Here is a 57,671-nt window from a genome sequence, read left to right as displayed (position 1 = left end):
CCTCTACCTCGCTGCGGCTGGCGTGGGACATATCGGTATCGTGGACGCCGATGTGGTTGACCTCAGTAACCTGCAACGCCAGGTCATCCACCAGACCAAGGACTTGAACACTCCTAAGGTGGAAAGTGCCAAGGAGAAGATGATTGCCATCAATCCTGATGTGGAGGTGACAACATATCATACTTTCCTCGCCTCAGACAATGCCGAGGAAATCATCAAGCCATGGGATTTCATCATCGATGCCACAGACAACTTCCCTGCGAAGTTCCTCATCAATGATGCCTGTGTGCGCTTGGGCAAGGCATTCTCGCATGGCGGCATCCTGAGATTCCAGGGCCAGACCTTTACCCACCTGCCAGGCACGGCATGTTACCGTTGCTTCTTCAAGGAACCACCTCCAGCAGGCACTGTTCCTACCAGTAGCCAGGCAGGCGTTCTGGGAGCCATCGCCGGTATGCTCGGAACCATCCAGGCAGCCGAGGCATTGAAGTACTTCCTCGGTGTAGGCGAACTGCTCACCGACCGACTGCTCACCTTCGATGCCAAGACGATGAACTTCCGCACCATCAAGGTGAAGAAGCGTGCATCCTGCGAAATCTGCGGCGACTAAAACATAAAAAATCTGCGTGACATAAAAGAAGGTGTGCCAGAAGCGAGATATTCACTTCTGCCACACCTTCTATCATTTTCCATTGAATAGAATCCTATACCTTGTTTCCCTCTTTAGGGAAAACCACGGTAGGCTTGAAGGTCTTTGCCTCCTCAAAGTCCATCAGGGCATAGGCGATGATAATCACCGTGTCACCCACCTGAACCTTGCGTGCCGCAGCACCGTTCAGACAGATGCAGCCGCTGCCACGCTCACCCTTGATGATATAGGTCTCCAGGCGCTCACCATTGTTGTTATCCACAATCTGCACCTTCTCGCCTGCTATCAGATTAGCTGCGTCCATCAAGTCCTCATCTATCGTGATGCTGCCCATGTAGTTCAGATTCGCCTCAGTCACAGTCACACAATGGAGCTTACTCTTCAATACTTCAATCTGCATAATACTATATAATACTATTTTATAATACTATTTTTTATCCCTTATACTTGATATGGTCAATCAGGCGGATAGGAGTCTTGCCGCAGTAAACGGTGATGCAACCTACCACATAATCACTCTCATCCCATGAAGCCACATCCTGCAGGCTGTCGCCATCCACAATCTGGAAATACTCCACCTCCAGTCCGTCCACGGCGTTGATTTCGTTCACCACCTTGTCGTGAGTCTCCTTCACACTGTGATCCTTGGCATACTCCACGCTCGCCTTCAAAGCCTTGAAGATAGCAGGAGCGATGGCACGCTCGTCGGCAGCCAGCAGGGTGTTGCGGCTACTCTTTGCCAAGCCGTCCTCATCACGGATGATAGGACACTCCACAATCTTCACGCTGCTGCCCATGAACTTCACCAGCTGCTTGATCACGGCAATCTGCTGCCAGTCCTTCTCGCCGAAATAGGCACGGGTTGGGTTCACGATGTCAAACAGGCGGCTCACCACCTGGCACACACCGTTGAAGTGACCCGGGCGCTTGGCACCCTCCATCACCGTGCTCACCGGTGGAAACTCAAAATGACGGGTGTCAGGAGTAGGATACACCTCCTCCACCGAAGGCGCAAACACATAGTCGGCACCACACGCCTCCACCAGCTTGCAGTCGGCATCCAGGGTACGAGGATAGCGGTCCAGGTCACCCTTGTCGTTAAACTGTGTAGGATTCAGGAACACCGAAACCACCGTAGCACCATTTTCTTTCACACTTCGCTTTACCAACGAGGCGTGACCCTCGTGAAGCGCACCCATTGTAGGCACAAGGCCAATCTCCTTTCCCTCCTTGCGACACTGGTCAAGTTCGCTCTGGAGGTCAACAATCTTATTGAATACTTTCATCTTCTTAATCTGTTACGGGGTGCAAAATAACAACTTTTTTCTCAAATAAGAAAGAAAAAACCTAAAAATATGCGAATTATTGCCGAAATTATTGAATTTCAGAGCAAAAATGCCACTTTTCGGATATTTTTTTGTACCTTTGCACCTAATTCGTAAGAATAAAATTTAAATTTTATGGCAAAGAAAGTATTATTTATCAATCAGGAGATCGACCCATACGTAGCCGAGACCCACATGTCCATCATGGGACGCGAATTACCTCAGAAGATGCAGGAAGCAGGTTTTGAGATTCGCACCTTTATGCCTAAATGGGGCACCATCAACGAGCGTCGCGGCCAGCTGCACGAGGTTATTCGCCTGTCTGGTATGAACCTTATCATCGATGATACAGACCACCCGCTGATCATCAAGGTTGCATCTATACCAACAACACGACAGCAGATTTATTTCATCGACAACGAAGATTACTTCAACCGCCGACAGATGGCAGCCGATGAACAGGGAGTGGAATATGCAGACAACGGCGAGAGAGCTATCTTCTTCGCACGTGGCGTTTTGGAAACAGTGAAGAAGCTTCGCTGGCAGCCAGACGTCATCGTATGCCAGGGATGGGTGAGCGCCGTGGTGCCTTTCTATATCAAGACCGCATACGCTGAAGAGCCTTCATTCGCAAACTCGAAGGTAATCCTCTCGCTCTATACCAACGAGCTGAAGGCCGAACTGGGAACCAACTTCAAGCAGTGCGTGGACTATCGCGATGCCAAGGCAGAACTGCTCGCCGACTACAAGGAGAATTTCGACTTCACGGAGCTGGGCAAAATGGCCATCGACTATAGCGACGGTGTCATCCAGGGTGAAGACGGTGCAGGCGTCAAACTCCTCGAATATGCCGGGGAAAAGAACAAGCCTGTACTCAACTATCCAGGTGATGACTTTGCTGATGCCTACAAGACATTCATCAACGAGGTGTTCCCGGATGAGGAATAATACCTCGAAACTATAGATTCACATTTCAAGGATAATGAAGATTTTAAGACTATTTACAGCGTTATTCATCGCAGCCATGGCTATCACCGCCTGCGATGACACGACTGACAACATCGGTTCGTCCGTCACCAACGAGGTGGACAACCTCTCTATCCAGCAGAAGGTGTTCAACGTAACATCCCGCTCGGTAGTCTCAGGACCGGTTTTGAGCCGAAACAATACGGGTATGATAGGTAAGGTGAAAGACCCAGAGACGGGTACCTACGTCACCGGCGACTATATGACCCAGCTGGGCGTGTTGTCATCGTTCTCTCTCGACACACTGGAGTATATCCGCAATGCACACGATGGAAAAATCGAGGCAGACTCCTGCTTCCTGCTGGTTTCCTACAAAACCATCTACGGCGACTCGCTGGCACCCATGAAGGTGACGGCATACGAGATGAGCAAGCCGATGACGGAAGACGAGGAATATTACTCCGACTATGATGCCTTCAAGGGCGGATGGGTTAGCGAGGACAACAAACTTGCCAGCGCCACCTACAACCTGAGCGAGGGCTCTACCAAGGCGTTCAGAATCTATCTCAACAAGCCTTACAAGGCAAGAGACGGAAAGACCTACAAGAACTACGGTACCTACATCATGAACACCTACGTGGAGCATCCGGAGTACTTCAAGTCTAACTACCGCTTCCTCAACAACGTATGCCCTGGATTCTACATCAAGAACACCGGCGGTATCGGAAACGTGGCCAACATCTGGAACACCGAGCTGCAGCTCTACTGGAAGATTCAGAAGACCGTGAAGGATTCTCATGGCAACGACAGCACTGTTACGGGCTACACCTACAACCGCTTCGACGGAACCGAGGAGGTACTTCAGCTCAACAAGATTACCAACGATACCAAGACATTGGAGAAGCTGGCCAGCAACGAGGAGTGTACCTTCATCAAGTCGCCTGCCGGAATCTTCACCGAGGTAACGCTGCCAGTGGAAGACATCATCAAGGGTCACGAGAAGGATACGCTGAACACAGCCTCTATCTCATTCCCTAGAATGAATAATGTAGAAGACAGCAAGTATCAGTTCAGCGCTCCTTCCACCATTCTGATGGTAGAGGCTGATAGCCTGAATGCCTTCTTCGAGCAGAGCAAGCTCACGGACAACCGTTCTTCGTATACGGCAACCTTCAGCGCCTCTACAAGCAAGAAGAACGCTTATACCTTCTATAATATCAGTAACCTGGTTACGAAGATGCATAATGCCAAGCTGGAGGGCGAGAAGAAGAATGCCAACTGGGTGAACAAGCATCCTAACTGGAACAAGGTGATGCTGGTGCCAGTGACGCTGAAGACGAGCACCATCAACAACTCTACGGTGGTTACCAAGATCAACCACGATATGTCGCTCTCTTCTACGCGTCTCATCAAGGCTACGAATGATGCCAACAAGGATTACACCCTGGATAAGAGTGGAAACAAGGTAGCAGCGGGCCCAGTGCAGATCAAGGTGATTTATAGCCGATTCAAGGAATAAGTTCATCATTTGAATGAATTTATTTGATAGATTTTATTTGATAGAATCATGGCAGATAATTTCCTTGAACGCCACCGCGAAGATTACGAGCAGCGCAAAGCTGCATGGCTCAGAAAGAAGCGCCATCTGCCCAAGCTGAAAACGCCAGCGCTGATTCAGCGGCCGGATGACGAAGCATTATAGATAACGAAGCATTATAAGAAAGCCTGTTTAGCGAATCTGCTAAACAGGCTTCTTTCGTATTACAACTCGGTCGCAGCTGCTTTCGTATTACAACTCGGCTACAGCCTTTTTCTTCGATTCCTTCTCCAGTTTCTTCTGGCTTACTCCACCCCACGCCACATTCATGCCGATGGCGATGCTGGCGTTGGAACTCAGAGGGATGAACTCCTTGCTGGTCTTGCCCAGAAGATGATCCATGCCGATGAAGAGATTATAGCCGCTAGGATGGATATTCAGCACCCAACCCATGCTGGTAGAAAAACTGTTCACGGCGAAGTTCACGCCGCCATCCAGCCAGCTCAGAGGCTTCCAGTTGGCACTCACTCTACCCTCGGTCCAGGTGTAGGAACCGTTCAGACGGGTACTGCTCAGGGCACCAAACGACAGCTTCTTATACATAGGCAGGGTGTATTCAGCACCCAGGTTGATGGTGGCAGCCAATGCCGTAGAACGGCTTCCGGCATCGCCCATATCCTTCAGATTGGCGAAATCAGAAAGCTGGTCGCCGTAACTGTCCATCTTGTCATCCAGGGTTCCGCCCGAACCGCTGCCCACAGTGGTATCATGGAAACCGTTGAAAACAAACTGGTTCTTGGCATTCACCGCCTTCATGTTGTTGTTCCAGTTGATGAAACCCAGGTCCATCACGGCAGCACTCACCCTCCAGTCGTCGTTAATCTTATATTCAGCACCCAGATCCAATGCCATGCCGAATCCGTTCAGTCCGAATCCATCCACGTCCACATCGTCCACATGCTCATACTTGCCCTGTGTGCCGTCTGGCGAAACGTGGCTAGGGTCGTTATACTCCGAAACCTTGCTCTTGTAAGTAAAACCCTTCACGGAAACCTGCGCAGTTCCCTCACCCGAAAGCGTCCACTGGTCTGCGCCCGCCAGATTAGCCTGCACATTCTTCAAATCCACGTCGGCAGCGCCCACACCCAGCAGGAACTTCAACTTGGCACCCATTCTCAGTTTTTCGTTAATCTGATGGGAATGGCCCAGCGCCAGCTCAGCGTAGGAACGGGCACGCAGACTCACGTCGCCGATGTTGTAATTCTGGTTGCCCGTATTCTTGGCAAACTCAAAGAGCTCGTAAGGAAGCACCATGCCGAAGCTGGTCTTCTCGCTCAGTTCGATGGTGTTGTATCCGCCAAACGCCTTGAAGCCAGCGGCAAGGATGGTGAGGTTCACGTCGCCCACAATTTTATTGTCGCCCTTGCTGAAACCCTTCAGCGCATCGCCCGTAGAGATGTAAGGGTTCATGAAGGTGGTCATTCGCTTCTGTCCCGGCTGTCCGAACATCGGATTCTTCATCACCACGTCCTGATAGCCGAAGTTACCACGGGTATTCACGCTGATGTTTCCCAAAGCCGGGATAGAGATGAAACTGCATGAATCGCCAAAGGCTGGATTCAGGTTGTGGCGATAGTGATAGCCCTCAGTGAAATAGGCAGAGTTCAAGTTCTGCGCCATCGCTGCGCAACCCAGCATCAGCAGGGATGCCGAGAGGATATATTTCTTTGATAAAATCTTCATAATCATCTACTTAACTGTTATTCAATTAAAATCATCTTCGAAAGAGATTTCTCGATTTAATTAAAATCACCAATCACCTTTCCTACCAGTTTAATCTTGATGTCGTTCAACTTCAAGGTATGCTTCTCGGCATTGAGCACCACGCCCGTAACGGCAATTCCGCCCTCGCCCTTGGCCTTGCCCGAAACCACCACCTTCAAGCCGTCGAGCTTCTTGAAGGCATCTGCTTTCTTCTGCAGAATCTTCACGCTCAGAGGCGATGTAGCTGGGGTCGTGCCATCGGCAGAAGCCTTGATTTCGCCCGTAATCTCCACTTCCAGTTCGTCCTTGCTGATCTCTCTTCCGTACACATCTACAGGGGTTGCCTTCACGTTGAGATAAGCTGGCACACAACTGGTTACCTGGGCAGACAACTGGACATAGGCGCCATCCGCCATGTTCAAATCCTTGATATCGTCGTTCCATCCGTCCAAATCATCGGAATATTCGATGCAGGCATCCTCGGCAAAGGCGATAGGCGAATCGATGCTATAAGATGGAGCCACCTCGTAGTCATGATAGCCCAACTTAAAGGTACCCGCCTTCTGATTGTTGGCTCTGGCGTTTGCCTGGAAGGTAATCTCATCAGGCATGGTCTTCACGAGATTTGAAAGATTTGGAACCTCCACTTTCTCCACGTCGCTGCCAGCTTCCGTTGCCGCAGCATTTCGGCAGATTACCACCTGGGTAGTGCCATTCGCCTTAACAGCAAACTCAGGCACCTCAACGCTGGCGATTTCCCTGCCATCCTTCAGACTCTTGAGCGTACCGCCCGCAAAGCCCTCGATACCGAGGTTGCTGTTGAGTGTGAGATAGATTTGCGGATTATAGAGATCCACCACCACGTTGCCATCCTTCAGGAAGTCTGGAATGCCCGAGATGTGAACATTGCCCAGGGTATTCAGGTTGATGGTTGGGTTAAAATTACCCGTAGCGCCGGTAATCTTGATATCGCTCATCGAGAGATTGTTCTTCATGGAAACGGATGAGATACCGGATGAAAAAGAGTAGTTGCTGGTTTCCACCGCCATGTGAACCTTACCGGTGAGCTGAATCTTCTCGCCAAGGTTGGTCTTTGCGATTTTCAGTTCGCCCAGTTCATCCTTCTTGGTGAAATCGAGTCCCACGATGTCAATCTTCTTCTCCAGATCTTCCGAAGTAGACACATTATTTAATGTGATAGTATTGCCCTCAACCATCTTTCCGTCCACGGCAAGTTTCATGTAGGATGGGAAGGTAAGGGTAATCTTGTCGAATTTCTCTACCATGCTAGCCAGGTTCTGGAAGGAAACCTTCAGGTTGATGGTGCTGCTCACCTCGGCAGCAGTCAGTTCTTCCACCTCCTGAGGCTTGTTACCCTCGTAAGAGAATTCAAACACGTCGCCCTCGCCATGGAGCATGACTGCAGCTCTTGATGCTCTTGAATTTCGAGCCGAAGAGTTGAACGAAAGCGTGATATTACTGGAGCTTGACTGTCGGCGTGCCACCGTGATGCTGTTAATGTAAGGATGAGCCGCCTCCACATCATTTCCCTGCTGGCGGAATACATAGTCGAATCCGGTAGAGGCATCAGCCACCACGGAGCCGTTTTCCTCCAGGTCGAGCACTTCAGATAGTTTGATGTTATCGGTATTGCTGGCTGGCAATTCCAAACCATCTCCACCGATTCCAATGGTAGCGTCTATGTTGTTGAAATCATAGTCGCTATCAGAACAACCGGTTACCAAGAGGCTTCCCATCACGAGTATAGATGAGAACAGCCTGATTTTCAAGTGTTTTGTTTTCATTGTTCCTAAATATTATTAAATTAAATTTCATGTTCTTAAAAAAATATTATTCATCGGATTACGCGGAATAAACGGAGCCTTAACCGCCTTCCTCGGATTACTCACGGATTTTAAACGGAAACTCGACCTGACGGTCGTGGCGATACCCCCTAAAGTTGGAGTACAGAGGTCCATAACAACAATTGGGCCAATGATTACGCGCCAGCCCAATGGCCGTAAGGCCAAATCCGTTTAAATTCCGTGCGTAATCCGCAGAGCAAGAATGTTCCGATTCCTCCGTGTAATCCGATGAAGAAAATCTATGAAAAAATCCAAGAGATTTATTCGATAATCGTATATTTTGCAAACTTCAGCAGAAGCTGCTTGGTGCCGGCATGGGTGAATGCCACTGTTGCCTTGGCATTCTCGCCAGAGCCTTCAAGCTTCAATACTTCACCAATGCCGAAACGCTGATGCTCTATCTTGCATCCTTCTCGAAGAGAAGAAGAAGAGGATGATGCTGGTTTTGGTGAAGATGATGATGCAGCAGATGCAGGCTTTAATGATGAAGAGAATGATGCAGTTGGCTTTGGCTTCGGCGATGTATAGGATGGCTTCGGATCTGCCTTAAACTGCGATGATACAGACTTAGAATCCCACGGCATTCTTCCGCCATAACCGCCATCTGAACCATAAGAATCTCTGCCGGAACTTCTATCTGAACCATAGGAACTTCTTCTTCCATAGCCACCAAATGATGATCTCGAATTCATTTCCTCACCCTCAATCAACTCAGGATCAATCTCTTCTATGAAGCGGCTCGGATTGTCAAACTCCATTTTGCCATATCTGAACCGGTTTTGCGCATTCGTCAGGATGCAATGCTTCTCGGCACGGGTTATCGCCACATACAGCAGGCGGCGCTCCTCCTCCAGCTCCCTCACAGTGGTAGCCGCAATCGGACTCGGGAAAATGTTCTCCTCCAAACCCACCACGAAAACCGTAGCAAACTCCAGACCCTTCGCCGCATGAACCGTCATCAGCGAAACCCTCGGCTCATCCTTCTCGCCGTCACTGTCGGCATCCGTCAGCAACGCCACATCCTGCAGGAAATCCGAAAGGAAAGTCTCATCCATCCTGCCCTCCTCCTGGCGCTCAGCCACGAAGGTCTGCATACCGCTCAGGAACTCCTCCAGGTTCTCCTGTCTTGCCAGGTCGTCGGCATCCTTGCCCTGCATGATATCCTCGCTGATTCTCGCCTCCTTGATGATGGCATCGCCCAGGGCATACACATCAAGCGTATGCGAACGGTCGATGAACGAACTGATCAGCAGTCGGAAATTCTCCAGCTTTGTCAAGGTACCCTTGTTCACGTTCAGCCCGTAATGCGCCGCCTCGCCAATCACCTCCCAGATGCTCACCTGGTTCTCGTGGGCGCAGGCAGCCACCTTTGCCACCGTGGTAGCACCGATGCCGCGCGCCGGATAATTGATGATTCGCTTGATAGCCTCCTCATCGTCCGGGTTCGCCACCAGTCGGAAATAAGCGATGATATCCTTGATTTCCTTGCGCTGGTAGAAGCTCAGTCCGCCGTAGATGCGGTAAGGAATGCCCTGCTTTCTGAACTCCTCCTCGAAGCTTCGGCTCTGGGCATTGGTGCGGTAGAGAATGGCGAAATCATCATAGCCGCAATCGTCCTGTCGCTTGATGCGCTTGATGTCCTTCGCCACAATCAGCGCCTCCTCCTTGTCGCTGTAGGCTGGCTTATACTGTATCTTCTCGCCCTCGGCATTCCGGCTGAACACCTCCTTGGGAATCTGGTTGCGGTTGTGGCGAATCAGACTGTTGGCCGCCTCCACGATGGTCTGCGTACTGCGGTAGTTCTGCTCCAGCTTGAAGAGGCGGGTGCCCGGCAACTGGCGCTGGAAGTTGAGGATATTGTCGATGTTGGCGCCACGGAAACTGTAGATACTCTGCGAGTCATCGCCCACGGCACACACGCGCAACTTCTCCCTGCACAGCTGCATCACGATCGACATCTGCACATGGTTGGTATCCTGATACTCATCCACCAGGATAAAGTCAAACCTCTCGGCATACTTTCGTCTCACCTCCTCATGGTCTCTGAAGAGCTGGAAGGTAAGCACCAGCAGGTCGTCGAAATCCATGGCGTTCGCCTGCTTGCACCGCTGCACATACTCCTTATAAACCTCGCCCATCTTCTCCATGTTGCTGCGCTTGTTCTGCATAAAGATGTCGGCATCGGCATCGTATGCCTCTGCACTCATCAGGTTGTTCTTCGCCTTCGAAATCTTGGCGTGCACGGCAGCCGGCTTGTAGGTTTTCTCGTCCAGCCCCTTCTCCTTCACAATCGCCTTGATGAGCGAACGGGAGTCGGATTCATCATAGATGGTAAAATTGCTGTTGAATCCGATATGCTCCGCCTCGGCACGCAGGATGCGGGAGAAGATGCTGTGGAAGGTGCCCATGTAGAGATGCTGAGCCAGGTCGTTGCCCACCAATTTTCCGATACGCTCCTTCATCTCACGGGCCGCCTTGTTGGTAAAGGTGAGTGCCATGATGCTCCAGGGCTTCATCCCCTGCTGCAGCAGATAGGCAATCTTATAAGTAAGCACACGCGTCTTTCCGGAACCTGCGCCGGCTATTACCAGCGAAGGTCCATCTATATAACTCACAGCCTGTTGCTGCGCTTCGTTCAAGTCTTTCAGTAAATCCATTAATCAATATTTAGCCGGAAATATATTCACTAACTCAAGTTTCGCAAGTAAGCCCCACACGCCCTGAAAGGGCAGAAGCTCCTAGCCCAGGGCATCGCCCTGGGTGTTTATGGACGCAAAACTGTCGCCCTGTAAGGGCAAAAGCTTTCAAATACCTAGCAATAACAAAGCTTTTGCCCTTACAGGGCGCCTTGCTGATTGCCATTATACCCAGGGCGATGCCCTGGGCTAGGAGCTTTTGGGCCTTCAGCCCGTACTTGAACCACATGCGAAACTTCAGTTCACTAATAATTAATCACTAATAATTAATCACTAATAATTAATCACTAATCACTCATCACTTCCCCCTATATCCTCCCACGGCAGTACCCGGGTCGTAATCCTCGCCTTCTCTCGGGAAGGAAGGGATGAACTTCATCTGATGTTCTATCTGGCGCTGGCGCTTCTTCATGTAGGCGCTAGGATGCAGCGAACTGAACTTGAGGGGATTAGGCAGCGTGGCCGCTATCAGGGCACACTCGCCACGAAACAGATCCTGCGCCTTCTTGTCGAAATGATACTCCGCCACGGCATCCACACCATAGATTCCGGGACCCATCTCGATGCTGTTGAGATAAACCTCCATGATGCGCTGCTTGCTCCACATCAGTTCGATGAGGAAGGTGAAATATACCTCGAAGCCCTTGCGCGTCCACGAACGGCCCGGCCAGAGGAACACGTTCTTCGCCGTCTGCTGACTGATGGTGCTGGCGCCATGCACCTTGCCACCATGGGCATTGTTTCTTGCCGCATGCTCAATGGCATCAAAGTCGAAACCATGATGCTTCAGGAATCGGGCATCCTCGCTCGCCATCACCGCCACAGGCATGTGGGGCGAGATTTTCTCCATCGAAACCCAATGATGATGCAGTGTAATACTCTCTCCATCAGCCACTTGCTGAAAGCAGCGGATAATCATCAGCGGAGTGAGATACACCGGGATGAAACGGTAGGCTACTACAGCAAGAATGGTGGTGCTGAAAAACAGCACCACCACCCATTTGATTATATTTCTAACTTTTTTCAATACCATAGATTGAAAAACAAAAAATTTTAAAGTCGATTTATTACTTCTTTCCTAACTTCGAAGCAAGAAAGATTCTTACTTCAAAGTACCATTGTTGGCAGCGTTAACCATTGCCTGGCTAGCATAGAGATAAACCTCTACACGGCGGTTCTGGGCACATGCAGCCTTGGTAGCAACCACTGGGTTAGAAGAACCCAGACCCTGTACGCTCTTTACCTGACTTGCAGATACGCCGCAAGAAGAAAGATAGTTGTATACAGCCTTGGCACGGTTCTCACTCAGAGGAACGTTTACGGCATCAGAACCTGTAGCATCAGTATAACCCTGGATAGCAACCTCGCAGTCGCTGTTGTTCTTCAACACCTGAGCAAACTTAGCCAAATCGTTCTTGGCATTAGCGTTGAGAGTAGAACCGTTCAATGGGAAGAGGATACCAGAATCGAAGGTCACCTTTACGGCAGTCAGTCCGTTGGCATCTGTTACTGTGGATACCTGTGCATTCTTCACAGCCGCAGCCTCTGCCTTTACCTTATCCATGTGCTTTCCAATCAGGTTACCCGCAGTACCACCCACGGCAGCGCCGATGGCAGCACCCACTGCAGCACCTGTTCCACGATGGCTATTGTTCAACAATCCACCAACAAGTGCACCCAAGGCAGCACCAGAACCGGCACCAACGGCAGTACCCGTCTTCTGATTGGTTCCACAACTACCAAGAATGAGCAGCATAGAAAGCGCTGCTGCAGTTAAATTCATCTTTTTCATTTTAAAATTCTCCTATAATTATGTTATAATTGTTCAATAAACCTATTTTTTGGTGCAAAGATACTTATTTTTCCCCAAAAATGATAGGTTTCTAATATTTTTTTTGTAATTTTGCATGCAAATTTACATGTATTTGCCGAATTAAGGCAGGGAAAATGCCTATTTCCATGTAGGAAATCCCCTAAATGCCAATTTCGGGAGACTCAGGACGCCCCCTCCATCAAGGCTTCCCCTTCTCCGCCCAGGGTGCTATACATTATTATATATATAAAGTGAAAATATAAAAAAAAAGAAATATAAATAGGAATATGGCTAAAGAACTTAAGAATTTGACCAAGCGCGCTGATAACTACAGTCAGTGGTACAACGACTTGGTTGTGAAGGCTGACCTCGCAGAGCTCTCGCCAGTTCGCGGATGTATGATCATCAAACCATACGGCTACGCTATCTGGGAGAAGATGCAGCAGCAGCTCGACAAGATGTTTAAGCAGACTGGTGTACAGAACGCATACTTCCCTCTCCTCATCCCGAAGAGCTTCTTCTCTCGTGAGGCTGAGCACGTGGCTGGTTTCGCCAAGGAGTGTGCCGTGGTTACACACTATCGCCTGCGCTCTACAGAGGACGGCACCGAGGTGGAGGTTGATCCGAATGCAAAGCTCGATGAGGAGCTCATCATCCGCCCTACTTCCGAGACCATCATCTGGAACACCTACAAGAACTGGATTCATTCTTGGCGCGACCTCCCTATCCTCTGCAACCAGTGGTGCAACGTGATGCGTTGGGAGATGCGTACCCGTCCGTTCCTCCGCACTTCAGAGTTCCTCTGGCAGGAGGGCCATACTGCCCACGCCACCAAGGAAGAGGCTGAGGCTAAGGCTCAGGAGATGCTGAAGGTATACGCTGAGTTCGCCGAGAAGTATATGGGCGTGCCTGTATTGCAGGGTGTGAAGAGCGAGACCGAGCGCTTCGCCGGTGCCCTGAACACTTATACCATCGAGGCTATGATGCAGGATGGAAAGGCACTGCAGAGTGGTACATCCCACTTCCTGGGCCAGAACTTCGCCAAGAGCTTCGACGTAACATATTTGAACAAGGAGAACAAGCCAGAGTACGTTTGGGCTACTTCATGGGGTGTTTCTACCCGATTGATGGGTGCCCTCATCATGGTTCACAGCGATGACAACGGACTGGTATTGCCTCCAAAGCTGGCTCCAATCCAGGTGGTTATCATTCCTATCAACAAGGGCGACGAGCAGTTGGCTCAGATCACAGCCAAGTTGCAGCCGGTCATCGACCAGCTCCGCGAGCTGGGCATCAGCGTGAAATATGATGACAACACCGCTAAGCGTCCTGGCTTCAAGTTTGCCGACTATGAGCTGAAGGGTGTTCCAGTGCGCCTCGCCATGGGTGGCCGCGACTTGGAGAACAACACCATCGAGATTATGCGTCGTGATACATTGGAGAAGGAGAACGTCAGCTTCGATGGCATCGTAGAGCGCGTGAAGAACCTGCTCGACGAGATTCAGGAGAACATCTTCGAGAAGGCTCGTGCTTATCGTGATGCTCACGTATACGAGTGCGACAACTACGAGGAGTTCAAGGAGCGCGTGAAGGATGGCGGTTTCTTCCTCTGCCACTGGGACGGTACAGCCGAGACCGAGGCAAAGATCAAGGAGGAGACACAGGCAACTATCCGTTGCGTGCCATTCGCTTACGAGCAGACTCCTGGTGTAGATATGGTAAGCGGCAAGCCAGCCGTGGCCCGTGTCATCATAGCAAGAAGTTACTAAAGAATTATATAAAAAAAAGTGGGTTTTCAAAATCATAATTTAGGTTTTGAATAAAATTTAGATTTAGGTAAGATGAAGCAGCTGGTGCGATACATTCTTTTGATTGTATCCATGGTCTTAATAGGTCATGGCGATGTATCGGCTGCTTCTAAATTTTCTGATTTTCAGGATTCTTACGCAAGTGCTGCTTGCCAAAAAGATGGACAGTACGCTTCCGAAGCCCTCCCGAAGAAGGATGGTTTGGCGAAGGTAGAGCACCACGACCAGCAGCAGGAAGCCCAGTTGGAGAATGCCTCGTCACAGGCCTACAGGGCGTGCAGCGAGCGTCCTCAGCGATTATTGCCGAGTGGCAATATTCATGGTGGCAATCAGGCAGCAAGTAGATTGCTCTTACATAGAATCCGTTTATTATCCACCCTTTTATCCGCCCTTTATGGTGGCATGGAGCCTGTCCGCCAGGAGAGTGCCCCTATCCACTTTGATGTCGCCAGCAAATATTATGTCATTTGCCTGCGGCGTCTCCTCTGCTAGTTTCCTTTTTTTTTTTAAATTTATTAATGAGCATATATATCGTATATCCCTCTGGTATGCGATAAGGATTTGCACACCCCTATCCTAAATCAGCAGGATTAACAGAATCCCCTGATTATCAAGAAAAAACAGTTCAATTATATATATACAAAACAATTTTAAATTAGAAAAGGAAACATTATTATGGCAAAGATAAATCATTTGGAAATGACAGAGAATTTGATGGCACTCAACGACATCGAGGTGAAAAAAGGCTTCATGGGTTGGACTATGAAACTTGTTTACAAGCCAACCAACAGCGTGCTCAAGGTGAAGGAACAGGAGTACACCATAGAGGATGGCAGAAAACTGGAGAACATCCTCGCTTCTGCCCCTGAGAACATGGAGGCTGCCATCAGCAAATTCCCCGTTTCTACAGTAGGTATGGGCAACATGAAGCTGGAGGCATGCATCTCGCAGGATGGCCAGTTTGTAGCCGCCCAGCTTTTGAGCTTCAAGGACTTCAGCTACCAGCCAGTCACCGAGATGAAGGTATATACCGGTAAGACAGCCGAGGCATTCGCCAAGCTGTTCTAAGAAAAAGTTGAGGAGGGTGTGTCATTATTCATCGGATTACGCAGAATAAACGGAACCTTAACCGCCTTCCTCGGATTACTCACGGATTTTAAACGGAAACTCGACCTGGCGGTCGTGGCGATACCCCCTAAAGCTGGAAAAAGCCAGCCTATACTGGGCAATCGCAAGCCAGCCTATACTGCGCTAGCCCAATGGCCGTAAGGCCAAATCCGTTTAAATTCCGTGCGTAATCCGTGAAGCAAGAATGTTCCGTTAACTCAGCGTAATCCGATGAAGAAAAACGATGAAGAAAAACGATGAAGCAACAAAAAAGAGGGTGTGTCTTGGACTTTTGACACACCCTCCTCTTTTTCGATTAAACAATGGTAAGCCAGATGGCCTCATCCCGCTCCTTCGCTTCCGAAATGCGCTGCATCAGGCGATGCAGCCAGATGCGGGAATTCACAACCATACCCTTCACCTTGTTCTCACCCACCAGAATACACCCCTGCGTATCGGCGGGATAATTCCCCACATGAATCCGGATGCCCTCGAAACCGGGCACACCCTGCACATAGGGCAACCACTCCTTAAATCTCGGCGACTTGGTAACCAGCACGGGGTAAGTGCCCTCGGGAATCGCCGTGGCGCCCTTCATCTTCTGCGCCTTCTTGCCCGACACACGTCCCAATCGCACATTCTCCTCTTCGGGCTTCAACTCCACCCCCAGAAGATTGCGCCAAGTAGGCTCCAGGGTATCACAAAAATAGGTCTCCCCGTTCAGCAAACCGTGGTCGAAGGTACTTGTGAACCAACGCTTCAGATGCGGGTTCATCATGGCACAGTTCACCTTTCTCGTCACCTCCCCATCCTTCAGGATATACAGATGCCCAATGGTATAGGCATCCTTCCTGGCAATACGCTTCAATATGATTTCCATAAAAAAAACTATAAACTATAAATTGTAAACTATAAACTATAAATTGTAAACTATAAATCGTGTCTATACTTAAGCTTTCTAAAACTGTCACAACTGTAACTGTCACGCCCATCCTCGCCCTGCGGCTTGATTCGCTCGATATACTGTCGGTGAACCCACTGGCGGATGATGCCCTTGGTGCCCTTCTGCTCCAATCCATGTTCCAATCGGAGAGCCTCCAACTGCGACAGGGTGAACACATCGGGCAAAAGCTGCAGCAGATTCTCCGGTCCACGCTTCGAACTTCTCTCGGCACTGTTCATTTCCTTCGCAATCATATCACCAAAGAAACGCATCTTGCACCACAGGTCGTAACGCTCGCTCCAGCGGATAAAGTCATCAATCTCAGGCTCCCACTTGAAACCATTCGCCACATAGAGCACGCATGCCTTGAGATAGGCTATCACGTTGGCACGAAAACTGAAATTCTCGTAGATGCGGTTCTGGGAGGTGCGGGCAAACTCGGCATTCTCGTTCTTCAGCACCGTGGCAAGCTGGAAGGCTTCCGGACAATCTACAAGTCCCGTGGCCATGCAGAGGTTCTCGATGTAAGGCTTCAAAGCCGTGCGATATGCCTCGTCGTAGGTGCCGTAAACAGGAATGTCCTCGCCTATCTCCCTTTCAGGGATGGTGCAGAAATTGATGCGGCTCAGCGGTCCGTCTATCAGCACCTTCGAGAAATAGCGCTGACCTTTGTCGATGGTGGAAGACGCATTCCAGTTGAATCGGATGGTAACTCTTTCCGTAACACTCTGAACACCAACGCGCTGCTGACCGAAGGTATTTCCTGGGTCAAAGGCGAGACACATGATGCGAAACTGCTGGTTTCCCATTCCCCTGAGGGCGTCAAACTGGTCGAGCTCGTTCATGGAAGTATAAAGAAAGTGCTCCTGCGCCTCGGCAGTACGCATCACGAAAGCCGGATTGGTCATATCGGCATCAATCTCCTGGATGATAAGGTTTTCCGGACGTTTGCGTTTGTCCTTATTGGCACCTTTTCGCACCATTTCATCCTTCCATTCCTTTTCACGGCGCATGTTTTCCTTATCACGCTTGCGGATATCCTCCATGATATAGTTGATGGGCATCTGCACGCACGATTTTCCGGCACCGGTACCGGCAAGCAGGCACACGGAAAGCGTAGCTTCATGCTCCACGTTGTCAATATATCTGAAGCGTGTTCGCCAGAGATGCGTGGCGAGTGGCGGAAAGATGGCGCAAGCCACGGCTGGCTTGTAGATATCCGGAGTCTTGGATACCAGGAGTTCTACGAGCTTGGGCAGCTTCTCGGGCATGGGTGGCGGAGCAGGATATTCATCATCTTCACTTTGAACGTCGGAATTAAAGCCCGCCAGGCGCCCCGGGGATTTGCAATCCCCGGCAAGCAAGCTGTACCCAGCATCCCCCATAATAGAACCCCCAACCAAGCCGCTTGCCGCCTTCTCAGCCGTGGCATTGATACGAATCACATCACGCGAAAAAGGCTTGGAGCTGTCTCCATATTTCGCATAGAAATCATGGATCAGCTGATGGCAGTCACGCTCCTCGTAATAGCTAGGCATCTTCTTCGCCACCACCTTCATCAGCTCGTCCTCGCCCATTACTCTAGATGCTCCTGCGCTCATGATGGCGAGCAGGGAAGAATGTCTCGAACCTACGGTATCAATATCCATTCCGCTCAATCCCACCGCCTCCTTGAAGAGTTCGAAAGCTATGAGATTCTTCTCACTTGCGGAATTTTCATTCATCGGATTTCCATTCATCGGATTTTCTTCATCATTTTTCTTCATCGGATTACACGGAGGAATCGGAACATTCTTGCTTCCCGGATTACGCACGGAATTTAAACGGATTTGGCCTTGCGGCCATTGGCTAGCGCCTTGAGTTCCGGTATCAGCCGAGCAGCCATCCGCATCAGCAGAGCCACTCCCCCCACCTAAGGCGGCTAAGGTTCCGTTTAAATTCTGCGGCGAATAGCCTTCCGATAAAGCGGCTAAGGTTCCGTTTTTTCCGCGTAATTCCGATGAAGAAAAACCAGATGAAGAAAAACCAGATGAAGAAGAACCAGATGAAGAAAAACCAGATGAAGAAGCTCTTCCGTCAATCGTCAGCCCCCTCTTCACGAAGGCCTCTCTTCTCAACGAAATCTCCTCTGCGGGCAGCACCCCATACCACTCTTTAGAACGATAAATCTCGGAATCCTTATCCGTAATAAAAATCATTCTCTCAGGCGATATGCAGCTCTCATCATAAGGCACACCCAGCGCCTCGCAATACGCACGCTGCGTCTCCTCGATGGTCATCCCCACCGGCATGCGGATATCGATATGCAGCTTCTTTCGGGCGGAATACTCCAGATGCAGCAGCTTGCCTTTCCAGATGGTGTCGCTGCAGTTCAGCACCCTCGCCTTCTCTATCGCCAAATCCACATACTCTTTGTCATCCACATCCACGGTAGTCTGAAAGAGAAAAGCCGTAGGATCCGCATTATTCTGCGCCCTTCGATTCTTCAGAAAACGATAGTAATGCGCACAACGGAAAGGCAACTGCCCCTTGATTCTCTGTTGCGCCTTGGCGATCTTGGCCTCATCAACCCTGTCCACGCTGCGAATGGACTTCTCGCCACGAATCTGCAGCACCATCTCGTGCAGCCAGGGCAGCGAGATGGTCTTGTCATACTCCGAGAGCGGCTGGCAGCAAGCGCTGCCCTTGTTGCCCCCTCGGAACCCATTGAATGCAATCAGATGTTGCATCGTTTCATTTTGTACACTCATAATTTTTTAATTTTCTTCATCGGATTACGCGGAGTTAACGGAACATTCTAGCTTCACGGATTACGCACGGAATTTAAACGGATTTGGCCTTGCGGCCATTGGGCTAGCGCCGTATAGGCTAGCTTGCGATTGCCCAGTAATGGCTAGTTTTTTCTGCTGTAGGGGGTATCGCCACGACCGTCAGGTCGAGTTTCCGTTTAAAATCCGTGAGTAATCCGAGGAGCAAGAATGTTCCGTTTCTTCCGTGAAATCCGATGAATAATAAATGATTAATAATTTATATCCGATGAATAATAAATGATTAATAATTTACCCCAGATTCTTCACCTCATACATTTCAGCGAGTTCCCAGTAACGCTTCACCAGGTCGTGGATAAACTTTCTGCCCTTCTCGGTCCATACCAAGTAAGTGCTCGTCACCACTCTACCCACCTTACGCTTCGTTCCGTCGCCCGCAGGCGCCATAAAGGCACGATACTTGGTTCGGCTCTTCGCCAACCCCATGTGCGCATACTCCGCATAGAGCATATACTGTCCGCTCTGGTAATACTGCACATGCAGGGAACAGAGCGAGCGGTTCAGCTCCTGCGCCGTGATGCCCAGCTCCTTCGCCACCTGGGTGGTGGTGAAGCACGAAACGGAATCCAGCACATTATCCGAATACATCGCCTTCGGCAGAAGTCCGTCCACCTGACGCTCCAGGGCCACAACATTCTGTCCCTGAATAGCCATGCGGACCATCTGGTCGTTCACCTCCTCGTTGAGTCGATGAATCTCCTCATCCTGCTCGCCGATGAGTTTCTTGTCGAGTCCCATCTGCACTTCCTGCTGATGCAGTTTTGATTTCTGCTCCTCCATCAGCTTCTTCTGTTTCTCCAGCAGCGCCTCCTTTTCCTTCAGGGTAGCACGGAGAATCTGTTCGGCATTGCGAATCATCTCCTCCTCGCTCTCCCCCTCATTCACCGGAATATAACCGCCCGTCTTGCGAATCTGAGGCAGCACCACCGAGGTAACCCAATCCTTAAACATCAGAGCCGATGGCAGCTTGGACCCCAGCACCAGGGCATAGAAGCCGCTCTCGTTAACGAAGATCATCTGCACAATCTGCATTTTACCCTCGCAAACACCAAAGCGATTTTTGGCAGGTCTAGCAACATAGCGTTTTACGATATCGCTAGACCTAACATGCTGACTTACAGCACTTGACGAATTTTTATATCCCAGTGCATCACACAAATCCTTAGCACAGAACCAAGGTTCGCCCTTCTCATCAGTAGCCATGCGAACCATTCCGAACTCCGGATTTTCAAACACACGCACCGGTGCCGCCTTTTTCTTATTCTTAGAAGACTGCGCACCACACTTGGCAGAGCCAGCAGCCTTGCTGCCCTCCACCTTCTGACTTTTTGAATTTGTCATTGTTGTAAAAATAATTAAAGTTTCGCAAGTGGTTCAAGTACGGGCTGAAGGCCCAAAAGCTCCTAGCCCAGGGCAGCGCCCTGGGTATAATAGCAATCAACAAGGCGCCCTGTAAGGGCAAAAGCTTTGTAAATTGCCTGATTCTTTTGAAGCTTTTGCCCTTACAGGGCGACAAACTTGCGTCCATGATTACCCAGGGCGCTGCCCTGGGCTAGGAGCTTCTGCCCTTTCAGGGCGTGTGGAGCTCACTTGCGAAACTTGAGAAAATAAAAAATGAATGATTAAACAAAATAGAAATATTGAACTTACTCCAGTAAGCCCCAAACCTTAGAACATATCATAAAGTTCAAACCTCAAAGTTCAATGTAACAAAAAAAATTGTATCAGCCTTGTCAAAGAACGATGGGCTGATACGCTGCGCCAGCTACAACCTGGCGCGAAATCCATGCCAGCACCCTGGCAATAGAAAACGGAAAAGCCCCGAATCCCAGAACACGGCTCGTTCTGAAATCCGGGGCAAAAGTACTGCGATTTTTGGAAATAAAAATAGTACGAACTAGTACACCATACTAGTACTAGTACTTGTTAATCTCCTTGTTATATTTCTTGGTTTGCTTGGTATTCTGACCATTCACAAACCCCATTCTCAACCTCTCTCTATTGATATTCCACAACTGGGAAAAGTCCACCCAGCAGGAAGAAAGATTCAGCTCAAACTGAGCCTTCATAACGATGCAACCCATCTGAGCAACAGTCAGTTGAGGATCTGGCTGATAATTCTCATCCAACACTCCTGCATCCTGCATTTTATGAAGCCAGGCAATTCCTTGGGGTGTAGAAAGCTCCTTGGGAATGGCCGTAACCTTAGCGACCTCCTCCTTCGCAACCTCCTCTTTCGCAACCTCCTTCACCTTTTCTTCAGCGTCAGAATCCTCATCATCCACCACCTCGAAATCAGCCTCACAGACATCATCCTGAGAAGCCTGATTTTGAGCCAGATGAATAAACTCATTGAAATTATCAACATGGTCTATACGAACCAGTTTAGACTGGTCATAGAAATTATAAGTATCATTTGTCTCCATCTTTCTCCTTCTTTTTATCGTTCAATATTTTAAAACGGTTATTATCACCTGGAATCTGCACGAGGATACTATGATCGCGCATATTCACGTTAACTACTACGACGATTAATCTCATCTGGGCAAGCTTAATCAGCACTTTAAAAATTAATTTAGCCATGATCTTTTTCTTTTGGATTGTTTGTTTGTAATGACTAAACTACTTGCCTCACTTTTTGGGGAGGAGGGGAGCCCTTACGTGTTTCGCAAGGTGACGGATGCTATAGGGGGCATGATACGGCATGTATGCTCAGACATACCCCCAAAGACATAATGAATGTTCCATCGTTTTTGATTTGTTGTTAATTGATATTTAAAAAAACTCATGTCGCTCATAGCTAGTATTAGTCGACATTTTTCTTGCTACTTATACAAATCACTATTTCAGTACTATCTGACGCAAGTCTTCTCCTTTATTAATCAGGTCGAAACATTTATCAGCTTTATAACCGAAGATACGCTTGTATTTCTCGATATTGTCATCAATGCCCTTCATCTTTTTCTTATAATCCGAAACGGTATCATTTCCCTTAAGATCCTTTTTATATTTCATCAGATAATAAGCTATGACATAAGGCATTTTTCCCAAAGTAGAAATCGAAATCTTAGGATCAGTCTTTCTCAATTTTGTTATTGTTTTCTGACTTATCTTAAAATCTGCTTCCACATGAGAAGGAACGATGATTTTAGCAACTACCAAGCTATCCAGGAAGTCTCCTATGCACTTGATACCTGCATCCTTCATCACGATTACATGATAATGATATTTATTTTCTATTTTACTTTCTGCACTCATGTTTAGAATTTTAATGTTGAGTGCAAATTAAGTAAAATATTTGATAAGTTCCAAATCGTGTACGACATATAGAAATTACCTATTTATTGAAATATTTAACGTTTTTATATTTTTATAACCATTAAAAGAGAAATTCAAGCAAAAAGAGAGAAAGTAAACATCGTTAACGAGTTACTTTCTCTCTCCATACTTTTATGGATGGGCAGGTTATATCATGAGCTGCATTCTGCTCACTTCATGCATTATTTAATTAAGACCTTGATGGTATCCATGCCGATTTAACGCCTCTGCTTGAAGCCATCAGATTTTTTATCAAGGAGATAAGCGAACAAGGTGCTCAGTACAAAAACTAAAAAGAGGGGAAACTACCTAGTAGGCGTTACGTTACAGATGTGACAGTTTTATCCGGAGGGGTAAACCTATTTTTTTGAACTTTCAATCTGTAAGTAATATAAATTAACTTATATATATAATATATATAAGTTACTTCTATAAACTGGCTATAAGGGGGTTGCGATAAAAACTGTCACATCTGTAACGTAACGCTTTTTGGCAGGATGATGAATCCCTGCACCCCGAGTTGCTTACAGAAACTCATAGCTTTCGGAAGATCATCTCGTAGATTTCTCACAAAAGAATCTATGAGTTTTTTTATTTAACGGGAAACGGTGCAAATGTTAATTCCGTTTAACACAACTGTGCAGGGTAATTTTTGGCGGTATCAGATAAAAGCCGTACCTTTGCACCCGTCATTCAGAGAAACCACCCACCCTGGTTTCTCGGGATGGCAAGAGTGAATCAATAATCAATAATCAATAATCAATAATCACTAAAAAGCTTATGGGACAGGGAAATATTAAGTATCGCAAAGTGAAGCGCACTCCCCAGACGGGCGAGAACGCAGGTAAGGAACTCTGGTATGCCACCGTGGTGACCGACCGAGAGATGAACTTCGAGGAGTTCGTGGACCACATTTCATCTCACAACTCGCCTTACAGTCGAGGCACCGTGCATGGTGTGATGATGGATATGCTCGACTGCCTGAAGGAGCTGATTCTCGATGGCAAGAGTGTTCGTCTGGGCGACCTGGGTCTCTTCTCCATCGGCATGAGTTCTCATGGCGAGGTGAGCCGCGACAAGGTTTCAGCAGCCAGCGTTGAGGGCATCCATTTGTTGGTAAAAAATACCAAAACTTGGAGTAATAACGAGCTGAAGAAGCTCTGCAAGATTACTGCCTACGACAGCTACGGAGCCGATGAGACTGATGGCGGCGGAACCAATCCGGGCGGCGGTTCGGGCGACACCAGCCAGGGCGGCAGCGGCACCCAGGGCGGCGGAACCTCTGGCGGAACCGGCAGTGAGAACACGGGTCAGGGCGGCGGCTCCGACTCAGGCACGACTGGCGGCGGAAGTGACGCCACCGGCGGCAACGAGCACATCACGTTGTAGAGTTAGCCCCCTAGCGGGGCTTCTCTTCTATCCTATCACATCGCATCACTAAAAGTTAATCATTAATCACTAAAAAATAATCACTAATAAACCATCACTAAAAAGACAATGAAGAAAGAAACTTGGAAAACCGTGATTCAGATTATAATCAGCATTCTCACTGCCATTGGCACTACGCTGGGCGTAACGAGCTGCATGAGTTAAGAAAATAAGGGCTGCAATGAGTTAAGAAATAAGGGCTGCAAACGGCATGATGCCGTCTGCGGCCCTTTCTCATTATGTATATAATCCGAATCCTCAGATACAAATTTATTTAATCCGAATCCTCAGATTACAATCCCAAGACCGAGCAGGTCTGAAATCTGCGGGATTATCCTCCCATACCTCTTCTTTTTCTTCTTTTAAAAAGAAAATCCCAGAATTTCTTGGCAGTTTCAATAAAAAAGTGTATCTTCGCAGCAGAAATGCAATATTGCGTCCACGACCATATAAAACGTAAGAAAATGGCAAGATTTATAGATCCGCGTGTCGATTGGGCTTTCAAGCGAATCTTTGGAAGCGAGGACACGAAAGAATGCCTGATAACATTCCTCAACGGATTGTTTGAAGACGAGTTGGTAATCAAGGACGTGACGTTTGCCAAGACCGAAAAACTTGGCTTGCGCCCCGATGACCGCGGTGTGGTCTTCGATGTCTATTGCATCACAAACGAGGACAAGCATATCATCGTCGAGATGCAGAAGAAAGAACAGGAATACTTTGCCGACAGGGCATTGTATTACACGGCACGTGCCATTGTGCAGCAAGGCGTTCGTGGAATCTGGGACTATCACTTGGCTCCAGTCTATACGGTATGTTTCATGGATTTCGTGTCGTCGAGTCCGATATTAAAGAAGTTTCGCACCGACTTGGTGCTTACCGATTTGCAGACACGCCAGCTAGTGTCCGACAGGATGCGTATTGTGTACCTCCAACTGCCATTGTTCGACAAGCATACGGAGGCAGAGTGTATGGATATATTTGATTGTTGGATTTATATAATGAAGAATATGAACATGTTTGAGCAGATGCCATTCAGCGAGAAGTATCCAGTCTTCCGCAAGTTGGCAGAGATAGGCGACCTCCGCAAGCTTTCCCGCGAAGAGCTTGAGCTTTATGACGAGGACATCAAGAATATGCGTGATATTTATGCCACCAGAAAGTTCGATGAGAAGAGAGGAATGGAAAAAGGAATGGCGAAAGGTCGAGCAGAAGGTAAAGCAGAAGGTAAAGCGGAAGTAGCCCGTAACTTGTTGGCAATGGGTATGTCTTGGACTCAAATCATACAAGCTACAGGATTAACAGAAGACCAGCTGAAGCAACTTCAGTCGTAGTGTATGTACATTATCTACTAGTCGTTTCTATTAGCATAAGTTACCCGTCAGGTGTTTCTCTGGCTTTTAAATTGCCGGAGCGCCTGACGGGTAAAATCTTTATACCGGAGTTGTGTTTCAACCTCAAGACCGAGCAGGTCTAAAATCTGCGTAATCTGCGAATCAGCGTGATTATCCTCCCATACCTCTTCTTTTTCTTCTTTTAAAAAGAAAATCCCATAATTTCTTGGCAGTTTCAATAAAAAAGTGTATCTTCGCAGCAGAAATGCAATATTGCGTCCACGACCTTATAAAACGTAAGAAGATGGCAAGATTTATAGATCCGCGTGTCGATTGGGCTTTCAAGCGAATCTTTGGAAGCGAAGACACTAAAGAATGCCTGATAACATTCCTCAACGGATTGTTTGAAGACGAGTTGGTAATCAAGGACGTGACGTTTGCCAAGACCGAAAAACTTGGCTTGCGCCCCGATGACCGTGGTGTGGTCTTCGATGTCTATTGCATCACAAACGAGGACAAGCATATCATCGTCGAGATGCAGAAGAAAGAACAGGAATACTTTGCCGACAGGGCATTGTATTACACGGCACGTGCCATTGTGCAGCAAGGCGTTCGTGGAATCTGGGACTATCACTTGGCTCCAGTCTATACGGTATGTTTCATGGATTTCGTGTCGTCGAGTCCGATATTAAAGAAGTTTCGCACCGACTTGGTGCTTACCGATTTGCAGACACGCCAGCTAGTGTCCGACAGGATGCGTATTGTATACCTCCAGTTGCCATTGTTCGACAAGCATACGGAGGCAGAGTGTATGGATATATTTGATTGTTGGATTTATATAATGAAGAATATGAACATGTTTGAGCAGATGCCATTCAGCGAGAAGTATCCAGTCTTCCGCAAGTTGGCAGAGATAGGCGACCTCCGCAAGCTTTCCCGCGAGGAACTTGAGCTTTATGACGAGGACATCAAGAATATGCGTGATATATATGCCACCAGAAAGTTTGATGAGAAGAGAGGAATGGAAAAAGGAATGGCGAAAGGTAAAGCGGAAGGTAAAGCAGAAGTAGCCCGTAACTTGTTGGCAATGGGTATGTCTTGGACTCAAATCATACAGGCTACTGGATTAACAGAAGACCAGCTGAAGCAACTTCAGTCGTAGTGTATGTACATTATCTACTAGTCGTTTCTATTAGCATAAGTTACCCGTCAGGTGTTTCTCTGGCTTTTAAATTGCCGGAGCGCCTGACGAGTAAAATCTTTCTACCGGAGTTGTGTTTCAACCTCAAGACCGAATAGGTTAATAATCTGTGTGTATCTGTGAAATCTGTGGGAAATAGAAAAATCAGCGAAGAAGATTTGCGAAATTCAAGACCGAGCAGGTCTAAAATCTGCGTAATCTGCGAATCTGCGTGATTATCCTCCCATACCTCTTCTTTTTCTTCTTTTAAAAAGAAAATCCCATAATCTCTTGGCAGTTTCAATAAAAAAGTGTATCTTCGCAGCAGATTTGCAGACACGCCAGCTAGTGTCCGACAGGATGCGTATTGTATACCTCCAGTTGCCGCTATTCGACAAGCATACGGAGGCAGAGTGTATGGATATATTTGATTGTTGGATTTATATAATGAAGAATATGAACATGTTTGAGCAGATGCCATTCAGCGAGAAGTATCCAGTCTTCCGCAAGTTGGCAGAGATAGGCGACCTCCGCAAGCTTTCCCGCGAGGAACTTGAGCTTTATGACGAGGACATCAAGAATATGCGTGATATTTATGCCACCAGAAAGTTTGATGAGAAGAGAGGAATGGAAAAAGGTAAAGCGGAAGGTAAAGCGGAAGTAGCCCGTAACTTGTTGGCAATGGGTATGTCTTGGACTCAAATCATACAGGCTACTGGATTAACAGAAGACCAGCTGAAGCAACTTCAGTCGTAGTGTATGTACATTATCTACTAGTCGTTTCTCTTAGTATAAGTTACCCGTCAGGTGTTTCTCTGGCTTTTAAATTGCCGGAGCGCCTGACGGGTAAAATCTTTCTACCGGAGTTGTGATTCAGCCTCAAGACCGAATAGGTTAACAATCTGTGTGTATCTGTGAAATCTGTGGGAAATAGAAAAATCAGTGAAGAAGATTTGCGAAATCCAAGACCGAGCAGGTCAAAATCTGCGTAATCTGCGAATCTGCGTGATTATCCTCCCATACCTCTTCTTTTTCTTCTTTTAAAAAGAAAATCCCATAATTTCTTGGCAATTTCAATAAAAAAGTGTATCTTCGCAGCAGATTTGCAGACACGCCAGCGAGTGTCCGACAGGATGCGTATTGTATACCTCCAACTGCCCTTGTTCGACAAGCATACGGAGGCAGAGTGTATGGATATATTTGATTGTTGGATTTATATAATGAAGAATATGAATATGTTTGAGCAGATGCCATTCAGCGAGAAGTATCCAGTCTTCCGCAAGTTGGCAGAAATAGGCGATCTCCGCAAGCTTTCCCGCGAAGAGCTTGAGCTTTATGACGAGGACATCAAGAATATGCGTGATATATATGCCACCAGAAAGTTTGATGAGAAGAGAGGAATGGCGAAAGGTAAAGCGGAAGTAGCCCGTAACTTGTTGGCAATGGGTATGTCTTGGACTCAAATCATACAAGCTACTGGATTAACAGAAGACCAGCTGAAGCAACTTCAGTCGTAGTGTATGTACATTATCCACTAGTCGTTTTTCTTAGTATAAGTGACTATGCCAGGGCGGGCAGAAAAAATCTTCTGCCATAAAAACAATAAGGGCTGCAAACGGCATGATGCCGTCTGCAGCCCTTTCTCATTATTTATAAAATCCGAATCCTCAGATTACAAATTTATTTAATCCGAATCATCCAATTACAATCCCTGACCTGGATATCTCGGATCATTAGTTCCATAACCCGGTCCCCACTCCTCGTAGTCATCCTTTGGATTTTCTGCACTCGCCTGCATGATGCAGCAGGAATGCTCCATCTCGATTACCTGAATCGATGGTGCAAAATACTCTTTCTTCTTCATGAATTCTTTCATCATTTCTTTCATAATTCCTTTATCGTTTAATTATTTAACAATAAATTTCTTTCCATTCTTAATATAGATGCCCTTACGAGGTGTGCCATTTACGCGCTGACCCTCTAAGGTATAGATGGCTGCTGACTTGACAGATGAACCTGCCTGCATACCATCCGCCATATTGATGATGCGGATGCCGGTGGTAGAACTGTCGTCTGGCATTCCGATGCTGAACATCATGGCACGGGAAGGAGCCGACTGTGATGTCTGAATGTTCAGATATACACGATAAGGAGACAATTCGCCTTCGTGAATACCGAATTTACCACCTTCACGCAAACTGTAGCTTCCTGGTTCCAGAGTTGTAGCTGTATAGACACCGCCTATTGTGGCACTCGCCAAGTCATGACAGATAGGCATCATACCCGACTTGCCATCCCAGTCTCTCAGAGTCAGCGACTTGGCTGCTGGAGCTGCAAAGAAGTTGGCGTTATACTCTACATTCTGTGCCGTTGCAACCAATTTCTGAGCTGCGTTCTCTGCTGCAAGCTTAACAATCATCGGTGTGCCAGCCTTGATGTCTGACTGCTCATCGAGCATAAGAACGAACTTCAATACACTTGCATCATCTGTAGGCATGTGAATCATCATATCTCCTACAGGATAGCACTTCTCTGCGCCAGCAACATCAGCTGCTTTGATATCGAAAGGAAGGCAGAGTGTTACATAACCCTTCTGTCCCTCATTGAGCTGACGGCTATACTGAAGTTTCTTCACCGTGAACTGAGCCTTGGTATTGATGGCTGTAGAAGCATCGGTAAGGTTCAGTTCCTCGACATAGAACTTGCCATCTGTTGCCTCTGTTGCCTCCAGTGTTCCATCTGCATCTGCTACATACTTATGAAGAGTGCAGCTCTCGTTGCGGCAGCCCTTCTGGTAAATGTGCTTGTCGGCATCAAACTCTACTCCTTCAATGTCAAGATGGTATGTGGTAGACTTCAGAGTAGGATCATTGCCATACTTGATAGACTTATCATCTTTGTAACAATAATCATAAGCTGCAAAGTATACAGTATTGCCCTCCGCAGCAACAAGCACAGGATAAGCATCTGCATCAGTTTCAGAGAGTTTCTGATACCAAGCCAGTTTGCCTTCTGATGTACTTCCGTTGAGCAGGTAAGCCACCTCGCCGCTCTTCAACTGCTCTGCGGTGAATGCCTTGACCACGTCAGCTTCATTCTTACCGTCAGGATAGGTCAATGAGCCTTTTCCGATAGCCTTGACAGCTTCACCTGTCTGCTCAGCTCCATTGATGGTAAGCTTCGCGCTGCCGTTGTATGCCAAGATGCCAGAAGCGGTGATGGAGCCTTTGCTTATTCCAACAAGGAGACCGGCATAACCTGTATCAGAAGTAGCAGTAACATTACCAATGCCAAGCACATTGTTCAGGTTGCAGTTATTAGCAAATCCTATCAAATTTCCGACATGATAAGTTCCCGTTACATCGCCATAGTTGGCACTGTTCTGAATGGTTCCTGAGCCAAATTGTCCAACCATGCCGCCAACGCCTTCCGCACTTCCTGTTACGACACCATAATTGGCGCATAAAGTGATGGATTTGTTGACACCCTCATAGCTACCAACAACACCTCCTACATAGGATGTTCCCTTCACCATTGCTTGGTTTTCGCAGTTGATGATGTTGTCAATTGTACATCCTGCTATTCCGCCAACTTTATCTTTTCCTTCTACCGAACAGTTAGCCAAGGTCTTGATATTTTCAATAAAACAATACTCTTCGTATCCTGCCAAAATTCCAGTACATTCAGCAGTACTCTTCACTTTCGCATTGTCGAAAGTGATGTTCTTGATGCTGCCTTTACCTGCATAGCCGAAGAAACCGGCATAATTACCAGAGGTGGCATTGATGTAGAGATTACTGATGGTCTTCCTGTTGCCATCGAATGTACCTTGATACTTATTATCAGAGTTACCAATAGGAGTCCAGCTGAGTTCTGCTACCTGTGCATCAGCCTTATGGCATACAGTGCTCATATCAATTTCTTTCACATCATCGGCAATCTTTGCACAGGCGCTAGGGTGACCTTCATTCACGTAGTCACGGAACCACACCAGATGATCTGCCGTCTTCAGCACAAATGGTTCAGCCTCGGTTCCTTTACCAATCATGCCTGCTGGTAATTTCCAAACGGTCAGTTTTACATTGAGCTTGACTTCGCCTTCGATGGCATTGCCAGAGTATTCTCTTGCACCGATATAATAAGTGGTTCCTTTCGTTACATCGTAGGTGATTTTGAAGTCACGGTCATAGTCATCATCATTATAAGTCAAGTAAGATGCAGCCGTACGGCTCTCCCACAGGGTGCCATAGGTATCATGGCCGTTGCTGTTTGCCGTCACCTCTAATGTGCCATCTTCTGGAGCTGTATATTTATAAAGATTGTAACCGCTGATTTCATCCATCTCGCCAAATACCTTTCCAATTGTTATGTTATTGTCGCCGTTTGTCAAGAAAGGAATTTCCTGCTGGCACTTCGTGCACTTGTCGTTCTTATCATATTGGTGCCCAGTTGCTGATACTACAAGATTGCTCACCTCTTGTGTCAACAGCTCATCCGAGAAAGACTTATGGCAAAGATTACATTCCCAATATTCTATTGTGCCATCTACGGTGCAGGCAGCATCCACGGATTTGTGATGTGTGGGACTATCGCCATGCTTAATCGTAAATGTGCCCTCTTGTGCAGGCTTGGTATTGGTAAATGTACCTGTACTTTCCAACTCACCAGAACATTTCATTATCACAGGACTATCCGAATACACCTTATTCGCAGAACCAAGTAAAGGATAATCGTCGGTGTTCAGATTTTGCCCCCATTTTGCACTTCCTGAGACATTTTCCTGAAGTATAAAAGCAACCAATCCGCTCTTCAACTGTTCTGCAGAAAATGCCTTTATCTTTTCAGCAGATGTCAATGACCCAACTCCGATAGCCTTGACAGCTTCACCTGTCTGCTCAGCTCCATTGATGGTAAGCTTCGCGCTGCTGTTGTATGCCAAGATGCCAGAAGCGGTGCTGGAGGAATTTCTTACGTTTCCAACAAGGAGACCGGCAGGATCACTAGAAGTAGCAGTTACGTTACCAGTGCCAAGCACATTGTTCAGATTGCATTCATCAGCAAATCCTATCAAGTTTCCGACATTATCAGTTCCCGTTACATCACCATAGTTGGCACAATTCTGAATGGTTCCTGAGTCAAAATATCCAACCATGCCGCCAGCGCTCCCTCCCGAGCCTGTTACGACACCATAATTGGCGCATGAAGTGATGGATTTGGATTTGTCGTAACCTTTATACCTACCAACAATACCTCCTACACTTGCCATACTATTCACCCTTGCATGGTTTTCGCATTTGATGATGTTGCCCATTGCAGATCCTGCTATTCCGCCAACGGTATTAACTCCATCTACCGAACAGCTTTCTAAGGTCTTGATATTTTCGATAAAATTATTACTTGCTTGTCCTATCAATATTCCTGTAGATCTAGATTTAACAGTACTCTTTACCTTCGCATTGTCGAAAGTGATGTTCTTGATGCAGCCAGCATCAACAACGCCGAAGAAACCGACAAAAAAACCAGAGGTGGCATTGATGTAGAGATTTCTGATAGTCTTCCCGTTGCCATCAAATGTACCTAGATACCAATTGATAGGAATCCAGCTGAGCTCATCTGTATACGTGGTGCCATCAGCCGCATGGCAGAACTCTGCCAAGTCAATATCTTCAGTCAGCGTGGCTGAAATACTATTATTACCACTATTCACCTGGTCACGGAACCACGCCAGTTCAGCAGCTGTGGATATCTTATAAGGGTTGTCTGCTGAGCCATCACCACTGGAAGGCTGCGTTTGTGCCCATGCCCCCCCATAAGGCATGAGGATAGCCATCACGAGCAGCAGCATCGTGACGAGCCAATTCGGTTTGTGTAATTGTTTCTTTTTCATATTCAATAATTTAAATTAAATAATTGATGTAAAATTTTTATTTTGTATATTCACCTATTGACAGATAAATAAGTATCTGATTCACTCTGCAAATATACCAAAATTATTTGGAATAAGATGTATCTTTTCTCTGTTCATGTGTCACCTTCCTCTGTTCAAGGTGTCGCATTGGTGCAATGCGACGGGTAAATTTTGTTATTTAGGTGGTAAATTCTGTTTTTTCCGTTTTTCCCTCCCATTTTCTGAAAAACCATATCAGGAACGCCCCCGAGAGCCTAAAAAACCGAAAATGTAAAGATTCCGTCTTTTTTCAAAGAAAAACGAGGGGTTGTGAGCCCTAATCCAGCAACAGCATTCTTGCTTGCTGCGGATTGCAAATCCGCAAAGCCCAAATAGGTCAGGACATTTTTTGAAGGCGGATTACAAATCCGCCTGGACGCCTGGCGGGTTCGCCCCCATGAGCACCCACAGGCAACCTCCGGTCTCCGAAATGACCGAATAGGTCAAAAATAGGTGTGCATCTGTGAAATCTGTGGGAACTAGAAAAAACAGTGAAGAAGATTTGCGAAATTCAAGACCGAACAGGTCAAAATTTGCGAAATCCAAGACCGAGCAGGTCAAAATCTGCGTAATCTGCGAAATCTGCGTGACTTATACCCCTATACCCCTCTTCTTTTCCTTCTTTTTGAAAGAAAATCCCAGAAATTTTAGGAAGTTTCAATAAAAAAGTGTATCTTTGCGACAGAAATGCAATATTGCGTCCACGACCTTATAAAACGTAAGAAGATGGCAAGATTTATAGATCCACGTGTCGATTGGGCTTTCAAGCGAATCTTTGGAAGCGAAGACACTAAAGAATGCCTGATAACATTCCTCAACGGACTGTTTGAAGACGAGTTGGTAATCAAGGACGTGACGTTTGCCAAGACCGAAAAGCTTGGCTTGCGCCCCGATGACCGTGGTGTGGTCTTCGATGTCTATTGCATCACAAACGAGGACAAGCATATCATCGTCGAGATGCAAAAGAAAGAACAGGAATACTTTGCCGACAGGGCATTGTATTACACGGCACGTGCCATTGTGCAGCAAGGCGTTCGTGGAATCTGGGACTATCACTTGGCTCCAGTCTATACGGTATGTTTCATGGATTTCGTGTCGTCGAGTCCGATATTAAAGAAGTTTCGCACCGACTTGGTGCTTACCGATTTGCAGACACGCCAGCTAGTGTCCGACAGGATGCGTATTGTGTACCTCCAACTGCCCTTGTTCGACAAGCACACGGAGGCAGAGTGTATGGATATATTTGATTGTTGGATTTATATAATGAAGAATATGAACATGTTTGAGCAGATGCCATTCAGCGAGAAGTATCCAGTCTTCCGCAAGTTGGCAGAGATAGGCGACCTCCGCAAGCTTTCCCGCGAGGAACTTGAGCTTTATGACGAGGACATCAAGAATATGCGTGATATATATGCCACCAGAAAGTTTGATGAGAAGAGAGGAATGGAAAAAGGAATGGCGAAAGGTAAAGCGGAAGGTAAAGCGGAAGTAGCCCGTAACTTGTTGGCAATGGGTATGTCTTGGACTCAAATCATACAGGCTACTGGATTAACAGAAGACCAGCTGAAGCAACTTCAGTCGTAGTGTATGTACATTATCCACTAGTCGTTTTTCTTAGTATAAGTGACTATGCCAGGGCGGGCAGAAAAAATCTTCTGCCATAAAAACAATAAGGGCTGCAAACGGCATGATGCCGTCTGCAGCCCTTTCTCATTATTTATAAAATCCGAATCCTCAGATTACAAAATTATTTAATCCGAATCCTCAGATTACAATCCCTGACCTGGATATCTTGGATCATTAGTTCCATAACCCGGTCCCCAATCCTCGTAATCATCCTTTGGATTTTCTACTCCACTCGTCTGCATGATGCTGCAGGAATGCTCCATCTCGATTACCTGAATCGATGGTGCAAAATACTCTTTCTTCTTCATGAATTCTTTCATCATTTCTTTCATAATTCCTTTATCGTTTAATTATTTAACAATAAATTTCTTTCCATTCTTAATATAGATGCCCTTGCCAGGGGTGCCATTTACGCGCTGACCCTCTAAGGTATAGATGGCTGCTGACTTGACGGATGAACCCGCCTGCATGCCATCCGCCATATTGATGATGCGGATGCCGGTGGTAGAACTGTCATCTGGCATGCCGATGCTGAACATCATGGCACGTGAAGGAGCCGACTGTGATGTCTGAATGTTCAGATATACACGATAAGGTGACAATTCGCCTTCGTGAACACCGAATTTACCACCTTCACGCAAACTGTAGCTTCCTGTTCCCAGAGTTGTAGCTGTATAGACACCGCCTATTGTGGCACTCGCCAAGTCATGACAGATAGGCATCATACCCGACTTGCCATCCCAGTCTCTCAGAGTCAGCGACTTGATTGCTGGAGCTGCAAAGAAGTTGGCGTTATACTCTACATTCTGTGCCGTTGCAACCAATTTCTGAGCTGCGTTCTCTGCTGCAAGCTTAACAATCATCGGTGTGCCTGCCGTGATGTCAGACTGCTCATCGAGCATAAGAACGAATTTCAATACACTTGCATCATTTGTAGGCATGTGGATCATCATATCTCCCAATGGATAGCATTTCTCTGCACCAACAACTTCTGCTGCCTTAATATCGAAAGGAAGGCAGAGTGTTACATAACCCGTCTGTTCCTCAGTGAGCTGACGGCTATACTGAAGGTTCTTCACCGTGAACTGAGCCTGGGTGTTGATGGCTGTAGAAGGATCATCGGTAAGGTTCAGATCCTTGACATAGAACTTGCCATCTTCTGCCTTAGCCTCCAGTGTTCCATCTGCATCAGCGAAATACTTATGAAGAGTACAGCCCTCGTTGCGACAGCCCATGTGATAGATGAGCTTGGCTGAGTCGAACTCAGGACTGGTTAAAGTGGCAGATGCTACGTGAATCAATTCACTATCAGAAGAACTGTTGCTATATGAGGAAGTCGTTCCATCGCAGTAACGGAATGAACCATGATATACTGTATTGCCCTCAGCAGCTGTCAGCACAGGATAAGCATCTGCATCAGTTCCAGAGAGTTTCTGATACCATGTCAAGGTGCTTCCTTCGGTAGGAATAGATGTGGAACCATTCAGCAGCCATGCCACCTCACCGCTCTTTATCTGCTGTTTGGTGAATGCCTTGACCACGTCAGCTTCTACCTTTCCGTCTTCGAAAGTCAGACTTCGCTCACCAACTATTTTGATGTTCTCAGATGAATTATTCAGCAATGCCTCCTTGTTATAAGCTACAATACCCTTTGCGGTTAGTGTACCTGTACCACCTACATAACCTATAATGATTCCTGGATTGTTATGATTATTCGTCACATCTCCATAACTGAACACATTCTGGATACTGCTGTTACGATTCGTTTGTCCTGCTATGCCACCGGCATTCCAACCTGTGCTTATAATCTTGCCATAGTTGGCGCAATCTTCGATACTTATTCCATAAGCATCGCCTATGATTCCACCAATACGGCCATCATCGTTTTCAACGGTTCCGTAATTGGTGCAGCACTTGATGTTTCTATCAAGGCATTCACCTGCAATTCCGCCAACATTTCCTGTACCCTTCACGCTGGAGCGATTCTCGCAGTTTTCGAGATTTATTTTGGCCCATCCAACGATACCGCCAGTATCTTTTTGTCCTATAACAGTACAATTGTTTGTGGTTTTAATGCCCTTTATAGGTGCTGGAGGATATCCGTATGCTTTTCCTGCCAAGATACCAGTGTAATCTGTCTTCGTGCCTGTTGTGTTCACATTCTCCACCTTGGCATAGTCAAAGATAAGGTCTTGGATAGTCGCACCGTCAATATCGCCGAAAAGCCCCACATAGTTTTGTGCTGTCTTGATATAGAGATTGGAGATGGTATGTGCCTGACCGTCCATCTTTCCCTTCCAATGATTATCGTCATTGCCTATTGGAAGCCAACTCAAGAGTTCCTTGCCGTCTTCAGCCGCATGGCAATAGTTCTTGAGATCGATATCCGCAGTCAGCTTGGCTGATGCCGAAGGGTGAGTAGTTCCAGCTGCTTCGCCTTCGTCCACGATAGTTCCGTTCACATAGTCGCGGAACCAAGCCAAGTGGCAAGGTTTAGCTATCAGGTACACCCCATTTTCCTGTGAAGGCTTCACAGCCACATAATGCTGGCAACGGTCGCAATAGCCATCGTCATTGTTGTCGTGTCCAAGGGCAGGCTGATCTGCGTCCGTTACATCAGTCAATTCCTCGGTCAATTGGCTGTCGGAATATATCCTTTGTCAGTCTTGGCATTGCCAATATTCCTTGGTTGCCGCCTCTGTGCAAGTAGCGTCTGTAGCAACGTGGTGATTTGTCGTTCCGTGTTGATACTTGATTGCGGAACTGGTAGGATTGTTGGTGAAACTTCCCCTCACCACCTCATAGGTTTTGCAATTTACAAGCAAATCTTCAGTAGCATAAACCTGATGCTCCGAACCAATGACAGGATAGATGTCTCCATCATTAGCCAGATTTTGTCCCCATTTCGCTTCGCTCGAAGCGTTTTGCTGGAGCTGATAGGCAACAACACCGCTCTTCAGCTGTGCTTCTGTAAATCCTGTTGCGTTATCTTCTGAAGGCTTGCCATTTCCGAAGGCTTTAATCGTAATCTCTTGGCCGTTTGCATTCAGCTTTGCGCCACTATAGTATGCCACCATGCCCTCAGTGGTCCCATTGTCAGAATTGCCAAAAGCCATGCCTATATCTTGTGTTCTGTTAGTGGCAGAAACATTGCCATAGCTGAACACGTTCTGTATCTTGCCTTCGTTTACATAACCTGCCATGCCAGCAACATGCTCTGTACCTTTTACATCTCCATAGTTGGCGCAGTCTTGAATCGTTCCACTGATGAAATAGCCAACCAAGCCACCTGCATCCGTACCTGTTGCCGTTACATTTCCATAGTTGGCACAGGTGGTTATGGAACTATATTTTGCAGTACAGTAGCCCAAAAGACCGCCGACTCTTTCTTTTCCTTGTACCGTGGCGTAGTTCACGCAGTTGTAGGCGTTACCCCAAAAATCACCTGCAATACCACCAGTTTCTTTACCTCCTTTTATCTGGCAAGTATTTGATATTTTGATATTTTGAAGGTTGCTATTATTTGCATAACCAACCAAAATTCCTGTGTAAGTTTTCGTATTCGTCACATTTGCATATTCAAAGGTTAGGTTCTTGATTGTACCTTCCATGGTATAACCGAAAAGCCCCACATTATTCTGGCTTGCATTGATATAAAGGTTAGTGATGGTCTTTCTATTTCCATCGAAAGTACCCCTGTATTGGTATCCGTAATCATTCTTTCCAATAGGCTTCCAACTCAGTTCTTCTAAGTTTTGAGACTCATCAGCCGCATGGCATACTGTACTCATGTCAATGACCTCAACATCATCTGATATCTTTGCGCAGATAAAATTGTTTCCGCTATTCACCTGATCGCGGAACCACGCCAATTCCTCAGCTTTTGTGATGATGTAAGGATTGCCTGTTTTTCCGTCACCCTCTGACGGTTGACTAGCAGTTTGTGCCCATACCCCCCCCATAAGGCATGAGAATAGCCATCACGAGCAGCAGCATCATGACGAGCCAATTCGATTTGTGTACTTGTTTCTGTTTCATATTCAATAATTTAAATTAAATAATTGATGTAAAATTTTTATTTTGTATATTCACCTATTGACAGATAAATAAATATCTGATTCTCACTGCAAATATACAAAAATTATTTGGAATAAGATGCATCTTTTCCCTGTTCATGTGTCTACTTCCTATGTTCAAGGTGTAGCTTTGCTGCAATGCGACGGGTAAATTTTGTGATTTAGGTGGTAAATTCTGTTTTTTCCGTTTTTCCCTCCCATTTTCAGAAAAACCATATCAGGAACGCCTCCGAAAGCCTAAAAAGACAAAAATGTAAAGATTCCGTCTTTTCTCAAAGAAAAACGAGGGGTTGTGAGCCCTAATCCAGCAACAGCATTCTTGCTTGCTGCGGATTGCAAATCCGCAAATCCCAAATAGGTTAGGACATTTTTTTGAAGGCGGATTGCAAATCCGCCTGGACGCCTGGCGGGTTCGCCCCCATGAGCACCCACAGGCAACCTCCGGTCTCCGAAATGACCGAATAGGTCAAGAATAGGTCAAAAATCGGTGTGCATCTGTGAAATCTGTGGGAACTAGAAAAAACAGTGAAGAAGATTTGCGAAATTCAAGACCGAACAGGTCAAAATTTGCGAAATCCAAGACCGAACAGGTCAAAATTTGCGTAATCTGCGAAATCTGCGTGACTTATACCCCTATACCCCTCTTCTTTTCCTTCTTTTTGAAAGAAAATCCCAGAAATTTTAGGAAGTTTCAATAAAAAAGTGTATCTTTGCGACAGAAATGCAATATTGCGTCCACGACCATATAAAACGTAAGAAAATGGCAAGATTTATAGACCCACGTGTCGATTGGGCTTTCAAGCGAATCTTTGGAAGCGAGGACACTAAAGAATGCCTGATAACATTCCTTAACGGATTGTTTGAAGACGAGTTGGTAATCAAGGACGTGACGTTTGCCAAGACCGAAAAGCTTGGCTTGCGCCCCGATGACCGTGGTGTGGTCTTCGATGTCTATTGCATCACAAACGAGGACAAGCATATCATCGTCGAGATGCAGAAGAAAGAACAGGAATACTTTGCCGACAGGGCATTGTATTACACGGCACGTGCCATTGTGCAGCAAGGCGTTCGTGGAATCTGGGACTATCACTTGGCTCCAGTCTATACGGTATGTTTCATGGATTTCGTGTCGTCGAGTCCGATATTAAAGAAGTTTCGCACCGACTTGGTGCTTACCGATTTGCAGACACGCCAGCTAGTGTCCGACAGGATGCGTATTGTGTACCTCCAACTGCCCTTGTTCGACAAGCATACGGAGGCAGAGTGTATGGATATATTTGATTGTTGGATTTATATAATGAAGAATATGAACATGTTTGAGCAGATGCCATTCAGCGAGAAGTATCCAGTCTTCCGCAAGTTGGCAGAAATAGGCGACCTCCGCAAGCTTTCCCGCGAAGAACTTGAGCTTTATGACGAGGACATCAAGAATATGCGTGATATATATGCCACCAGAAAGTTTGATGAGAAGAGAGGAATGGAAAAAGGAATGGCGAAAGGTCGAGCAGAAGGTCTTGCAGAAGGTCGAGCAGAAGGTCGAGCAGAAGGTGAATTATCTAAAGGTTTGACTGTAGCCCGTAACTTGTTGGCAATGGGTATGTCTTGGACTCAAATCATACAGGCTACTGGATTAACAGAAGACCAGCTGAAGCAACTTCAGTCGTAGTGTATGTACATTATCGTGTATCTGTGAACCCTCACGCTTCCTACCCCAGAAGCGTTACATGACAGTTGTGACAGTTTTATTTCGCAGGGGGTATTACAATACCTTATAAAAATAAATAGGTCTAGCAACACCGCGTTTTGCGGGGTCGCTAGACCTATCTTATTATCTATCAAGAACTTTTCTTCTTATCTTTTTTATCTTCTTATCTTACTCCGCATCAGCAAACTCATCCAATGTATATGCACTGCTGCCATCAAAGCAATGGGTGCATACCTGGCACTTAGGAAGACCGATAGCCTCAACAAGCTGCTCGATGGTGTTGAACTTCAATGTGGTCAAGCCCAACTGGCGGGCTATCTCATCCACCATCTTCTGATACTGAGGAGAACCCGTGGTGGCATACTTATCCAAATCCTTGTTGGCATCACCCTCAAACTTCTCGATGATGCGGCGCGTAATCAGCTCCATATCACTCTTGGAAGAAGTGAAGTTGATGAACGGACATCCATATACCAATGGAGGACACGCAATGCGCATGTGGCACTCCTTGAGGCCAGCCTGGTCGAAAAGCACCTTCACGTTGTCGCGAAGCTGGGTGCCACGAACGATACTGTCGTCGCAGAACAATACTCGCTTGCCCTTCAGCATCGCCTTGTTAGGAATCAGCTTCATCTTGGCCACCAGCGAACGCATGCTCTGGTTGCTAGGAGTAAAGCTGCGAGGCCATGTAGGCGTATACTTGGCAATGCAGCGCTGGTAAGGCACACCCTTGCCGGCAGCATAACCCATCGCCATGCCCGTGCCCGAATCAGGAATACCACTGCAGCAATCCACCTCCACATCATCCGTCTTGGCAAGATTGAAGCCGTTGGTGAAACGCGCCTCCTCCACATTCTTGCCCTCGTAGGTAGATGTAGGGAATCCGTAGTAAACCCAGAGGAAAGAGCAAACCTGCATCTTCTTGTTGGCAGGACGAATCTGCTCCATGCCATCAGCAGTAATCTTCACGATTTCGCCCGGTCCCACCTCGTGTACGGTCTCGAAGTCGAGATTAGGGAAGGATGTACTCTCGCTGCTCACGGCGTAGGCATCCGCCTTCTTGCCGATGATGAGAGGCGTACGTCCCCAACTGTCGCGCGCACAGATGATGCCATCCTCGGTGAGGATTGTCATGGTGCAGGAACCCTTGATGTGGTGGAATACGTTCTCGATGCCCTCGCGGAAGGTTTTGCCCTGAATGATGAGCAAAGCCACCAGCTCGGTGGGGTTGGTACTGCCTGAAGACATTTCTGCAAAGTGCATGTTCTTGTCTAGCAGGTGCTGAGTAAGTTCTTCCTTGTTTACAATCTTGGCTACGGTGCAGATGGCGAAACGGCCCAGGTGTGAGTTCATGATCAATGGCTGCGCATCTGTATCGCTAATCACTCCGATACCCGATGTGGCACCCTCAAACTTGTCGAGGGTTGGTTCAAACTTAGTTCTGAAATAAGAGCTTTCGAGGTTGTGGATAGAGCGCACGAAGCCCTTCTCACTACTGTAGGTTGCCAAACCGCCTCGACGGGTGCCGAGATGTGAGTTGTAGTCGGTGCCGTAGAAAAGATCTGCGACACAGCTTTTCTTGGAAATAGTTCCGAAAATGCCTCCCATAAGAGTATAATTCTATGTTTTATGTTTGAAATATGGGTGCAAAGTTAATATAAATTCAGAAAATATGCAAAACTTTTTGCGATTTTTCTGCAAAAAGATGAAAATGATTAACGCTTGCACCCATATTTTATACATTATTATGTTTCTAGAACTGATATTGCAATCCCAGACTCAGGTCGAATGTCTTGCTCCTGACATCGTCGTGATAGGAGTAATGCGTATCGCGCCAATAGTTCGACACGTTGAAATCGAGCTTCAGGCGATTCGACAGGGCGAGCCCGAAGCGGGCATTCACCACGAGCAGCGAGGCATTGCCCTTGTCGCCCTGGGCGTTGAGATAGAGCGGGTCGGTGGTAGCCAGGTCCTTGCCCTCGTAGCCCTTCCAGGTGAAGATGCGGTAGTAGTCGGCTCCTATCTGGAAGCTCGCCACCTTGCCGAACTCCATCAGGCTGATGGCCTTCACGCTGTAGCCGCTGCCCATGTTGTAGTCGCGGTCTATCACATTATAATAATCGGTGAGACTGCCGCCCAGCAGGATGCCATCCACGAAGATGCGCTGCTCCAGTTTGGTGAGATTGCCCACCTGAGGGAAGCGGTAGATGATGCCGGGACCCACCGACGCTGCCTCGGAGATGCGATATGGCACAAGACTGGTGCCATCCTTCACCGGCTGCGAATCGTAGTAGTTGAAGTGCTGGAAGATGCCGAACTCCATCTCCGTGCCCTTGGTCACCTCCACCGGCACGCTCCACAGGCGGCCCAGCAGATGCAATCCCGTGATGAACGGCTGGTTGCTGCTCAATCCGAAGGTGGCATCCAGCGTGAAGTAATCGTATGGCTTGGTGGTGGCACCATCGAACGGGTCGCCATAAACCAGATTGAATCGCACGTAGGGATTTCCCTCGCCACGGAACAGCGTATTGTTATCGGCAAGATAGCGATAACCCGCTGATGCTGAGAAGCTGACAGGACTGCGACCATAGTCGTGATACTTGTAATATCTGCCACGCACGCGCCAGGCATCGCCGCTCAATATTCGGTTCAAGCCCTTGATAGGACAGATGATGGTGCCCAGGAACTCTCGCCAGAAGCGTGGGAATCCGCGCAGCCGGTCGTCGTAAACCAGGTCGCTGATGCGATAGGTTACTTCGCCTAGGCACACGCCGCCAATGGTGGTAGCCATCAGGTCGTTGATGGCTGGCGGTTCTATCTCGCAGGTAGTCTCCCACATCAGGCTTCCGCAGAAGGAGTAAGGCACTGATTCCCAGAAGTTCATGCCGTGGGTTCGGGCGGCGTTGAAATAGAGTCCGCCGTGGTAAGGATGGGCGAAAAGATTGGTGGAGAACTGGTCGTTATCCCACACGAATCCGTTCTGGATATTGTGCTTGATGCTGTGGAAGGAGATCTTGGCGAACTCCTCGTTCATCACAAACTGGTCGAAGCACTGCACGCCCACGTTGATGGCGAATGCCTCCACTGCCGCCTTCCAAGGGTGCTTCTTCTGCCGATCGGGGTCATCGAAGGCAAAGATACTCCCCTCTTTCCAGGCCTCCATATCGAAATCTGACAAGGCAGAAGAGGAGGATTTTCCTGAAGATAATTTTTCAGAAGATGATTTTTCAGAAGATGATTTTTCAGAAGAACCTGGGGCATAGAACGCCTGGTTGCGTTGCAGCTGGAACGCCAATCCCGCCTCCAGGATGGCACGACTGCGATATCTGCCGCCATGATAATAGCGGGTGTCGCCATAGCCCACGGAGGCGAAGGCGCTGGTGTATTTGCCCAACTGGTAGTCGGCATTGATGCGAGCCTGCAGGGAGTAGAGTCGTTCGGGCTTATCCTGCGAATTCTCCTGGAAGGATTCCACGTGATAGAAGCCCAAGTCGCCACTGATTGAAAACTTTGGCGAGAGCTGGAAATACTGTCCGATGCGATAGAACAGGCTGCCCGAGAATTTCTCGTCCAAGCCGAAGTAATGGGTGCCGATGCCTAATATATTATAGGTAGAGCGGTTGCGGAAGCGCACGGCGAAGTTGGTCTTGGTGGCTGAACCGCCATAGAGCATGTAATCGATGCGGGTATGGGGGTTCACGTTGACGAGACCTATCTTGTGCGCCACGGTATCGCGGCTATAGTTGATGACGCCTATCTGCACACCTCGCGGATGGCTCACGCAGACATTGAGGATGCCTATCTGCGAACCGTTGAGGGTATCGGCATAGTTGTATCCGCCCACCTGCAAGCCGCGCATATACGAGGAACTTACGTTGGCGGAAGCAATCTGCAGTCCCCTCTTCATGCCCATGGAGACATTAGAGAGTGCGCTGAGCTGCACGCCACGGAATGGCGAGGAGGATACATTATTGAATAAGGACAGCTGTACGCCGTTGCCACCCTTCACCACATTGGATACGCCCGAAATCTGAACGCCCCTCATATCACCGCCCACGGAGTTGATGACGCCAGCCAGGCTGAGTCCCCTCATCTGCTTGTAAACCACACTGGAGAAGGCGCCCAGCTGAGCCCCTCGCAGCGTATCGGGCGAGCAGAACAGCCCCACGTTTCCGCAGCTATAGCCCTGGGCATAGCCGGCAGAAGGTGCAAGCAGGAGCAAGAGCCCCAAACTGATGATCTTCTTTCTTTTCCTATTCATGAACTAAAATTTTATAAATCAAAATGGCGAGAGGTCAGGATGACCCCTCGCCGAAAAAATGCGCATTATCATGTCCCCTAATAATGCACAAAAAAATCTTTTAATCCAGCTTCAAGCTCTTCTTGATAGCCTCAATCTTATCCATCGCAGCAGCTGTGCAGCGGTTGTAGCAGCCAGCGCACTTGAATGAAGGATCCTTTACTTCAATATAGAACTTAATCTTAGGCTCTGTACCTGATGGACGGACACTCACCTTGGTGTTGTCATCGCAGAACCACTGGAGCACGTTGCTTGTAGCAGGCATATCGAGCTTCTCTACGCTGCCGTCAGCATGCTTAGTCTCCAGGCTCTGGTAGTCCTTCCAGGTAACCACCTTGCTGCCACCCAACTCCTGTGGAGGGTTGGCACGGAAATCTGCCATCATCTGCTTGATCTCGTCTGCACCAGTCTTACCAGGGCGAACCACGTTAACAGTGAACTCCTTGCTGAAGCCATACTCTGCGTAAATCTGCATCAAGAGGTCGTAGAGAGTCTTGCCCTGATCCTTAGCCCAGGCTGCAATCTCGCAAATCAGGCAGATAGAAGCAGGAGCATCCTTATCGCGTACCTTATCGTATGGCAAGAAACCGAAACTCTCCTCACCACCACCGATGTACTGCTGCTTGCCCTCAGAGATGGCTATCTCGCGTGCAATCCACTTGAAACCAGTGTAGCAGTCGCGCAACTCTACGTTGTTCTTCTTGGCAATCTCGGCGATAACCTCTGTAGTTACGATGGTCTTAACGAGGAAGTCTGTTGGCTTCAACTTGCCCAACTTCTTCTTGTTCTCGATGATGTAGTAGCAGAACATCATGGCTGTCTGGTTACCATTGATGATCATCCACTCACCCTTGTCGTCGCGGCAAACGATGGCAAGACGGTCAGCGTCTGGGTCGGTAGCTACCACGAGGTCAGCGTTCAGCTTGGTACCGAGCTTCATACCGAGGGTCATAGCCTCAGCATTCTCCGGGTTAGGAGAAACCACTGTTGGGAAGTTGCCATCTACAACCATCTGCTCAGGCACTACATTGATGTTCTGGAAGCCCCAAGAACGAAGGCAGAGAGGCACGATGACGCGACCTGTGCCGTGCATGGCAGAGTAAACGATGTTGAGGTCCTTCTGGCGGTTGATAACATCCTGGTCGATCATTGCCGAGTGAACGGCTGTCATGTAGTCGTAATCCATCTCACCACCGATAATCTTGATCAAATCCCAGTTAGCCTCGAACTTCACCTGGTCGATAGTCACCTTGTTCACCTCCTCGATGATACCAGTGTCGTGTGGAGCCAAAACCTGAGCACCATCGCTCCAGTAAGCCTTGTAACCATTGTACTCCTTAGGGTTATGAGAAGCAGTTACGTTGACACCAGCCTTGGCACCGAGCTCACGGATGGCGAAAGAGATCTCTGGTGTAGGACGGAGGCTCTCGAAGAGATAAGCCTTGATGCCATTGGCAGAGAAGATGGCAGCTACGGTCTCAGCGAAGAGACGGGAGTTGTTACGGCAGTCGTGACCTACCACTACAGAAAGGTTCTCCTCGCCTGGGAAAGCCTTGAGGATGTAGTTAGCGAAGCCCTGAGTAGCCATACCAACAATATACTTGTTCATGCGGTTGGTACCTGCGCCCATGATGCCGCGCAAGCCACCAGTACCGAACTCCAAGTTCTGATAGAAGGCATCAACGAGTGCTGACTTATCCTCAGCCTCGAGCATTGCCTTAACTTCTTTACGAGTTTCTTCGTCGAATGCAGGTGTGAGCCACTGCTGTGCTCTTTCTTCACACTGCTTAATCAATTCTGCGTTATTAGCCATAGTTGATTCTATTTTGTTATTAATTATAGTTCAATCAGAGGGTTGTGCCCGAAAACAGCACAATATTTCTCTTTTTGCGTACAAAGATAAATAAAATATTTGAGAAACCAAACAAGATTGGAGTTTTTTTTGTATTTTTGCACATTGAAAAAGAAATGAAATAAAATAAAGCTTATGGAATTATATTATACTGGCGTGATCATCGCCGTTTCCACCTTTTTAATAATAGGAATCTTCCATCCTATCGTTATCAAGGTTGAGTATCATACGGGCACCCGCTTTTGGTGGGTGTTTCTGGTGTGCGGCATCATCAGTGTGGGTGCCGCCTTCCTGGTTGCCAACGTGCTCTGCTCGGCACTGCTGGGCGTGCTGGGAGCATCGTGTCTATGGAGCATCGGCGAGCTTTTCGAGCAGAAACAGCGCTGCGAGAAAGGCTGGTTCCCGAAGAATCCGAAACTGGAAAAGAAAGGATACTATAAGAGTTAAGAGCTTAGAGTTTAGAGTTTAGAGCTTAGAAGTCATAGCTTACTGAACTTTCGCATGTGGTTCAAGTACGGGCTGAAGGCCCAAAAGCTCCTAGCCCAGGGCATCGCCCTGGGTATGATGGCAATCAGCAAGACGCCCTGTAAGGGCAAAAGCTTTATGTTTTGTCTGGAGTTTTAAAGCTTTTGCCCTTACAGGGCGACAGGTTTGCGTCCGTAATTACCCAGGGCGATGCCCTGGGCTAGGGGCTTCTGCCCTTTCAGGGCGTGTGGGACAAAACTTGCGAAAGTTCAGTAGCTTAGAGCTTAGAGTTTAGAGTTTAGAGCTTAGAAGTTATAGTTTATAGTTTACTGTTAAGGAAATGAAGACAGAATTGATATTGGTCGGAAAGACCGTGAACAAGCATTTCGTGGCGGGCATCAAGGATTATGCCGAGCGCATCACCCACTACATGCCCTTCAACATCACCACCATCCCGGAGCTCAAAAATACCAAGAGCCTCAGCGAACAGCAGCAGAAGGAACGGGAGGGTGAACTGATTCTGAAGCAGATTCAGCCTTCGGATACCGTGGTGCTGATGGATGAGCACGGACAGGAGTTCCGCAGCATCGAGTTTGCCAAGTGGATAGAGCGCAAGCAGGCCACTGCCCGAAGACTCGTATTCGTGATTGGCGGCCCCTACGGCTTCTCGCAGGCAGTGTACGACCGCGCCAACGAAAAAATCTCGCTCTCGAAGATGACATTCTCCCACCAGATGGTGAGGCTCATCTTCACCGAGGCCCTCTATCGCGCTTGCACCATTATAAAAGGAGAACCCTATCACCACGAGTAAAGGTACCTTCGCCGAGGGAGTGTCATTATTCATCGGATTACGCGGAATAAACGGAACCTTAACCGCCTTCACCGGATTACTCACGGATTTTAAACGGAAACTCGACCTGACGGTCGTGGCGATACCCCCTAAAGCGGGAGTGCTACGGCGCTAGCCCAATGGCCGAAAGGCCAAATCCGTTTAAATTCCGTGCGTAATCCGTGGAGCAAGAATGTTCTGTTAACTCCGCGTAATCCGATGAAAAAAGAATGATAAAGAAGAAAAAAGAAAATGCCAAAAGATAAATATATAGAAATAAAAGGGGCGAGAGCCAACAACCTGAAGAATATCGACGTGAAGATTCCACAGGGCAAATTCGTGGCCATTACGGGAGTCTCAGGGTCGGGAAAATCTTCTCTGGCTTTCGATACCCTATACGCCGAGGGCCAGCGCCGCTACGTGGAGTCGCTGTCGTCCTACGCCCGTCAGTTCCTGGGAAGAATGACCAAGCCTGAGTGTGATTTCATCAAGGGATTGCCGCCAGCCATCGCCATCGAACAGAAGGTGATAGCCCGCAACCCACGCTCCACCGTGGGCACCAGCACAGAGATTTACGAATACCTGCGACTGCTCTTCGCCCGCATCGGAAAAACCTATTCGCCTATCAGCGGACAGGAGGTGAAACGGCATACCACGGAGGATATCCTTGCCTGCACCCGACAGTATTCCAAGGGCACCAAGTTCGTAATCCTCGCCCCAATCCATGTCATCGAAGACCGCACCCTCAGAGAGCAGTTGGAGATGTACATGCAGGAGGGTTATGCCCGCATCATGCAGAAGGGTGAATTCATCAGAATAGAGGATTTTCTGGAAACTGGCGATGAGAATTCCGAAAGCAAGGAGCTTCTGGATGCGAGCGGTGAAGAACTCATCCAGATGCTGAAAGAGCAGAACCGGGAAATCTATCTCGTTATCGACCGCGCATCGGTAAGCGACGAGAAGGATGACATCAGCCGACTCTTCGACTCTGCCGAAACCGCCTTCTACGAGGGCGACGGCGCCTGCCGACTCGTCTTCCCACCAAGCAACATCTGCTACGACTTCTCCACCCGATTCGAAGCCGACGGCATGAAATTCGAGGAACCCACCGACAATATGTTTGCCTTCAATTCGCCGCTGGGCGCCTGCCCTACCTGCGAGGGATTCGGAAGCGTCATCGGCATCGACGAGAAACTCGTGATTCCGAACACTTCGCTGAGCCTCTACGACGGTTGCGTGGTGTGCTGGCGTGGCGAGAAGATGGGCATGTGGCTCAAGGAATTCATCCGCCGGGCAGAACCTTACAAATTCCCTATCTTCAAGCCGTACTACGAGCTGACGCAGCAGGAGAAAGACTGGCTCTGGCACGGACTGCCATCTGAAAAAGACCGTGATCCGCACGACCGTGTGAGCATCGACGAGTTCTTCAGAATGGTGAAGGAAAACCAGTATAAGATTCAATACCGCGTGATGCTGAGCCGATTCAGAGGCAAGACCGTGTGCCCCGACTGCCACGGAACCCGACTCAGAAAGGAGGCGAACTACGTGAAGATTGGCGGCAAGAGCATCACCGAACTGGTGGATATGTCAATCGTGAACCTCAGCGCCTGGTTCAGAAACCTGGAACTATCGGATAACGAAAAGGAGATAGCCAAGCGCCTGCTCACCGAGATTACCCATCGCCTGCAATTCCTGCTGGATGTGGGACTGGGCTATCTTACGCTCAACCGACTGTCGAATACCCTTTCCGGAGGTGAAAGCCAGCGCATCAACCTGACCACCAACCTGGGGTCTTCGCTGGTGGGAAGCGTGTATATCCTGGATGAGCCGAGCATCGGACTCCATAGCCGTGACACCGCCCGACTGATCAAGGTGTTGCGAGAGTTGCAGGAACTGGGCAACACCGTGGTAGTGGTGGAGCACGACGAGGAGATTATGCGGGCAGCCGACTATCTGATAGACATCGGTCCGGATGCCGGACGCCTGGGCGGCAGACTGGTATATGCCGGTCCGCATTCAGAATATTCCACCACCGATCCTGCCGAGCAGCAGGCGTTGCTGGAGAAATATCCCGAGAGTCACACCATCCAGTATCTCACGCACCACGAAACCATCGACCGCCCATCGAGCCATCGCATCTGGAACCGATTCATCGAAATCAAGGGCGCCCGGATGAACAATCTGCGTGGCATCGACGTGAAGATTCCACTCAACGTATTCACCGTGGTAACAGGCGTATCAGGATCGGGAAAGAGTTCGCTCATCAAGGGCATCCTCTACCCAGCCATGCGCAGAAAGCTGGACCTGGTGGCTGATGCTCCGGGCGAATATACATCGATGGAGGGCGACGTGGACGCCATCAAGCACGTGGAGTTCGTAGACCAGAATCCTATCGGCAAGAGCACCCGCAGCAACCCTACCACCTATCTGAAGGCATACGATGCCATCAGAAGCCTCTTTGCCAACCAGCCGCTCGCCAAGCAGATGGGCTTCACGCCGCAGTACTTCTCCTTCAACACCGAGGGCGGAAGATGCGAGGAATGCAAGGGTGCAGGATACGTAACCATCGAGATGCAGTTTATGGCCGACCTGACGCTGACATGCGAGGCATGCAAGGGCAAGCGATTCAAGCACGACATCCTGGAGGTGCACGTGGCAGGAAAGAACATCAACGATGTGCTCAACATGACCGTGAACGAGGCCATCGAGTTCTTCAGCGACGAGAAGAACCAGCTCCATGAGGGCGACTTCGACTTCTGCCGCACCATCGTGAGCCGACTGAAGCCGCTGCAGGATGTGGGACTGGGATATATCAAACTGGGACAGAGTTCTAGCACGCTTTCGGGCGGTGAGAACCAGCGCGTGAAACTGGCTTATTTCATCAGCAAGGAGGAGCAGGCACCAACGCTCTTCATCTTCGACGAGCCAACCACGGGTCTCCACTTCCACGACATCAAGCGCCTGCTGAACGCCTTCAATGCCCTGATAGAAAGGGGTCATTCGCTGGTGGTCATCGAGCACAATCTTGATGTAATCAAATGTGCCGACTACATCATCGACCTGGGCCCTGAGGGCGGCGACAAGGGCGGCAACCTGGTGGTGGAGGGAACTCCTGAGGAAGTGGTAGCCTGCCGAGAGAGTTTGACGGGACAGTTCCTTGCCAAGCTCTAAAATTCGTTGCTAATTAATAAATATCGCCACTTATTTTATAAATAATGTAAAAAAGTGGCGATATACTAAACTTTATATGTAATTTTGCATCCAAATAGATAAAAGAAATCTAAAGATAAGAAAGGATATAAAATGAAAAGAATCATATTGGCTCTGACCATGCTTGTAGCCATGGTAACAAGCGCCTCTGCCCAGGCAGAGATCAAGTTTGAGAAGGTGGTACACAACTTCGGCACCTTTGAGGAGACTTCGCCAGTTCAGAAGGCTACATTCACCTTCACCAACGTGGGCAACAAGCCTCTCGTTATTAATCAGGCCATCGCCAGCTGCGGTTGCACGGTGCCTTCTTACACCAAGCAGCCTATCGCTCCTGGTCAGAAGGGGCAGATCAGCGTTACTTACAATGGCAAGGGCATGTTCCCTGGCCACTTCAAGAAGAGTATCACCATTCGCACCAATGGCAATGTGGAGATGTCACGCATCTACATCGAGGGTGTGATGAATGAAAAGAAATAAGCATGATATTTTATTTCTCAGGAACAGGAAATACAAAGTGGGCGGCGTCAAAACTGGCGTCGGCTACTCATGAAGACTTGATTTCCATCGCTCCCTACATGAGGGCTGATGATTCAAGCCATACCCTAGACGAGCCGTTTATTCTGAAAGAGAATGAACGGCTCGGATTCGTTTTCCCCGTACACGGCTGGAGGGTTCCCAAGCTGGTAAGGGAGTTTATCGGAAAGATGAAGGTTCAGAGGGCAGAACCGGATGCTGAAAGAAATTCGGTCTCAGCAGAAAGCAAGACTTCATCGGATGCTGAAAGAAATTCGGCCTCAGCCAGAAATCAGCCTTTCGCCTATTGCGTTTGTACGGCGGGCGACAGCATCGGCCTCACCATCGAAAACCTGAACGAAGTTATCTCTCAGAATCCGTCGCTTCAAACCCTGGGCATCACGAAGGTATCTTCCTCCTACTCCCTCATTATGCCGGAATCCTACGTGGGTCTTCCCTTTATGGATGTAGACCCTAAGGAGAAGGAAATCTGGAAGAAATCGAAATCGGCTCAGGAACTTGCCGTGATTTGCGAGGAGATTTTCGACCGGAAAGAAGGTGTCAATCGATTGGTAAAAGGACCTATCCCATGGTTCTTCACCAAGGTAGTGGGCGGTTTCTTCGAGAACGTGCTCATCACCGACAAGCGATTCCATGTGGAGAAAGACAAGTGCGTGAAGTGTGGCATCTGCGCCAACGTCTGTCCCGTGGGCGATATCAAGGGCGGTCATGGCGAATATCCCGAGTGGCTTCACCACAAGGATTGCCTCACCTGCTTCACCTGCTATCACCATTGTCCGCATCACGCCATCGAATTCGGAAAGCAGACTCAGAAGAAGGGACAATATTATTTTAAATAAAACAACTTGAATAAAAAAGATTCAAACTCAAGTTTCGTAAGTGAGCTCCACACGCCCTGAAAGGGCAGAAGCTCCTAGCCCAGGGCAGCGCCCTGGGTAATCATGGACGCAAGTTTGTCGCCCTGTAAGGGCAAAAGCTTCAAATAAAACAACTTGAATAAACAAAAAAATCAATGAAAAGAACAATACTAAGCTTAGCTTTTGCCTTGCTGTCAGCCACTTCCATGTTCGCGGCAAAGGCACAACCAGGCATCTGCCAGGTTCAACTCGCCGACGGCAGCATCGTCTCAGCTTCACGCTTTGGCGATGAAAACTTCTGCTATTACATCACCACCGATGGAACTCCGCTGAAACTCAACGCCAGCGGAAAATACGAAAAAACCACCATCCAGGAACTCGAGGCACAATACTCCGCAGCGATGCAGGCACGACAAATCAAAGCCAATCTGGTTAACCAGGCTTATCAGGCAAATCAAGCCAGCAGAGCCAGCGGCATCAACGCCCAAAACAGATACTTCCCTCATACGGGCAGTCCTAAGGCCCTGGTCATCCTCGTTGAATTCCCTGATTTGAAATTCAAGAGCAGCGACCCAGTGGCTACCTTCAACCACTATCTCAATGCCGAGATGGGCGAAGCAGCTCCGGAGGCCGATGCAGCCGTATATTCCCAGAAATCCAAACACACCAACTATGGATCCGTAAGAGAATACTTCAAGTTCTGCAGCGAAGGAAAGTTCACCCCTCAGTTTGATGTGGTGGGCCCTGTCACCATGAGCGAAAGCTACGCCTATTACGGAAAAAACAGAAACAGCAGCGACATCGACCAGGGCAACGATCAGATGCTCAGCGAGGCATGCGCCAAGATAGACAGCCAGGTGGATTTCTCGAAATATGATTCTGACGGCGATGGCGTCGTAGACCTGGTATACATCATCTACGCCGGCTATTCCGAGAGCATTTCGGGCAATGACGCCAATTGTCTCTGGCCGAAATCGGGAACCACCACTTTCTACCGATACGACGAATACGGCAAGAAGAAGGGCATATTGATGTGCGATGGCAAGAATTTCTCACGCTACGGCATCAACAATGAACTAAACGGCAAGCCATCAGATACAAAGAATGGCCTCTACCAGATTAACGGTATCGGACTTTTCTGCCACGAGTTCTCGCACACCCTGGGCTTGCCAGACCATTATCCAACCCAATTCCCAGCCAATACATCCGACAACCAGAGTCCGGAATTCTGGGATCTGATGGATGCGGGCGAATACACCTACAATGGCTATCGCCCTACCCCATACACCCCTTGGGAGAAGATGCTGATGGGATGGGTGGACCCTATCACGCTGAGTGCATCGGAAGCCGAACAGCTGACCCTGGAACCATACGATGTGGCATCGAAGGCCTATAAGATTGATGCCGACGTGAACGATGAAAACTTCTCCATCAACCCGAACTACACAACGGGCTATGTGAGCGACCAGACCAAAAAAAATCTGAAGGAGAGAGCCCAGGGCGAATTCCTGCTGCTCCAGAACATCCGCAACGAGGGCTGGTACAAGTATCTCACGGGATATGGCATGCTGGTATGGCGCATCGACTATGCCGACAAAAACACTGTAAGTCTGGGCGATTTTCCTAACGACGAAAAGGGCATGCCAAGAGTAATGGTGGTGCCTGCCGATGGTCTCGTTATCAACCAGGCAAACTGTGGCGACAACAATACCTACAAGTATACCTGGGATGAATATACCCTGAGTCTTCAGAACGACCCGTTCCCAGCCTATAACGCAGGCGAAGACGGCAAGGACATCAACAGCCTCACCCAGGTGAAGTTCAACTGGAGCACCCTGACCACCCGTCCTCTCTACAACATCAAGAAGGATGAAGCCACTGGCATGGTAACCTTCGACTACCTGAAGGATTTCGCTGCCGATGCCGCCGTCAAGGGCATCACGATGGATGAAGACAACCAGCCAACGAAATACTTTGACCTGGAAGGTCGCAGCGTGCAGACCCCGAAGAAGGGTCATCTGTATATCACAAACAAAGGAAAGAAAGTGGTTTTCTAAAGAAAGTAGTTTTCTAAAGAAAGTAATTTTCTAAAAACAGATAAAACTTCTATCCGCCAGTAGCAGATAGAAGTTTTATCAAAATCATTATCTAAATCGTAATCTAGATCTTTATCTGAATCTTAATATACCCTAGGTCCGAAGATGGTGGTACCCACACGAACCATCGTGCTGCCGTGCTTTACGGCAATGTGATAGTCGTGACTCATGCCCCAGCTGCGCTCGCAGAAGGCAGGAGAATCGGCGAAATACTTCTGTTTCACCTCATCAAAGAACCGGGCGGCAGCATCAAACTCGCGGGCTATCTGCTGCTCATCATCCGTATTCGATGCCATCATCATCAAACCGCAAATCTGAACATGAGGCAACTCGCGCCACTCGCCAGCTTCCAGAAGCTCGCGGCAGGCATCCAGTGACAATCCCGACTTCGTATCCTCCTCGGCAATATGAAGCTCCAGAAGAATCTTCACCACGCGGTCGTGCTTCGCCGCCTGCTTGTTAATCTCCTTCATCAGTTTCAAGCTATCCACCGACTCAATCATGGAGATATAAGGGGCGATGTACTTCACCTTGTTGGTCTGAAGATGACCTATGAAATGCCACTCTATATCCTTAGGCAGGGTCTCCACCTTCTTGGAAAGCTCCTGCTCATGGCTCTCGCCGAAGATGCGCTGACCTTCGGCGTAAGCAGCCTCAATATACTCGTTGGGATGAAACTTGCTGATGGCCACCAGACGGACACCGGCAGGCAAACAGCCCAACACCTCATGAAGATTTCCTTTTACATCATACATAGTTCAATTAATAATTGATAATTAATAATTAATTTACAATTTATAATTAATAATTAATAAATGATTCCTTAGCCATTTGCTCTTGCCGGAAGTATGACTTCAGGATATCTGTTTACTCGGCTTTGCCCTGCTCGTATTCTGGAACGTCGTTCTTCTCCTCCTTCTTCTCGCCAGGAGCGTGGTGCTCGAATACATCCATCAGCTTGGTCTCGTTGAGACCCACGATGTCGTAATCAATCATGGTCTTGCCCATCACCTCGTCGATATAGCGCAGTGCACGGGCCAATGACTTAGCCTGAACCAGGTAAGTAACGTTAGAACGCTTCTCCTTCTCACTCTTCTCATCGATGGTGATAAACTGCAGCTTAGCCTTGTACCACTTGTCGTCATCATCCAGGTCGCTGAAGAAAATCTCGCCATAGCAAGCCTTGCCGATGCCGCTCACCTTCAACTCGCCACTCACGTAAACAGACATCTCGTCGATGATGGCACTCTCAGCCTCGGTGAAACTCAAGGCATCCACAACGTAAGCCTCAGATACAACCTTCTCTGAACCATCTTCCATGGTCTTCTGATATTTAACTTTAGTCTCAAACCAAGTGCTTGTTCTACTTCTCATAATTTCTTTTCCTTTTCTTATTTATTTTAATTTTCGTTTATTTTCTACTCTTGTCCTCCCTTACCTTATTATATAAGGTAGCCCGGAAAAGGCGCAATTGTGATGCAAAGTTATAAAAAAGAATGCAGAAGAACAACAGAATAAAGAGTTTTTTACTAAAAAATGATTTTTTAACCCAATCTATTACGATTTTTCAATGAAATTGCTTACCTTTGCAAGCGAATTGCGAAAAGTTGGGATTTCGATTTAATCGATTCCGCAACCCTCGCTATGGATAATTAACAGATAGAAATTTTAAAAGATGCCTGAAATATCAGTACGCGGCCTCGAAATGCCTGAGTCACCTATCAGAAAGCTGGCTCCTCTGGCTGCCGCAGCAAAGAAACGTGGAGTTAAGGTCTATCACCTCAATATCGGTCAGCCAGACCTCCCTACTCCTCAATGTGGTCTCGATGCGCTCAAGCACATCGACCGCACCATCCTGGAGTATTCTCCAAGCCAGGGCTATCTCAGTTATCGTGAGAAGCTGGTAGATTATTACAAGAAATTCAATATCAATGTTACTGCCGATGACATCATCATCACATCGGGAGGTTCAGAGGCCGTGCTCTTCTCGTTCATGAGCTGTCTGAACCCGGGAGATGAAATCATCGTGCCAGAACCTGCATACGCCAACTATATGGCGTTCGCCATCTCGGCGGGTGCCAAGATCCGCACCATCGCCACGACCATCGAGGAGGGTTTCTCGCTGCCTAAGGTGGAGAAGTTTGAGGAGCTGATCAATGAGCACACCCGTGCCATCCTGATCTGCAACCCTAACAACCCTACGGGCTATCTCTACACACGCAGAGAGATGAACCAGATTCGCGACCTGGTGAAGAAGTACGACCTCTACCTCTTCTCTGACGAGGTTTACCGTGAGTACATCTACACCGGCAGCCCATACATCAGTGCGATGCACCTGGAAGGCATCGAGCAGAACACCGTGCTCATCGACTCCGTGTCTAAGCGATACAGCGAGTGCGGTATCCGTGTGGGTGCCCTGATTACCAAGAATGCCGAGATTCGCAAGGCGGTGATGAAGTTCTGCCAGGCACGTCTCTCTCCTCCACTCATCGGTCAGATTGTAGCCGAGGCTTCGCTCGATGCGCCTGAGGAGTACTATCGCGATGTATACGATGAGTATGTGGAGCGCCGTAAGTGCCTGATTGACGGACTCAACCGTATTCCTGGCGTATACTCCCCAATTCCAATGGGTGCCTTCTATACCGTGGCAAAACTGCCTATCGACGATTCAGAAAAGTTCTGCCGCTGGTGCCTGGAAGAGTTTGATTACGAGGGCGAAACCGTGATGATGGCGCCAGCCTCCGGTTTCTACACCACTCCTGGAGCCGGAAGAAACCAGGTGCGTATGGCATACGTGTTGAAGAAGGACGACCTGAACAGAGCATTGATAGTGCTTGCCAAGGCACTTGAGGCTTATCCGGGAAGAGTTGAAGACGAAGGACTGTAAGATATGAACTTTCCTCTATTTATAGCAAAGAAATTGTATAGCGACCAGGGCGACAAACGTAAAGTTTCTCGCCCTGCTATTCATATAGCCACCGCTGGCGTTGCCATCGGACTTGCCATCATGATCATGTCGGTATGCGTGGTGCTGGGATTCAAGCATACCATCCGCGACAAGGTGGTGGGATTCGGAAGCCACATACAGGTGGCGGATTTCATGACCCTGCAGCAGCAGAACCAGTATCCCGTGGTGATGAACGACTCCATGATGGGCGTGCTCCGCAAGATTCCGGGCGTGAAACACGTGCAGCGATTCGCCATGAAGGAAGGAATCCTCAAGACCGACAGCGACTTCCTGGGTGTTGCCTTCAAGGGCGTGGGACCGGAGTTTGACTCCACCTTCATCCACCAGAACATGGTGGAGGGAAGCATACCGAAATTTGACGACAAGGCAAGTCACAACAAAATCCTGATTTCCAAGCTGATGGCCGACAAGCTGAAGCTGAAGAACGGAGAAAGAATCTTCGCCTATTTCATCGACGACAACGGAGTGAGAATGCGACGCTTCACCATCCAGGGCATCTATCAGACTAATCTGAAGAAATACGACGAGACGATGGTCTACACCGACCTCTATACCGCCGTGAAACTGAACGGATGGATGGACGACCAGACCAGCGGAGCCGAACTGACGGTGAACGATTTCGACAAACTCAACGAGACGGAAGAC

46 protein-coding genes (2 of these 46 running past the window's edge) are annotated in these 57,671 nt (G+C 48.1%); 23 read left to right on the top strand and 23 right to left on the bottom strand.

Annotated elements, in window-relative coordinates; all coding sequences use genetic code 11:
• Positions 1 to 610, top strand: partial view of a HesA/MoeB/ThiF family protein gene (locus tag V8Z93_RS07995; RefSeq protein WP_203041490.1) — the 3' portion only. 140 nt of this gene lie to the left of the window's left edge; only the last 610 of its 750 coding nucleotides appear in the window; the start codon falls outside the window, past its left edge; it ends in the stop codon at positions 608 to 610.
• A gap of 94 nt (positions 611 to 704) precedes the next feature.
• On the opposite strand, the gene panD is transcribed toward V8Z93_RS07995, so the two are convergent.
• The gene (gene panD / locus V8Z93_RS07990; RefSeq protein ID WP_117692769.1) at positions 705 to 1,049 is read right to left on the bottom strand and encodes an aspartate 1-decarboxylase; all 345 of its coding nucleotides are present in this window, start codon (positions 1,047 to 1,049) and stop codon (positions 705 to 707) included.
• 34 nt (positions 1,050 to 1,083) lie between these two features.
• On the bottom strand, positions 1,084 to 1,935 hold the full coding sequence (panC, locus tag V8Z93_RS07985) for a pantoate--beta-alanine ligase (RefSeq protein ID WP_439431214.1): 852 nt from the start codon (positions 1,933 to 1,935) through the stop codon (positions 1,084 to 1,086).
• 174 nt (positions 1,936 to 2,109) lie between these two features.
• On the opposite strand from panC, the gene V8Z93_RS07980 reads away from it, so the two are divergent.
• Genes V8Z93_RS07980 through V8Z93_RS07970 form a run of 3 tightly spaced genes read left to right on the top strand, consistent with a single transcriptional unit; the run spans position 2,110 to position 4,642 of the window.
• Positions 2,110 to 2,922: a glycogen/starch synthase gene (locus V8Z93_RS07980; protein ID WP_203041492.1), complete on the top strand. Its 813-nt coding sequence runs from the start codon at positions 2,110 to 2,112 to the stop codon at positions 2,920 to 2,922.
• A gap of 34 nt (positions 2,923 to 2,956) precedes the next feature.
• A complete protein-coding gene (locus V8Z93_RS07975; protein WP_439431213.1) occupies positions 2,957 to 4,459 on the top strand; it encodes a DUF4270 domain-containing protein in 1,503 nt (500 codons plus the stop codon).
• A 48-nt stretch (positions 4,460 to 4,507) separates the two neighbouring features.
• The gene (locus V8Z93_RS07970; protein WP_439431212.1) at positions 4,508 to 4,642 is read left to right on the top strand and encodes a dehydrogenase; all 135 of its coding nucleotides are present in this window, start codon (positions 4,508 to 4,510) and stop codon (positions 4,640 to 4,642) included.
• Between the two features lie 87 nt (positions 4,643 to 4,729).
• Here V8Z93_RS07970 and V8Z93_RS07965 read toward each other — a convergent pair whose 3' ends face one another.
• The 5 genes from V8Z93_RS07965 to V8Z93_RS07945 form a co-directional block, all read right to left on the bottom strand.
• Positions 4,730 to 6,220, bottom strand: a complete 1,491-nt coding sequence (locus V8Z93_RS07965) for a DUF5723 family protein (protein ID WP_439431211.1) — start codon at positions 6,218 to 6,220, stop codon at positions 4,730 to 4,732.
• A gap of 56 nt (positions 6,221 to 6,276) precedes the next feature.
• Positions 6,277 to 8,046 (bottom strand): hypothetical protein, encoded by a 1,770-nt coding sequence (locus tag V8Z93_RS07960; RefSeq protein WP_439431210.1) that lies wholly within the window; start codon positions 8,044 to 8,046, stop codon positions 6,277 to 6,279.
• Positions 8,047 to 8,366: 320 nt separating this feature from the next.
• Entirely contained in the window at positions 8,367 to 10,763 is a 2,397-nt protein-coding gene (locus V8Z93_RS07955; RefSeq protein ID WP_439431209.1) for an ATP-dependent helicase, read from the bottom strand.
• Between the two features lie 337 nt (positions 10,764 to 11,100).
• Positions 11,101 to 11,835, bottom strand: a complete 735-nt coding sequence (gene mtgA, locus V8Z93_RS07950; protein ID WP_439431208.1) for a monofunctional biosynthetic peptidoglycan transglycosylase — start codon at positions 11,833 to 11,835, stop codon at positions 11,101 to 11,103.
• 69 nt (positions 11,836 to 11,904) lie between these two features.
• Positions 11,905 to 12,594, bottom strand: coding sequence for an OmpA family protein (locus V8Z93_RS07945; protein WP_299334939.1), 690 nt, complete (start codon positions 12,592 to 12,594; stop codon positions 11,905 to 11,907).
• Between the two features lie 308 nt (positions 12,595 to 12,902).
• Here V8Z93_RS07945 and proS point away from each other — a divergent pair, with 308 nt between their 5' ends.
• From proS to V8Z93_RS07930, 3 genes are all read left to right on the top strand, one after another.
• Positions 12,903 to 14,384, top strand: coding sequence for a proline--tRNA ligase (gene proS, locus V8Z93_RS07940; RefSeq protein ID WP_439431207.1), 1,482 nt, complete (start codon positions 12,903 to 12,905; stop codon positions 14,382 to 14,384).
• 72 nt (positions 14,385 to 14,456) lie between these two features.
• On the top strand, positions 14,457 to 14,915 hold the full coding sequence (locus V8Z93_RS07935) for a hypothetical protein (protein ID WP_439431206.1): 459 nt from the start codon (positions 14,457 to 14,459) through the stop codon (positions 14,913 to 14,915).
• Between the two features lie 183 nt (positions 14,916 to 15,098).
• Complete coding sequence (locus tag V8Z93_RS07930; RefSeq protein ID WP_439431205.1) at positions 15,099 to 15,491, top strand: hypothetical protein; 393 nt, start codon at positions 15,099 to 15,101, stop codon at positions 15,489 to 15,491.
• A 355-nt stretch (positions 15,492 to 15,846) separates the two neighbouring features.
• On the opposite strand, the gene V8Z93_RS07925 is transcribed toward V8Z93_RS07930, so the two are convergent.
• From V8Z93_RS07925 to V8Z93_RS07900, 6 genes are all read right to left on the bottom strand, one after another.
• On the bottom strand, positions 15,847 to 16,410 hold the full coding sequence (locus V8Z93_RS07925) for a DUF5675 family protein (RefSeq protein WP_439431204.1): 564 nt from the start codon (positions 16,408 to 16,410) through the stop codon (positions 15,847 to 15,849).
• Between the two features lie 50 nt (positions 16,411 to 16,460).
• A complete protein-coding gene (locus V8Z93_RS07920) occupies positions 16,461 to 19,223 on the bottom strand; it encodes a hypothetical protein (RefSeq protein ID WP_439431203.1) in 2,763 nt (920 codons plus the stop codon).
• A 309-nt stretch (positions 19,224 to 19,532) separates the two neighbouring features.
• Complete coding sequence (locus V8Z93_RS07915; RefSeq protein ID WP_439431202.1) at positions 19,533 to 20,642, bottom strand: phage antirepressor; 1,110 nt, start codon at positions 20,640 to 20,642, stop codon at positions 19,533 to 19,535.
• 575 nt (positions 20,643 to 21,217) lie between these two features.
• Complete coding sequence (locus V8Z93_RS07910) at positions 21,218 to 21,727, bottom strand: hypothetical protein (RefSeq protein ID WP_439431201.1); 510 nt, start codon at positions 21,725 to 21,727, stop codon at positions 21,218 to 21,220.
• Positions 21,714 to 21,884 carry a hypothetical protein gene (locus V8Z93_RS07905; protein WP_439431200.1) on the bottom strand — a complete coding sequence of 57 codons (171 nt, stop codon included), beginning with the start codon at positions 21,882 to 21,884 and terminating at the stop codon, positions 21,714 to 21,716. The genes V8Z93_RS07910 and V8Z93_RS07905 overlap by 14 nt, the downstream gene beginning before the upstream one ends.
• 258 nt (positions 21,885 to 22,142) lie before the next feature.
• Positions 22,143 to 22,559: a hypothetical protein gene (locus V8Z93_RS07900; protein ID WP_439431199.1), complete on the bottom strand. Its 417-nt coding sequence runs from the start codon at positions 22,557 to 22,559 to the stop codon at positions 22,143 to 22,145.
• Between the two features lie 840 nt (positions 22,560 to 23,399).
• Here V8Z93_RS07900 and V8Z93_RS07895 point away from each other — a divergent pair.
• The 6 genes from V8Z93_RS07895 to V8Z93_RS07870 all read left to right on the top strand — a co-directional run bounded on the left by V8Z93_RS07895 (position 23,400) and on the right by V8Z93_RS07870 (position 28,078).
• Positions 23,400 to 24,008 carry an HU family DNA-binding protein gene (locus tag V8Z93_RS07895; protein ID WP_203041975.1) on the top strand — a complete coding sequence of 203 codons (609 nt, stop codon included), beginning with the start codon at positions 23,400 to 23,402 and terminating at the stop codon, positions 24,006 to 24,008.
• A gap of 108 nt (positions 24,009 to 24,116) precedes the next feature.
• A complete protein-coding gene (locus tag V8Z93_RS07890) occupies positions 24,117 to 24,212 on the top strand; it encodes a smalltalk protein (RefSeq protein WP_203041976.1) in 96 nt (31 codons plus the stop codon).
• Positions 24,213 to 24,511: 299 nt separating this feature from the next.
• Positions 24,512 to 25,381, top strand: coding sequence for an Rpn family recombination-promoting nuclease/putative transposase (locus tag V8Z93_RS07885; RefSeq protein ID WP_439431198.1), 870 nt, complete (start codon positions 24,512 to 24,514; stop codon positions 25,379 to 25,381).
• Between the two features lie 304 nt (positions 25,382 to 25,685).
• Positions 25,686 to 26,543, top strand: coding sequence for an Rpn family recombination-promoting nuclease/putative transposase (locus V8Z93_RS07880; protein WP_439431193.1), 858 nt, complete (start codon positions 25,686 to 25,688; stop codon positions 26,541 to 26,543).
• 309 nt (positions 26,544 to 26,852) lie between these two features.
• On the top strand, positions 26,853 to 27,317 hold the full coding sequence (locus V8Z93_RS07875) for an Rpn family recombination-promoting nuclease/putative transposase (RefSeq protein ID WP_439431197.1): 465 nt from the start codon (positions 26,853 to 26,855) through the stop codon (positions 27,315 to 27,317).
• A gap of 308 nt (positions 27,318 to 27,625) precedes the next feature.
• Positions 27,626 to 28,078 (top strand): PD-(D/E)XK nuclease family transposase, encoded by a 453-nt coding sequence (locus V8Z93_RS07870; protein WP_439431196.1) that lies wholly within the window; start codon positions 27,626 to 27,628, stop codon positions 28,076 to 28,078.
• A gap of 185 nt (positions 28,079 to 28,263) precedes the next feature.
• Here V8Z93_RS07870 and V8Z93_RS07865 read toward each other — a convergent pair whose 3' ends face one another.
• Both V8Z93_RS07865 and V8Z93_RS07860 read right to left on the bottom strand, forming a co-directional pair.
• Positions 28,264 to 28,440 (bottom strand): hypothetical protein, encoded by a 177-nt coding sequence (locus V8Z93_RS07865; RefSeq protein ID WP_439431195.1) that lies wholly within the window; start codon positions 28,438 to 28,440, stop codon positions 28,264 to 28,266.
• Between the two features lie 27 nt (positions 28,441 to 28,467).
• On the bottom strand, positions 28,468 to 32,448 hold the full coding sequence (locus tag V8Z93_RS07860) for a hypothetical protein (protein WP_439431194.1): 3,981 nt from the start codon (positions 32,446 to 32,448) through the stop codon (positions 28,468 to 28,470).
• Positions 32,449 to 33,234: 786 nt separating this feature from the next.
• On the opposite strand from V8Z93_RS07860, the gene V8Z93_RS07855 reads away from it, so the two are divergent.
• Positions 33,235 to 34,092: an Rpn family recombination-promoting nuclease/putative transposase gene (locus V8Z93_RS07855; protein ID WP_439431193.1), complete on the top strand. Its 858-nt coding sequence runs from the start codon at positions 33,235 to 33,237 to the stop codon at positions 34,090 to 34,092.
• A 185-nt stretch (positions 34,093 to 34,277) separates the two neighbouring features.
• Here V8Z93_RS07855 and V8Z93_RS07850 read toward each other — a convergent pair whose 3' ends face one another.
• The 3 genes from V8Z93_RS07850 to V8Z93_RS07840 are packed head-to-tail and all read right to left on the bottom strand — an operon-like array spanning position 34,278 to position 38,096.
• Entirely contained in the window at positions 34,278 to 34,457 is a 180-nt protein-coding gene (locus V8Z93_RS07850; RefSeq protein ID WP_439431192.1) for a hypothetical protein, read from the bottom strand.
• 27 nt (positions 34,458 to 34,484) lie between these two features.
• Positions 34,485 to 36,770, bottom strand: coding sequence for a hypothetical protein (locus tag V8Z93_RS07845; RefSeq protein ID WP_439431191.1), 2,286 nt, complete (start codon positions 36,768 to 36,770; stop codon positions 34,485 to 34,487).
• Positions 36,771 to 36,794: 24 nt separating this feature from the next.
• On the bottom strand, positions 36,795 to 38,096 hold the full coding sequence (locus tag V8Z93_RS07840; protein WP_439431190.1) for a hypothetical protein: 1,302 nt from the start codon (positions 38,094 to 38,096) through the stop codon (positions 36,795 to 36,797).
• A gap of 874 nt (positions 38,097 to 38,970) precedes the next feature.
• Here V8Z93_RS07840 and V8Z93_RS07835 point away from each other — a divergent pair.
• Positions 38,971 to 39,876: an Rpn family recombination-promoting nuclease/putative transposase gene (locus tag V8Z93_RS07835; protein WP_439431189.1), complete on the top strand. Its 906-nt coding sequence runs from the start codon at positions 38,971 to 38,973 to the stop codon at positions 39,874 to 39,876.
• Positions 39,877 to 40,083: 207 nt separating this feature from the next.
• On the opposite strand, the gene V8Z93_RS07830 is transcribed toward V8Z93_RS07835, so the two are convergent.
• The 3 genes from V8Z93_RS07830 to V8Z93_RS07820 form a co-directional block, all read right to left on the bottom strand.
• On the bottom strand, positions 40,084 to 41,523 hold the full coding sequence (locus tag V8Z93_RS07830; protein WP_439431188.1) for an amidophosphoribosyltransferase: 1,440 nt from the start codon (positions 41,521 to 41,523) through the stop codon (positions 40,084 to 40,086).
• A gap of 145 nt (positions 41,524 to 41,668) precedes the next feature.
• Complete coding sequence (locus tag V8Z93_RS07825) at positions 41,669 to 44,176, bottom strand: DUF3943 domain-containing protein (RefSeq protein WP_439431187.1); 2,508 nt, start codon at positions 44,174 to 44,176, stop codon at positions 41,669 to 41,671.
• 100 nt (positions 44,177 to 44,276) lie between these two features.
• Positions 44,277 to 46,028 (bottom strand): phospho-sugar mutase, encoded by a 1,752-nt coding sequence (locus tag V8Z93_RS07820; RefSeq protein ID WP_218413576.1) that lies wholly within the window; start codon positions 46,026 to 46,028, stop codon positions 44,277 to 44,279.
• Between the two features lie 174 nt (positions 46,029 to 46,202).
• On the opposite strand from V8Z93_RS07820, the gene V8Z93_RS07815 reads away from it, so the two are divergent.
• The 6 genes from V8Z93_RS07815 to V8Z93_RS07790 all read left to right on the top strand — a co-directional run bounded on the left by V8Z93_RS07815 (position 46,203) and on the right by V8Z93_RS07790 (position 54,019).
• The gene (locus V8Z93_RS07815; protein ID WP_439431186.1) at positions 46,203 to 46,514 is read left to right on the top strand and encodes a DUF4491 family protein; all 312 of its coding nucleotides are present in this window, start codon (positions 46,203 to 46,205) and stop codon (positions 46,512 to 46,514) included.
• Between the two features lie 358 nt (positions 46,515 to 46,872).
• On the top strand, positions 46,873 to 47,343 hold the full coding sequence (gene rlmH, locus V8Z93_RS07810) for a 23S rRNA (pseudouridine(1915)-N(3))-methyltransferase RlmH (protein WP_203040963.1): 471 nt from the start codon (positions 46,873 to 46,875) through the stop codon (positions 47,341 to 47,343).
• 270 nt (positions 47,344 to 47,613) lie between these two features.
• Complete coding sequence (uvrA, locus tag V8Z93_RS07805; protein WP_439431185.1) at positions 47,614 to 50,532, top strand: excinuclease ABC subunit UvrA; 2,919 nt, start codon at positions 47,614 to 47,616, stop codon at positions 50,530 to 50,532.
• 132 nt (positions 50,533 to 50,664) lie between these two features.
• Positions 50,665 to 51,048 (top strand): DUF1573 domain-containing protein, encoded by a 384-nt coding sequence (locus V8Z93_RS07800; RefSeq protein ID WP_203040965.1) that lies wholly within the window; start codon positions 50,665 to 50,667, stop codon positions 51,046 to 51,048.
• 2 nt (positions 51,049 to 51,050) lie between these two features.
• The gene (locus V8Z93_RS07795) at positions 51,051 to 51,944 is read left to right on the top strand and encodes an EFR1 family ferrodoxin (protein ID WP_439431184.1); all 894 of its coding nucleotides are present in this window, start codon (positions 51,051 to 51,053) and stop codon (positions 51,942 to 51,944) included.
• Positions 51,945 to 52,117: 173 nt separating this feature from the next.
• Positions 52,118 to 54,019, top strand: a complete 1,902-nt coding sequence (locus V8Z93_RS07790) for a M6 family metalloprotease domain-containing protein (RefSeq protein WP_439431183.1) — start codon at positions 52,118 to 52,120, stop codon at positions 54,017 to 54,019.
• Between the two features lie 122 nt (positions 54,020 to 54,141).
• On the opposite strand, the gene V8Z93_RS07785 is transcribed toward V8Z93_RS07790, so the two are convergent.
• Complete coding sequence (locus tag V8Z93_RS07785) at positions 54,142 to 54,813, bottom strand: YggS family pyridoxal phosphate-dependent enzyme (protein WP_217763183.1); 672 nt, start codon at positions 54,811 to 54,813, stop codon at positions 54,142 to 54,144.
• Positions 54,814 to 54,925: 112 nt separating this feature from the next.
• The gene (locus tag V8Z93_RS07780; RefSeq protein WP_203040969.1) at positions 54,926 to 55,432 is read right to left on the bottom strand and encodes a DUF4494 domain-containing protein; all 507 of its coding nucleotides are present in this window, start codon (positions 55,430 to 55,432) and stop codon (positions 54,926 to 54,928) included.
• A 301-nt stretch (positions 55,433 to 55,733) separates the two neighbouring features.
• Here V8Z93_RS07780 and V8Z93_RS07775 point away from each other — a divergent pair, with 301 nt between their 5' ends.
• Positions 55,734 to 56,945: a pyridoxal phosphate-dependent aminotransferase gene (locus tag V8Z93_RS07775; protein ID WP_203050602.1), complete on the top strand. Its 1,212-nt coding sequence runs from the start codon at positions 55,734 to 55,736 to the stop codon at positions 56,943 to 56,945.
• A gap of 3 nt (positions 56,946 to 56,948) precedes the next feature.
• On the top strand, positions 56,949 to 57,671 hold the 5' portion of the coding sequence (locus V8Z93_RS07770; protein WP_439431182.1) for an ABC transporter permease. It continues 525 nt past the right edge of the window; 723 of the gene's 1,248 nt are visible here — the first part of the coding sequence; its start codon is at positions 56,949 to 56,951; its stop codon lies off the right edge, out of view.

This window comes from Segatella copri, from assembly GCF_051861805.1.
Lineage (GTDB): Bacteria > Bacteroidota > Bacteroidia > Bacteroidales > Bacteroidaceae > Prevotella > Prevotella copri_M.
The sequence above is the reverse complement of the archived record's forward strand: the minus strand, read 5'-3'. Positions and strand labels throughout refer to the sequence as shown.

Coding starts and splice junctions, on each gene's coding strand:
- panD (WP_117692769.1), bottom strand. CDS start 1,049: ATGCAGATTGAAGTATTGAAGAGTAAGCTCCATTGTGTGACTGTGACT.
- panC (WP_439431214.1), bottom strand. CDS start 1,935: ATGAAAGTATTCAATAAGATTGTTGACCTCCAGAGCGAACTTGACCAG.
- V8Z93_RS07980 (WP_203041492.1), top strand. CDS start 2,110: ATGGCAAAGAAAGTATTATTTATCAATCAGGAGATCGACCCATACGTA.
- V8Z93_RS07975 (WP_439431213.1), top strand. CDS start 2,957: ATGAAGATTTTAAGACTATTTACAGCGTTATTCATCGCAGCCATGGCT.
- V8Z93_RS07970 (WP_439431212.1), top strand. CDS start 4,508: ATGGCAGATAATTTCCTTGAACGCCACCGCGAAGATTACGAGCAGCGC.
- V8Z93_RS07965 (WP_439431211.1), bottom strand. CDS start 6,220: ATGAAGATTTTATCAAAGAAATATATCCTCTCGGCATCCCTGCTGATG.
- V8Z93_RS07960 (WP_439431210.1), bottom strand. CDS start 8,046: ATGAAAACAAAACACTTGAAAATCAGGCTGTTCTCATCTATACTCGTG.
- V8Z93_RS07955 (WP_439431209.1), bottom strand. CDS start 10,763: ATGGATTTACTGAAAGACTTGAACGAAGCGCAGCAACAGGCTGTGAGT.
- mtgA (WP_439431208.1), bottom strand. CDS start 11,835: ATGGTATTGAAAAAAGTTAGAAATATAATCAAATGGGTGGTGGTGCTG.
- V8Z93_RS07945 (WP_299334939.1), bottom strand. CDS start 12,594: ATGAAAAAGATGAATTTAACTGCAGCAGCGCTTTCTATGCTGCTCATT.
- proS (WP_439431207.1), top strand. CDS start 12,903: ATGGCTAAAGAACTTAAGAATTTGACCAAGCGCGCTGATAACTACAGT.
- V8Z93_RS07935 (WP_439431206.1), top strand. CDS start 14,457: ATGAAGCAGCTGGTGCGATACATTCTTTTGATTGTATCCATGGTCTTA.
- V8Z93_RS07930 (WP_439431205.1), top strand. CDS start 15,099: ATGGCAAAGATAAATCATTTGGAAATGACAGAGAATTTGATGGCACTC.
- V8Z93_RS07925 (WP_439431204.1), bottom strand. CDS start 16,410: ATGGAAATCATATTGAAGCGTATTGCCAGGAAGGATGCCTATACCATT.
- V8Z93_RS07920 (WP_439431203.1), bottom strand. CDS start 19,223: ATGAGTGTACAAAATGAAACGATGCAACATCTGATTGCATTCAATGGG.
- V8Z93_RS07915 (WP_439431202.1), bottom strand. CDS start 20,642: ATGACAAATTCAAAAAGTCAGAAGGTGGAGGGCAGCAAGGCTGCTGGC.
- V8Z93_RS07910 (WP_439431201.1), bottom strand. CDS start 21,727: ATGGAGACAAATGATACTTATAATTTCTATGACCAGTCTAAACTGGTT.
- V8Z93_RS07905 (WP_439431200.1), bottom strand. CDS start 21,884: ATGGCTAAATTAATTTTTAAAGTGCTGATTAAGCTTGCCCAGATGAGA.
- V8Z93_RS07900 (WP_439431199.1), bottom strand. CDS start 22,559: ATGAGTGCAGAAAGTAAAATAGAAAATAAATATCATTATCATGTAATC.
- V8Z93_RS07895 (WP_203041975.1), top strand. CDS start 23,400: ATGGGACAGGGAAATATTAAGTATCGCAAAGTGAAGCGCACTCCCCAG.
- V8Z93_RS07890 (WP_203041976.1), top strand. CDS start 24,117: ATGAAGAAAGAAACTTGGAAAACCGTGATTCAGATTATAATCAGCATT.
- V8Z93_RS07885 (WP_439431198.1), top strand. CDS start 24,512: ATGGCAAGATTTATAGATCCGCGTGTCGATTGGGCTTTCAAGCGAATC.
- V8Z93_RS07880 (WP_439431193.1), top strand. CDS start 25,686: ATGGCAAGATTTATAGATCCGCGTGTCGATTGGGCTTTCAAGCGAATC.
- V8Z93_RS07865 (WP_439431195.1), bottom strand. CDS start 28,440: ATGATGAAAGAATTCATGAAGAAGAAAGAGTATTTTGCACCATCGATT.
- V8Z93_RS07860 (WP_439431194.1), bottom strand. CDS start 32,448: ATGAAAAAGAAACAATTACACAAACCGAATTGGCTCGTCACGATGCTG.
- V8Z93_RS07855 (WP_439431193.1), top strand. CDS start 33,235: ATGGCAAGATTTATAGATCCACGTGTCGATTGGGCTTTCAAGCGAATC.
- V8Z93_RS07850 (WP_439431192.1), bottom strand. CDS start 34,457: ATGATGAAAGAATTCATGAAGAAGAAAGAGTATTTTGCACCATCGATT.
- V8Z93_RS07840 (WP_439431190.1), bottom strand. CDS start 38,096: ATGGGGGGGGTATGGGCACAAACTGCTAGTCAACCGTCAGAGGGTGAC.
- V8Z93_RS07835 (WP_439431189.1), top strand. CDS start 38,971: ATGGCAAGATTTATAGACCCACGTGTCGATTGGGCTTTCAAGCGAATC.
- V8Z93_RS07830 (WP_439431188.1), bottom strand. CDS start 41,523: ATGGGAGGCATTTTCGGAACTATTTCCAAGAAAAGCTGTGTCGCAGAT.
- V8Z93_RS07825 (WP_439431187.1), bottom strand. CDS start 44,176: ATGAATAGGAAAAGAAAGAAGATCATCAGTTTGGGGCTCTTGCTCCTG.
- V8Z93_RS07820 (WP_218413576.1), bottom strand. CDS start 46,028: ATGGCTAATAACGCAGAATTGATTAAGCAGTGTGAAGAAAGAGCACAG.
- V8Z93_RS07815 (WP_439431186.1), top strand. CDS start 46,203: ATGGAATTATATTATACTGGCGTGATCATCGCCGTTTCCACCTTTTTA.
- rlmH (WP_203040963.1), top strand. CDS start 46,873: ATGAAGACAGAATTGATATTGGTCGGAAAGACCGTGAACAAGCATTTC.
- uvrA (WP_439431185.1), top strand. CDS start 47,614: ATGCCAAAAGATAAATATATAGAAATAAAAGGGGCGAGAGCCAACAAC.
- V8Z93_RS07800 (WP_203040965.1), top strand. CDS start 50,665: ATGAAAAGAATCATATTGGCTCTGACCATGCTTGTAGCCATGGTAACA.
- V8Z93_RS07795 (WP_439431184.1), top strand. CDS start 51,051: ATGATATTTTATTTCTCAGGAACAGGAAATACAAAGTGGGCGGCGTCA.
- V8Z93_RS07790 (WP_439431183.1), top strand. CDS start 52,118: ATGAAAAGAACAATACTAAGCTTAGCTTTTGCCTTGCTGTCAGCCACT.
- V8Z93_RS07785 (WP_217763183.1), bottom strand. CDS start 54,813: ATGTATGATGTAAAAGGAAATCTTCATGAGGTGTTGGGCTGTTTGCCT.
- V8Z93_RS07780 (WP_203040969.1), bottom strand. CDS start 55,432: ATGAGAAGTAGAACAAGCACTTGGTTTGAGACTAAAGTTAAATATCAG.
- V8Z93_RS07775 (WP_203050602.1), top strand. CDS start 55,734: ATGCCTGAAATATCAGTACGCGGCCTCGAAATGCCTGAGTCACCTATC.